Source organism: Mycobacterium kyogaense (genome assembly GCF_003254575.1).
GTDB lineage: Bacteria > Actinomycetota > Actinomycetes > Mycobacteriales > Mycobacteriaceae > Mycobacterium > Mycobacterium kyogaense.
Genome location: NZ_QJUA01000002.1, coordinates 224,520 through 265,340 on the forward strand (window position 1 = coordinate 224,520; position 40,821 = coordinate 265,340).

Annotated in this window: 36 protein-coding genes and 3 tRNA genes (1 of these 39 cut by a window edge); 19 read left to right on the forward strand and 20 right to left on the reverse strand. The window is 67.4% G+C overall.

Annotated features, from left to right (window positions below; translation table 11 throughout):
* The 8 genes from DMB80_RS03150 to DMB80_RS03185 all read right to left on the reverse strand — a co-directional run.
* A protein-coding gene (locus DMB80_RS03150; protein WP_111508495.1) for a DNA-directed RNA polymerase subunit beta' crosses the window boundary here: on the reverse strand, window positions 1-902 show its start. 3,052 nt of this gene lie to the left of the window's left edge; 902 of the gene's 3,954 nt are visible here — the first part of the coding sequence; its start codon is at window positions 900-902; its stop codon lies beyond the left edge, outside the window.
* 33 nt (window positions 903-935) lie between these two features.
* Entirely contained in the window at window positions 936-4,430 is a 3,495-nt protein-coding gene (rpoB, locus tag DMB80_RS03155) for a DNA-directed RNA polymerase subunit beta (RefSeq protein WP_046361094.1), read from the reverse strand.
* Between the two features lie 360 nt (window positions 4,431-4,790).
* A complete protein-coding gene (locus DMB80_RS03160; RefSeq protein ID WP_111508496.1) occupies window positions 4,791-6,380 on the reverse strand; it encodes an alpha/beta hydrolase in 1,590 nt (529 codons plus the stop codon).
* Window positions 6,381-6,673: 293 nt separating this feature from the next.
* Window positions 6,674-7,747 (reverse strand): ABC transporter ATP-binding protein, encoded by a 1,074-nt coding sequence (locus DMB80_RS03165; RefSeq protein WP_111508497.1) that lies wholly within the window; start codon window positions 7,745-7,747, stop codon window positions 6,674-6,676.
* A 199-nt stretch (window positions 7,748-7,946) separates the two neighbouring features.
* The gene (gene rplL / locus DMB80_RS03170; RefSeq protein WP_046361092.1) at window positions 7,947-8,336 is read right to left on the reverse strand and encodes a 50S ribosomal protein L7/L12; all 390 of its coding nucleotides are present in this window, start codon (window positions 8,334-8,336) and stop codon (window positions 7,947-7,949) included.
* A 59-nt stretch (window positions 8,337-8,395) separates the two neighbouring features.
* Window positions 8,396-8,923, reverse strand: a complete 528-nt coding sequence (gene rplJ / locus DMB80_RS03175) for a 50S ribosomal protein L10 (protein WP_111508498.1) — start codon at window positions 8,921-8,923, stop codon at window positions 8,396-8,398.
* Between the two features lie 237 nt (window positions 8,924-9,160).
* Complete coding sequence (locus DMB80_RS03180) at window positions 9,161-10,063, reverse strand: ROK family protein (RefSeq protein WP_111508499.1); 903 nt, start codon at window positions 10,061-10,063, stop codon at window positions 9,161-9,163.
* Window positions 10,064-10,067: 4 nt separating this feature from the next.
* Window positions 10,068-11,024 carry a helix-turn-helix transcriptional regulator gene (locus DMB80_RS03185; RefSeq protein WP_111508549.1) on the reverse strand — a complete coding sequence of 319 codons (957 nt, stop codon included), beginning with the start codon at window positions 11,022-11,024 and terminating at the stop codon, window positions 10,068-10,070.
* A 61-nt stretch (window positions 11,025-11,085) separates the two neighbouring features.
* On the opposite strand from DMB80_RS03185, the gene DMB80_RS03190 reads away from it, so the two are divergent.
* Together DMB80_RS03190 and DMB80_RS03195 are read left to right on the forward strand one after the other, a co-directional pair.
* Window positions 11,086-11,619 (forward strand): DinB family protein, encoded by a 534-nt coding sequence (locus tag DMB80_RS03190; protein ID WP_111508500.1) that lies wholly within the window; start codon window positions 11,086-11,088, stop codon window positions 11,617-11,619.
* A 1-nt stretch (window position 11,620) separates the two neighbouring features.
* Window positions 11,621-12,217: a DinB family protein gene (locus DMB80_RS03195; RefSeq protein ID WP_111508501.1), complete on the forward strand. Its 597-nt coding sequence runs from the start codon at window positions 11,621-11,623 to the stop codon at window positions 12,215-12,217.
* On the opposite strand, the gene DMB80_RS03200 is transcribed toward DMB80_RS03195, so the two are convergent.
* Window positions 12,214-12,810, reverse strand: a complete 597-nt coding sequence (locus DMB80_RS03200; RefSeq protein WP_111508502.1) for a TetR/AcrR family transcriptional regulator — start codon at window positions 12,808-12,810, stop codon at window positions 12,214-12,216. The genes DMB80_RS03195 and DMB80_RS03200 overlap by 4 nt on opposite strands.
* An 82-nt stretch (window positions 12,811-12,892) precedes the next feature.
* On the opposite strand from DMB80_RS03200, the gene DMB80_RS03205 reads away from it, so the two are divergent.
* The 5 genes from DMB80_RS03205 to DMB80_RS03225 all read left to right on the forward strand — a co-directional run bounded on the left by DMB80_RS03205 (window position 12,893) and on the right by DMB80_RS03225 (window position 18,143).
* Window positions 12,893-13,858, forward strand: coding sequence for an oxygenase MpaB family protein (locus tag DMB80_RS03205; RefSeq protein ID WP_111508503.1), 966 nt, complete (start codon window positions 12,893-12,895; stop codon window positions 13,856-13,858).
* Entirely contained in the window at window positions 13,855-15,210 is a 1,356-nt protein-coding gene (locus DMB80_RS03210) for an ABC1 kinase family protein (protein ID WP_111508504.1), read from the forward strand. Before DMB80_RS03205 ends, DMB80_RS03210 begins: the two co-directional genes overlap by 4 nt.
* Window positions 15,210-16,109 (forward strand): alpha/beta fold hydrolase, encoded by a 900-nt coding sequence (locus tag DMB80_RS03215; RefSeq protein ID WP_111508505.1) that lies wholly within the window; start codon window positions 15,210-15,212, stop codon window positions 16,107-16,109. Before DMB80_RS03210 ends, DMB80_RS03215 begins: the two co-directional genes overlap by 1 nt.
* Window positions 16,110-16,195: 86 nt before the next feature.
* Window positions 16,196-17,077 (forward strand): cyclopropane mycolic acid synthase family methyltransferase, encoded by an 882-nt coding sequence (locus DMB80_RS03220; RefSeq protein ID WP_046361083.1) that lies wholly within the window; start codon window positions 16,196-16,198, stop codon window positions 17,075-17,077.
* Window positions 17,078-17,243: 166 nt separating this feature from the next.
* A complete protein-coding gene (locus tag DMB80_RS03225) occupies window positions 17,244-18,143 on the forward strand; it encodes a cyclopropane mycolic acid synthase family methyltransferase (protein WP_111508506.1) in 900 nt (299 codons plus the stop codon).
* A 271-nt stretch (window positions 18,144-18,414) separates the two neighbouring features.
* On the opposite strand, the gene rplA is transcribed toward DMB80_RS03225, so the two are convergent.
* From rplA to DMB80_RS03280, 11 genes are all read right to left on the reverse strand, one after another.
* Window positions 18,415-19,122, reverse strand: coding sequence for a 50S ribosomal protein L1 (gene rplA / locus DMB80_RS03230; protein WP_046361081.1), 708 nt, complete (start codon window positions 19,120-19,122; stop codon window positions 18,415-18,417).
* Between the two features lie 95 nt (window positions 19,123-19,217).
* Window positions 19,218-19,646, reverse strand: a complete 429-nt coding sequence (rplK, locus tag DMB80_RS03235) for a 50S ribosomal protein L11 (RefSeq protein WP_046361080.1) — start codon at window positions 19,644-19,646, stop codon at window positions 19,218-19,220.
* 55 nt (window positions 19,647-19,701) lie between these two features.
* A complete protein-coding gene (nusG, locus tag DMB80_RS03240; protein ID WP_420812115.1) occupies window positions 19,702-20,448 on the reverse strand; it encodes a transcription termination/antitermination protein NusG in 747 nt (248 codons plus the stop codon).
* A gap of 125 nt (window positions 20,449-20,573) precedes the next feature.
* Entirely contained in the window at window positions 20,574-21,035 is a 462-nt protein-coding gene (secE, locus tag DMB80_RS03245) for a preprotein translocase subunit SecE (RefSeq protein ID WP_111508507.1), read from the reverse strand.
* Window positions 21,036-21,141: 106 nt separating this feature from the next.
* Window positions 21,142-21,214: transfer RNA gene (locus DMB80_RS03250), tRNA-Trp, on the reverse strand.
* Between the two features lie 126 nt (window positions 21,215-21,340).
* A complete protein-coding gene (gene hadC, locus DMB80_RS03255) occupies window positions 21,341-21,871 on the reverse strand; it encodes a (3R)-hydroxyacyl-ACP dehydratase subunit HadC (RefSeq protein ID WP_111508508.1) in 531 nt (176 codons plus the stop codon).
* 11 nt (window positions 21,872-21,882) lie between these two features.
* Window positions 21,883-22,311, reverse strand: coding sequence for a (3R)-hydroxyacyl-ACP dehydratase subunit HadB (hadB, locus tag DMB80_RS03260; protein WP_111508509.1), 429 nt, complete (start codon window positions 22,309-22,311; stop codon window positions 21,883-21,885).
* Window positions 22,298-22,777, reverse strand: coding sequence for a (3R)-hydroxyacyl-ACP dehydratase subunit HadA (gene hadA / locus DMB80_RS03265; protein ID WP_111508510.1), 480 nt, complete (start codon window positions 22,775-22,777; stop codon window positions 22,298-22,300). The genes hadB and hadA overlap by 14 nt, the downstream gene beginning before the upstream one ends.
* A gap of 15 nt (window positions 22,778-22,792) precedes the next feature.
* Window positions 22,793-22,960, reverse strand: coding sequence for a 50S ribosomal protein L33 (gene rpmG / locus DMB80_RS03270; RefSeq protein WP_003929651.1), 168 nt, complete (start codon window positions 22,958-22,960; stop codon window positions 22,793-22,795).
* 53 nt (window positions 22,961-23,013) lie between these two features.
* Window positions 23,014-23,087, reverse strand: a tRNA-Met gene (locus tag DMB80_RS03275).
* A gap of 28 nt (window positions 23,088-23,115) precedes the next feature.
* Window positions 23,116-23,188, reverse strand: a tRNA-Thr gene (locus DMB80_RS03280).
* A gap of 123 nt (window positions 23,189-23,311) precedes the next feature.
* Between DMB80_RS03280 and DMB80_RS03285 the strand changes: the two genes are divergently transcribed.
* The 12 genes from DMB80_RS03285 to DMB80_RS03340 form a co-directional block, all read left to right on the forward strand.
* Window positions 23,312-24,028, forward strand: coding sequence for an MBL fold metallo-hydrolase (locus DMB80_RS03285; RefSeq protein WP_111508511.1), 717 nt, complete (start codon window positions 23,312-23,314; stop codon window positions 24,026-24,028).
* A gap of 388 nt (window positions 24,029-24,416) precedes the next feature.
* Complete coding sequence (locus DMB80_RS03290; protein ID WP_046361073.1) at window positions 24,417-25,130, forward strand: crotonase/enoyl-CoA hydratase family protein; 714 nt, start codon at window positions 24,417-24,419, stop codon at window positions 25,128-25,130.
* 17 nt (window positions 25,131-25,147) lie between these two features.
* On the forward strand, window positions 25,148-26,140 hold the full coding sequence (locus DMB80_RS03295; protein WP_111508512.1) for a magnesium transporter CorA family protein: 993 nt from the start codon (window positions 25,148-25,150) through the stop codon (window positions 26,138-26,140).
* Window positions 26,141-26,206: 66 nt separating this feature from the next.
* Window positions 26,207-26,875 carry a DUF3060 domain-containing protein gene (locus DMB80_RS03300; RefSeq protein ID WP_111508513.1) on the forward strand — a complete coding sequence of 223 codons (669 nt, stop codon included), beginning with the start codon at window positions 26,207-26,209 and terminating at the stop codon, window positions 26,873-26,875.
* Between the two features lie 38 nt (window positions 26,876-26,913).
* Complete coding sequence (gene recC, locus DMB80_RS03305) at window positions 26,914-30,165, forward strand: exodeoxyribonuclease V subunit gamma (protein WP_111508514.1); 3,252 nt, start codon at window positions 26,914-26,916, stop codon at window positions 30,163-30,165.
* A complete protein-coding gene (recB, locus tag DMB80_RS03310) occupies window positions 30,166-33,471 on the forward strand; it encodes an exodeoxyribonuclease V subunit beta (protein ID WP_111508515.1) in 3,306 nt (1,101 codons plus the stop codon). It abuts the gene before it with no gap.
* Window positions 33,468-34,388, forward strand: a complete 921-nt coding sequence (locus DMB80_RS03315; protein WP_111508516.1) for an NYN domain-containing protein — start codon at window positions 33,468-33,470, stop codon at window positions 34,386-34,388. Before recB ends, DMB80_RS03315 begins: the two co-directional genes overlap by 4 nt.
* Window positions 34,385-36,064: an exodeoxyribonuclease V subunit alpha gene (gene recD / locus DMB80_RS03320; protein WP_111508517.1), complete on the forward strand. Its 1,680-nt coding sequence runs from the start codon at window positions 34,385-34,387 to the stop codon at window positions 36,062-36,064. The genes DMB80_RS03315 and recD overlap by 4 nt, the downstream gene beginning before the upstream one ends.
* 193 nt (window positions 36,065-36,257) lie before the next feature.
* Window positions 36,258-36,557, forward strand: a complete 300-nt coding sequence (locus DMB80_RS03325; RefSeq protein WP_111508518.1) for a hypothetical protein — start codon at window positions 36,258-36,260, stop codon at window positions 36,555-36,557.
* A gap of 61 nt (window positions 36,558-36,618) precedes the next feature.
* Window positions 36,619-36,918: a hypothetical protein gene (locus DMB80_RS03330; RefSeq protein ID WP_048424744.1), complete on the forward strand. Its 300-nt coding sequence runs from the start codon at window positions 36,619-36,621 to the stop codon at window positions 36,916-36,918.
* A gap of 27 nt (window positions 36,919-36,945) precedes the next feature.
* Window positions 36,946-39,342: a lysylphosphatidylglycerol synthase transmembrane domain-containing protein gene (locus DMB80_RS03335; RefSeq protein WP_111508519.1), complete on the forward strand. Its 2,397-nt coding sequence runs from the start codon at window positions 36,946-36,948 to the stop codon at window positions 39,340-39,342.
* 76 nt (window positions 39,343-39,418) lie between these two features.
* Window positions 39,419-40,821, forward strand: a 1,403-nt coding sequence (locus DMB80_RS03340) for an LLM class flavin-dependent oxidoreductase (protein WP_111508520.1), incomplete at its 3' end; no start/stop codon positions are given.

Here is a 40,821-nt window from a genome sequence, read left to right on the forward strand (position 1 = left end):
GCCGCGACCACCTTGAGTCGCTTGAGCGCACGCAGCTTCTTCTGGCCCTTGCCGTTCTTGATGGTGTCGCGCAACGACTCCGCCTCGGCATCGATGTCGAAGTTCTCGATGAGCTTCTTGATCGACTCGGCACCCATGGCGCCCTCGAAGTACTCGCCGTAGCGGTCCTGCAGCTCGCGGTAGAGCTGCTCGTCGACGATCAGCTGCTTGGGAGCCAGCTTGGTGAACGTCGTCCAGATCTCCTCGAGCCGATCCAGCTCACGCTGGGCCCGGTCGCGCAGCTGACGCATCTCGCGCTCGCCACCGTCGCGGACCTTGCGCTTGACGTCGGACTTGGCGCCCTCGTCCTCGAGCTCCTTCATGTCGGCTTCGAGCTTCTGCGCCCGGGCCTCGAGGTCGGCGTCGCGCTGGTCCTCGAGGGCCTTGCGCTCGACGGCCATCTCGGCCTCGAGCGTGGACAGCTCGTTGTGCCGCATCTCGTCGTCGACAGCGGTGATCACGTAGGCCGCGAAGTAGATGATCTTCTCGAGATCCTTCGGGGCCAGGTCGAGCAGGTAGCCCAACCGCGACGGCACACCCTTGAAGTACCAGATGTGCGTGACGGGAGCGGCCAGCTCGATGTGGCCCATCCGCTCGCGGCGCACCTTGGCGCGAGTGACCTCGACGCCGCAGCGCTCGCAGATGATGCCCTTGAAGCGGACACGCTTGTACTTGCCGCAGTAGCACTCCCAGTCGCGAGTCGGTCCGAAGATCTTCTCGCAGAACAGGCCGTCCTTCTCGGGCTTGAGCGTGCGGTAGTTGATGGTCTCCGGCTTCTTGACCTCACCGAAGGACCAGTTACGGATGTCGTCCGCGGTGGCCAGGCCGATGCGGAGTTCATCGAAGAAGTTGACGTCTAACACGTAACTCCCTTTCCCCTTTCGGGACTAGAAAACTTAAGCAAGATCTTCGACAGAGGCGGACTCGTTGCGGGACAGGTTGATACCGAGGTTGGCAGCAGCACGCTCCAGGTCCTCGTCGTCACCGTCACGCATCTCGATCGCCGCGCCGTCCGAAGACAGCACCTCGACATTCAGGCAGAGCGACTGCAGCTCCTTGAGAAGCACCTTGAACGACTCCGGAATGCCCGGCTCGGGGATGTTCTCGCCCTTCACGATGGCCTCGTACACCTTGACGCGGCCGACCGTGTCGTCGGACTTGATCGTCAGGAGCTCCTGCAGCGTGTACGCCGCACCGTAGGCCTGCATGGCCCAGCACTCCATCTCACCGAACCGCTGACCACCGAACTGCGCCTTACCACCGAGCGGCTGCTGGGTGATCATCGAGTACGGACCGGTCGAGCGGGCGTGGATCTTGTCGTCGACCAGGTGGTGCAGCTTCAGGATGTACATGTAGCCCACCGTCACCGGGTACGGGAACGGTTCGCCGGACCGGCCGTCGAACAGTTCGGCCTTGCCCTGCGCGTTGACCATGACATCGCCGTCGCGGTTCGGGAGCGTCGAGCCGAGCAGGCCTTCGAGCTCCTTCTCCTGCGCACCGTCGAACACCGGGGTGGCCACGATGGAGTCGGACGGAGCCGACTGCATGCCCTCGGGCAGCTTCGCCGCCCATTCGGGTGCACCCTCGATGTTCCAGCCGGCCTTGGCGACCCACCCGAGGTGGGTTTCCAGGATCTGGCCGATGTTCATACGACGCGGCACACCGTGGGTGTTCAGGATGATGTCCACCGGGGTGCCATCGGGCATGAACGGCATGTCCTCGACGGGCAGGATCTTGCCGATGACGCCCTTGTTGCCGTGGCGTCCGGCGAGCTTGTCGCCGTCGGAGATCTTGCGCTTCTGGGCCACGTAGACGCGGACCAGCTCGTTGACACCGGCGGGCAGCTCGTCGTCATCCTCGCGACTGAACACGCGGATGCCGATGACCTTGCCGGACTCACCGTGCGGCACCTTGAGCGACGTGTCGCGGACCTCGCGGGCCTTCTCGCCGAAGATGGCGCGCAGCAGGCGCTCCTCGGGAGTCAGCTCGGTCTCGCCCTTCGGGGTGACCTTGCCGACCAGGATGTCGCCGTCGCGGACCTCGGCGCCGATGCGGATGATGCCGCGCTCGTCGAGATCGGCCAGCACCTCATCGGAGACGTTCGGGATGTCCCGGGTGATCTCCTCGGCGCCCAGCTTGGTGTCGCGGGCATCGATCTCGTGCTCTTCGATGTGAATCGAGGTGAGCACGTCCTCTTCGACCAGGCGGTTGGAGAGGATGATCGCGTCTTCGTAGTTGTGACCCTCCCACGGCATGACGGCGACGAGCAGGTTCTTGCCCAGCGCCATCTCACCGTTCTCGGTGCACGGACCGTCGGCGAGCACCTGGCCCGACTCGACACGCTGCCCGGCGTCCACGATCGGGCGCTGGTTGGCGCACGTGCCGTGGTTGGAGCGGGCGAACTTGCGCATCCGGTAGGTGTGCCGGCTGCCGTCGTCGGCCATCACGGTGATGTAGTCGGCCGAGACCTCCTCGATGACGCCCGCCTTGTCGGCGACGATGACGTCACCGGCGTCGATGGCGGCGCGCAGCTCCATGCCGGTACCGACCAGCGGGGCCTCGCTGCGGACCAGCGGAACGGCCTGGCGCTGCATGTTGGCACCCATGAGGGCACGGTTGGCGTCGTCGTGCTCGAGGAACGGGATCATCGCCGTCGCGACCGACACCATCTGGCGCGGCGAGACGTCCATGTAGTCGACCTCGGCGGCCGAGACGAACTCGACCTCGCCGCCCTTACGGCGGACCAGGATCTTCGCCTCGGTGAAGCGACCGTCACCGTCGAGCGGCGAGTTGGCCTGCGCCACGACGTGGCGGTCCTCCTCGTCGGCGGTCAGGTAATCGATCTGGTCGGTGACCTGGCCGTCGATGACCTTGCGGTACGGCGTCTCGATGAAGCCGAACGGGTTGACCCGCGCGTACACCGACAGCGAACCGATCAGGCCGATGTTCGGGCCTTCCGGGGTCTCGATCGGGCACATGCGGCCGTAGTGGCTGGAGTGCACGTCGCGGACCTCGAGGCCGGCGCGCTCACGGGACAGACCGCCGGGGCCCAGCGCCGACAGGCGGCGCTTGTGGGTCAGACCCGACAGCGGGTTGTTCTGGTCCATGAACTGGCTCAGCTGCGACGTGCCGAAGAACTCCTTGATCGCCGCCACGACGGGACGGATGTTGATCAGGGTCTGCGGCGTGATCGCCTCGACGTCCTGGGTGGTCATGCGCTCACGCACGACGCGCTCCATCCGCGACAGGCCGACCCGGATCTGGTTCTGGATCAGCTCGCCGACGGTGCGCAGGCGGCGGTTGCCGAAGTGGTCGATGTCGTCCACCTCGACCGGCACCTCGACCCCACCGGGCACCGTCATCGAGGTCTGGCCGTCGTGCAGACGAACCAGGTACTCGATGGTCGCGACGACGTCCTCTTCGGTCAGCGTCGAGCTGGTGATCGGCTGGCCGGCGTTGAGGCCCAGCTTCTTGTTGACCTTGTAGCGGCCCACCCGGGCCAGGTCGTAGCGCTTCTCCTTGAAGAACAGGTTCTCCAGCAGGGTCTGCGCGGACTCCTTGGTCGGGGGCTCGCCCGGCCGCAGCTTCCGGTAGATGTCCAGCAGCGCCTCGTCGGTGCCTGCGGTGTTGTCCTTCTCCAGCGTGCCCATCATGATCTCGGAGAAGCCGAAGCGCTCCGTGATCTGCTCGTTGGTCCAACCCAGCGCCTTCAGCAGCACGGTGACCGGCTGCCGGCGCTTGCGGTCGATACGCACGCCGACGGTGTCGCGCTTGTCGACGTCGAACTCCAGCCACGCACCGCGGCCGGGGATGACCTTGACGCTGTGCAGCGTCTTCTCGGTCGACTTGTCGATCGTCTCGTCGAAGTACACGCCCGGCGAGCGGACCAGCTGGCTCACCACGACACGCTCGGTGCCGTTGATGATGAAGGTGCCCTTCTCCGTCATCATCGGGAAGTCACCCATGAACACCGTCTGGCTCTTGATCTCGCCGGTGTTGTTGTTGATGAACTCGGCGGTCACGAACAGCGGCGCCGCGTACGTCATGTCCTTGTCTTTGCACTCGTCGACGGGTGCCTTGACCTCGTCGAAGCGCGGATCGGAGAAGGACAGCGACATCGAGCCCGAGAAGTCCTCGATCGGGGACAGCTCCTCGAGAACCTCCTGCAGACCACCCTTGGGGTCCACATCGCCGCGGTCGACGGCGCGCTGGAACCAGTCCTGCGCACCGATCAGCCATTCGAACGACTCGGTTTGGACGTCGAGAAGCCCGGGAACCTCGAGGGGCTCACGGAGTTTCGCGAAAGAAATCCTGTTTGGTGCTCCGGGAACGGAGTTGTTGGTTACTGACTCGATCTGGCGGGACCCTGCCAAGATGCATCCTTCCAGCACCTCATGCGACCGTAGTACCGGAGGAGACCGGACCGTCGTGCCGCGATTCTGCGTCGGTTCGGCTGGCTCCACGAGCCGCCCCCGGCGCACGGCACGCGTCTAGATCGCTGAGCAGGGCTCAGGCTTCGACTACGTGGGCGGTGCGGATGAGGTGGGCAGGATGCAGCCAGCGCAACGTCCAACGATAGCGCAGGACGGGCTATTCCTCAACATCCGCCAAAGATCGCATGCCACGAAGGCTTGGTCGCTGGCTGGCGTCCTCATCCCGTGCAAACATGCTGGCCAATAGATTGGCCCGGTTTCGCCCTTCCGTCAAGAGACAACGCGGTGTTTGGGGGTAATTGCCGCATCAGATGCTCATCAGATCGTCACGGTGCGTACGCGCCGGGTCGATGACGAGGTCAGCTGATCCCACCACCAGCCCGTGACGACGCTCCACGCCGAGGCGCCACTGTTGTAGAGCCGGTCGGTGTGGGTGCCGTCGAGCATGTCGTTGATCCAGCCCGCGGCGAGCACCTTGTTCGCCAGCACATCCACCGGTGACGAGTGCCCCATCGCGAGGTAGGCGAAGTACTGCACGATCGGCGCGGTGGTCTGCATGCCGTCGGCGTGCGAACCGTCCCGGAAGGTGACGCCCGTGAACATGCCCGGCCGCACGGAGTTCAGCTTGCGATTCGTGTCGCCGTACCAGTTCCACGAGCTGGGCCCGGCGGCGATGTTGTACACCGGGATCGACGTGGGGATCGCCGCGATGTCCTGCCCCAGAAAGCTCAGCGTGCCGACACCGTCGAACATGATCAGCCCGGCCAGATCGTCGGCGTTGCCGGTCTCCACCATGTATCTGCCGACCATCGCCACCAGGCCGCCTCCTGCGGAGTGCCCGGCGAGCACGACCCGCGTGGGCAGCACCCCGTCGAATCCGGCCGCGCGGGCGCTGGCGGTCAGCGCGGCGCGGTCGCCGGCGAACAGAGCCGCGATCGCGCGCCCGGTGCTCGGCCATTCGAGGGGATAGTCGTCGATGTCGAACGGGTTCCACGTCAGCGACGGCACCACCACGATGCTGTCGGTCTTCTCGGCCAGGTAGGCCGCCGTCGCGCTGTAGAACGAGGCATTGGCCAGGAAGCCGTGCTGCAGGTAGATCAGCCCGGCCGGAGAGTCGGTGTCCGGGAAGTACCAGTCGGCGGGGACGTCCTTGTGACCGCCGATGGTCAGCGTCGAGGACTCCACCCGCACGCTGCTGCCGAAGGGCGTGCGGACCGGACCGGCGAAGAACTGCATGGTGTCGGTGTAGAAGTCGTAGAACTTCTTCCCGATGGTGTTCAGCACGTCCAGCAACGTCGACTTGGTCTGCACCGGCGGCGCCTCGGCAGCGGCCAGCTGCATCACCATGGCGCCGTCCTGTGCACCCAGATCGGTCTCGATGCCCGTGGCGAACGCGCTGAAGTGGGAGCGACGCTGCTCGGAGGACGTGGCGGCGGGCTCACTGACGGGTTCGGCGACGGATGCACTCGTGGGCTCGGCGACGGACTCACTCGTGGGCTCGGTGACGGACGGTTCAGACGCCGGGTCAGACACCGGGTCTGACTCCGGCGCGCGGTGCTTGCCGCCGCCGAACAGTGACCGCACGGGCTTGCGCGTCGGACCTGTGGTTATCGGGTCGTCCGTCGCCGTGGTCGGCTCGGGATCCGGGGACGCCACGACAGGCGTTCCCACGTCGGGATCGGTCGCGTCGGGATCGGCCTCAGGCTTGTCCGCGTCCGGTTTCGTCGAGTCCGGTGTCGTCTCGGACTCGTCCCGGTGCGGCTTGAGACCGAGCTTGCGGTCCCGCTTCGGAGCGGTCTTCACCGTCGTCGCGTCATCGCCGCCTCGTGTGGCGTTCGATGATGCCTGGGTGTCCGTGCCCGACGAGGTCCCCTCGTCAGCCGCCGCGACACCAGCACTGGTCAGCATCGCAGCTGACATTCCCCCCGCTAGTAAGCCTGTCCCCAACCAGACCCGATAGCGGTCGACCATTTTTCTCCTGTTTCAGACAGCACCGAGAAATCACGCGTAACTGTCGTGAGTGCGGTTTTCCGCGCGATGACGCGATTCTGGCAAACTGTATAGCCGCTATGACGGCCCCGCAAGAGAACGGGCGATGAAAACTTGACAGGCGCCGAGAACGGCGCCTGTCGGTGGGTTGATCAGGGCGCGGCAAAGCCGCTCACGTCAGATGAGAGTGCCGCCCGGGGAGCGGGCTGCCGTCAGCGTTCGCCGCTGACGGGGATACGCCCGGTGGGCGCATCGTCCTCGTCACGACGCGACTGCTCGCCGTCGTAGTCGCGAGCAGAGGAAGTCTGCGTGTTCTCGAGGTCCTCGCGGATGGCTTCCTGGGCGGCCGGGGGCAGGGTGTGCATGATCTCGCGCACCCGCGCCTGACGACGCGCGACGGCTTTGCGCTCGGGCATGCCCGGCGTGGCCATCACCTGCGGCGGCACGCCCTCGATCTCCTCGACACCACCGTCGTGGTGGCCGGCGTCGACCATGGCCTGCTCCTCGGCCATCGTCGACTCGTCCTTCTCTTCCGACATGCCGATCGGACCGAGGCGGCGGCCGTTGAGGAACTGGCGCACCACCGGCTCGTCGGAGGTCAGCAGCACCTCACGCGGGCCGAACATCACCAGGTGCTTGCGGAACAGCATGCCCATGTTGTCGGGCACCGTCCGCGCGATGTTGATGTTGTGCGTCACGATCAGGATCGTGCAGTCGATCTGGGCGTTGATGTCGATCAGCAACTGCGACAGGTAGGCCGTACGCACCGGGTCCAGACCCGAGTCCGGCTCGTCACAGAGAATGATCTGCGGGTCCAGCACCAGCGAGCGAGCCAGACCGGCACGCTTGCGCATACCACCGGAGATCTCCCCGGGGAATTTGTTCTCGTCCCCACCCAGACCGACGAGGTCGAGCTTCTCCATCACGATCTGACGGATCTCGGATTCCTTCTTCTTCGTGTGCTCACGAAGGGGGAACGCCGTGTTGTCGTACAGGCTCATCGAGCCGAACAGCGCGCCGTCCTGGAACATCACACCGAACAGGGTGCGGATCTCGTAGAGCTCCTTGGCCGAGCACTCGATGATGTTCGTGCCGTCGACGATGATCTTGCCGCGCTCCGGCCGCAGCAGGCCGATCAGCGACTTCAAGAACACCGACTTACCGGTACCCGACGGGCCCAGCAGCACGCTCACCTCACCGGCGGGCAGGTCGAACGTGACGTCTTCCCAAATTCGCTGCGAACCAAAGGACTTCGTCAATCCCTCGACCTGGATACCAATGCCCACGCGAATTCCTCTCGCCTAACCAGCACGTGCTCGCCACGGATTACCCGCCTGTGGCTTGAGTCACTGTAACCTACCGGCCCACGTGCCGAAGCCGGACCGGCCTGAACGCAGTGTGGGGCTGGCCTGTTTGCCAGACCAGCCCCACTTTTGACGTTGTCGTCGATGCCCGATTCGAACCCGACGGCTACGTAACTGCGTCTTACTTGACGGACACCGATGCGCCGGCGGCCTCGAGCTTGGCCTTGGCGTCCTCGGCGGCCTCCTTGGTGACCTTCTCGAGCAGCGGCTTGGGCGCGCTGTCGACGAGGTCCTTGGCCTCCTTGAGGCCCAGGCCGGACACGATCTCGCGGACGACCTTGATGACGCCGATCTTCTTCTCGCCGGCACCCTCGAGGATGACGTCGAATTCCGACTGCTCCTCGGCGGCCTCGGCGGGGGCACCGCCGGCGGGGCCGGCAGCAGCAACGGCGACCGGCGCCGCAGCGGTGACCTCGAAGGTCTCCTCGAACGCCTTCACGAACTCGCTCAGCTCGAGCAGGGTGAGCTCCTTGAACGCGTCGAGCAGCTCTTCAGTGGACAGCTTGGCCATGATGGTCCTTCCTTCGTTACTTCTTGATGTCTGTGGGTGGGTGGAACGTGCGGGAACCGCTATGCGGCTTCCTCAGCGGCCTTCTTCTCTTGCAGCGCGGCAGCCAGACGTGCGACCTGCGACGCCGGAGCGTTGAACAGACCGGCAGCCTTGGTCAGGTTGCCCTTCATCGCGCCGGCCAGCTTGGCCAGCAGCACCTCGCGCGACTCGAGGTCCGCGATGCGGTTGACCTCGTCGACGGACAGCGCGCGGCCGTCCATGTAGCCGCCCTTGATGACCAGCGCCTTGTTGTCCTTGGCGAAGGTCTTGATCGCTTTGGCGGCGTCGACGGCTTCTCCCCTGACGAACGCGATCGCGGTGGGACCTGCGAACAGTTCGTCGAGACCTTCGATGCCTGCCTCGGCCGCCGCACGCTTGACCAAGGTGTTCTTGGCAACGGTGTAGGTGGCGGAGTCGCCGAGCGAACGGCGCAGCTGCGCGAGGTTGGCGACCGTCAGTCCGCGGTATTCGGTGACGAGCGTCGCCGTCGCCTCCTTGAACTGCTCGGCGATGTCGGCGACCGCGGTGGCCTTGTCAGCCTTGGCCATGCATGCCTCCTCGTGGTGGGTGTACGGATGTCCCATCGAGGAGCGCGGGCCGGGCGCAGGAGAAGGAGGGCGGGAAAACACGAACGCCCCGACGCAGACAGGTCGGGGCGCACACATATGAGGTACGTGCCTCGTCCTCCTGCGTGGGCCGCCGGGTGAAACCCGGACCTTCAACCATGTGACTGGTGACCGACGGTCTTCGGTGGAACGCCGCAAGAATAGCGTGCTGCGCCCCGATCAGCCAAAACGGCCGAGGGCGGCGGCACCGATCAGCCCGGCATCGCCACCGAGCCGGGCCGGCACCACATGCAGCCCGTGCAGGAAACTCAGCCCCGCGTAGTCCCGCAATGCGGTCCGCAGCGGGTCGAACATCAGCTCCCCGGCGCGAGCCACGCCACCGCCGATGACCACGAGGTCCAGATCGCACGTTGCTGCGACGGAAGCGATCATCCGCGCCAGCGCGTCGGCGCCGCGCCGGAATGTCTGCAGGGCCACCGGGTGGCCCCCGCGCGCGTCCTCGGCCAGTTCCCTCGCTCCGGCGTCGGGCGGGGCCTGCCAGCCGTGGACGCGCGCCCACCGCGCCAACCAGGGACCGGCGGCGACGGTTTCCACACAGCCCCTTCCGCCGCACGTGCACGGCGATCCGTCGGGTTCGACCACGACGTGACCGACGTGGCCGGCGTTGCCCGTCCGTCCGTGAAACGGCGCTCCGTCGACAACGAGTCCGCCGCCGACGCCGGTGGAGACCACCATGCCGAGCAGGAATTGCGCGCCCTCCGCCGCGCCGCGCCACTGCTCCCCCAGCGCCATGCACAATCCGTCACCACCGAGACGCGCGGGGACACCGGCGAGCTCCCCCACCCGGGCGACGATCGGAAAGCGTTGCCAGGCTGGGATGTTGATCGGACTGACGGTGCCCGCGGGGACATCGATCGGGCCGGCTGATGCGATACCGATGGCGTCCACGGTGCCACCGGCGGCCGCCAACGCACCGCTGAGCAGATTCTCGGTGGCGGCCCAGATCGTCTCGGCGTCGGCGCGCGGTGTCGGCAGTTCCGCGCGGTGTCGCAGCGCGCCGGAGTCGTCGACCAGTCCCACCGCCAGTTTGGTGCCGCCGATGTCGAGGGCGAGCGTCAGCATCCGGTCATCCTCTCGTGGCACGTCGCATCCGCTCCGCCATCGCCACCATCGCGTCGGCCAGCTCGGGAGACTCCAGGATCTCGAAGTCGGCGTCGACCATCGCGAGCCACGGCACCATCTGCCGGGGATCGTCGGCACCGGCGGTGACGATGGTCGCGTCGGGGCCGTCGGCTTCGATGTCCACGGAGCCGGCCGGGAAGTGCGGGGCGACGGTGTCGACGGGTGCGTGATAGCGGATACGGGCCACGTACCGGTACGGCGACGTGCTGATCGAGCGGCGCACGTAGGCGGCCGCGTCTGGAGCGTCGCGCGCCGCGAACGTGGTGCCGACCGCGGCGACGTCGGACATCCGGTCCAGCCGCAGGCTCCGCCAGTCCTGCCGGTCGCGGTCGAATGCGAGCAGGTACCAGCGGCGACCAGTGGTCACGAGCTGGTAGGGCTCGAGACGGCGCCGCGTCGCGGTGCCGCCCCGGTCCACATAGCCGGCGGTGACGTGTTCGCGGTCCCGGCTGGCTCGGGCGAGCGTCATCAGCACGTCGGGTTCGACGACGGACTCTGGCGCGCCCGATGTCAGCGTGACCGTGGCGTCGTGGACGGCGGAGACCTGGGAGCGCAGCCGTCGTGGCATCACCTGGTCGAGCTTGCTCAGTGCGCGCAGTGCCGATTCGCCGACTCCGGCGACGCTTCCGCCTGCCGCGAGCCGCAGGCAGACCGCCATGGCGACCGCCTCGTCGGGGTCCAGCAGCAGAGGCGGCAGCGCGGCGCCGGCGCCCAGTTGGTAACCGCCGCCGTGGCCCCTGCTGGCGGCGACGGGGTAGCCGAGCTCACGCAACCGCTCGATGTCTCGGCGCACACTGCGAGTCGTGACACCGAGCCGGGCGGCGAGGTCGTCGCCCGACCACACCCGCCGGGACTGGAGCAGGCCGAGGAGCTGCAGCACGCGGCTCGTCGTCTCGGACACCCCCACAGCGTGCCAGAGTTTCAGGACCGAAATTGTCCTATACCTCTGCGACGCTTGCACCATGGACGTCACCGACGAACTGATCGACCAGCTCGACTTCCACTGGCGGACGCAGCTGCGGCCGCGCCTGGAGGGCCTGACCGACGACGAGTACTTCTGGCAGCCGGTGCCGGACTGCTGGACCGTGCACCCCGACGGCCGCGTCGACTTCGCCTACCCGCCGCCGCAACCGGAGCCCTTCACCACGATCGCGTGGCGGATGGCGCACCTGATCGTCGGCGTGCTGGCGATGCGCAGCCACGCGCATTTCCAGGGCCCGCCTGCCGACTACGCATCGTGGCCCTACGCCACGGACGCGACGACCGCGATCGCCCAACTCGACACCGAGTACCAGCGCTGGGTCACCGGCGTCCGCAGCCTCGACGCCGCGGCCCTGGCACGCCCGTGCGGCCCGGCCGAGGGCCCCTACGGCGAGCGCCCGATGATGACGTTGGTGCTGCACATCACCCGCGAGATGATCCACCACGGTGCCGAAATCGCCTGCATCCGTGATCTTTACGCACACACCCCGCACGTACGAACCAAGGAGAACTGACATGCCCGGACTGCCACCGCCCGCCGACGGCGAACGCCAGACGCTCATCGAGTTCCTCAGGTTCAACCAGAATGCGTTCTTCTCGGTGGCTCACGGCCTGACCGACGAGCAGGCCCGCGCAACGCCATCGGCGAGCGCGTTGTCGGTCGGCGGCCTGGTCAAGCATGCCGCCGGCGTGCAGCGCGGGTGGCTCGCACGCGTCGTCGCCGCTCCGGACTTTCCGCCTCCCGACCCGCGGCCGCTCGAGGAGCAGATGGCCGAGCATGCCGATCAGTACACGATGCGCGATGACGAGACGTTGGCCGATCTGCTCGAGGACCTGCGAACCGTCAACGACGAGGTGGTGATGGCCTTCGCGGAGAAAGACCTCGACACTCCGGTCCCGGTCCCCCACGAGGTGCCGTGGTTTCCCAGCGATGTCGACTTCTGGACGGTGCGCTGGGTCGCGCTGCATCTGGTCGAGGAGCTGACCCGGCACGCCGGCCACGCCGACATCATCCGCGAAACCTGTGATGGCGCAACGATGTACGAGCTGATGGCGGAACAGGAAGAATGGCCGGAGACAGACTTCGTCAAGCGCTGGCGCCCGGCGAACTAACGCAGCACCAGGGCCAGCGCATGGTCGACGACGGCGTCGAGATCGTCGCCGAGGCGTCCGGCCAGCCACTGCTGCGCGAGTTCGGCCATCGCGCCGGTGTAGAGCGCAGCCGCCACCTGTGCGCCCACCGCGTCGGGATCCGGGTGCAGTCGCCAACCTTCTGACAGCACCGCCTCACGCAACAGGTCTTGCGTGGCGGCCCGGCGGGCAGCGAGCACAGGATTGGCCCGCGCATCGGTGAACAGCACTCGGCCCCGCCGCGGATCGGTGGAGCTGAACTCCAGCACGGCCGCCATCCCGGCCCGAGTGCGAGCGCGCAGCGACGCGCCTGCCGCCGCCATCGCGGCGTCGACGGCCAGGGCCAACTCCGCGCTGACCCGGTCGTAGACGGCGCCGAGCAGGGCGTCGACATCAGGGAAGCTCTCGTAGAAGTACCGGGAGTTCAGACCGGTCTCCCGGCACGCCGATCGCACCGACAGTGCCTGCTCGCCGCCCTCCCCGAAGATCCGGTACGCGGCGTCGACCAGCAGTTGCCGCCGCTCGGCACGGCGGTCGACCAGCGGCACGCCCGCCCATCTCGTGGGAGTCGACACCCGGTCAGCGTAGGCCGCCGCGAGTCTGGTCACAACCGTATCCAGAAGCTAAACTGGGCACACCCGTGACCAGGAGGATCAGATGTTCCTGCCGCACCAGCTCATCGGCCAGGTGCTCGACCGCCGCTTCGACCAGGATGTGCGCCGGCACTTCTTCAAGGGGATGGAGTTCGCCGCGCCCACGGGTGATCCGGGCTGGTTCGGCCCGGGCAGCGCCGTGTGGCACGTGCACTCGCACACCCACGCGCTGATCTTCGGCCTCCAGTGCGCCGCATTCCTGGAACGTCTGGACCCCTCCATCTACTGGATGGGCGTCCATCACTCCCGGCTCGTCCGGGACGACACCCGCCACGATCCGATGCCCCAGATCGACCCCGAGGGTGCGCTCACCCGCCTCGGACACTCCGTCGCCTTCTTCATCGGCACGGCCTACGGCTCGACCGCGACCGCCGAACGGCTGGCGACCACGGTCGCGTCGATGCACCACACGATCAAGGGCACCCGGCCCGACGGCGCGCGCTACGACGCCGACGACCCCGAGTGGCTGCGCTGGAACTATGCGACGGTGGTCTGGGGTATCGCCACCGCGCACGAGCTCTACCATCCGAACCCGTTGCGCGGCAAGAAGATCGACCGTTACTACGACGAGTTCGTCCGCGTCGGCCACGCGCTCGGCGGCACCGACCTGCCCACCACCAAAGCCGACACCCTCGACTGCCTGAAGTCATACCTGCCGAAGCTCGCCGTCACCTACGGCACCGCCATGGCCACCGGGCCGAACCTGCCGCTGCCGCAGGCGGCGCTGAACTGGGCCGTTCGCGACACCATGCCGCCCTGGGCCAAGGGCCTGATCCAACACAGCGACCCCAACATCGTCGAGCGCACCGCCCGTCGCGCCCTCGTCTGGTCGATCATCAACGGGGTACATGCGGCGTCCGGAACGATGCCGGAGTTCGAGCAGGCCAGGGCTCGTGTCGCCGACGTTCCTGTGACCCGGGGCACACAGATTTTCGAGCGTGCAGGGGCTTTTGAGACACTGCAGGGATGAGTACAACGCGGAACACACAGCACCGCGGGGTAGCCAAGCTCGACCGTGTGCCCCTGCCCATCGAGGCAGCGCGCATCGGCGCGACCGGCTGGCAGGTCACTCGCACCGGCGCGCGGGTCGTGTCGAAGCTGCGCTCCCGCGGTTCGCTGCAGCAGAAGATCGTCAAGCAGATCCCCCAGGCCTTCGCCGACCTGGGACCGACCTACGTGAAATTCGGCCAGATCATCGCGTCCAGCCCGGGTGCGTTCGGCGAGCCGCTGAGCCGAGAATTCCGCAGTCTTCTCGACCGGGTACCGCCCGCCGATTCCGAGGCCGTGCACAAGCTGTTCCGGGAGGAGCTGGGTGACGACCCGGCGAATCTGTTCGCCTCGTTCGACGAGAAGCCATTCGCTTCCGCGTCGATCGCGCAGGTCCACTACGCGACACTGCACAGCGGCGAAGAGGTGGTCGTCAAGATCCAGCGACCGGGCATTCGCCGCCGCGTCGCCGCCGACCTGCAGATCCTCAAGCGGGGAGCGCGCCTCGTCGAGTTCGCAAAGCTGGGTCAGCGGCTCTCCGCGCAGGACGTCGTAGCCGACTTCGCCGACAACCTCGCCGAGGAACTGGACTTCCGGCTCGAGGCGCAGTCGATGGACGCCTGGGTGGCCCACATGCACGCCTCCCCGCTGGGCAAGAACATCCGCGTGCCGCAGGTCTACTGGGACCTCACCAGCGAGCGGGTGCTGACCATGGAACGCGTCTCGGGTATTCGCATCGATGACGTGGCCGCGATCCGCAAGAAGGGCTTCGACGGCACTGAGTTGGTCAAGGCGCTGCTGTTCAGCCTCTTCGAGGGTGGGCTCCGGCACGGCCTCTTCCACGGCGATCTCCACGCCGGCAACCTGTCCGTCGACGACGACGGCAAGATCGTGTTCTTCGACTTCGGCATCATGGGGCGCATCGATCCGCGGACCCGCTGGCTGCTGCGCGAACTGGTGTACGCGTTGCTGGTCAAGAAGGACCACGCTGCGGCAGGCAAGATCGTCGTGCTGATGGGTGCGGTCGGCACCGTCAAGCCCGAGGCGCAGGCGGCCAAGGACCTCGAGAAGTTCGCCACCCCGTTGACGATGACGTCGCTGGGCGATCTGAGCTACGCCGAGATCGGCAAGCAGCTCTCCGCGCTGGCCGAGGCCTACGACGTCAAGCTGCCGCGCGAGCTGGTACTGATCGGCAAGCAGTTCCTCTACGTCGAGCGCTACATGAAATTGCTGGCGCCCAGCTGGCAGATGATGAGCGACCCGGCACTAACGGGATACTTCGCGAACTTCATGGTCGAGGTGTCGCGCGAGCACGACCAGGAGTTGGACGCCTGATGCAGGTACGCAGTGGCACTGCACCCTCCGGCGAGATCGACATCCACTACGAGGACATGGGCGACCCGGGCGACCCGGCCGTCATGTTGATCATGGGGCTCGGCGCGCAGATGATCTTCTGGCGCACCGAGTTCTGCGAGAAGCTGGTCAACCAGGGACTGCGGGTCGTCCGCTTCGACAATCGCGACTGCGGACTGTCGGGCAAGCTGCGCGGCCGGCGCGCCCGGTCCCCGCTGCCGCTGAGCATGGCGCGCTCGTTCCTCGGAATTGCCAGCCCGGCGCCCTACCGGCTCGAGGACATGGCCGACGACACCGCCGCCCTCGCCGACCATCTCGGCATCGAGCGTGCCCATGTCGTCGGGGCATCGATGGGGGGCATGATCGCGCAGGTCTTCGCCGCCCGGCATGCCGAACGCACGCGCTCACTGGGTGTGATCTTCTCCAGCAACAACCAGTCGGCGCTGCCGCCGCCCGGACCGCAGCAACTGCTCGCGATCCTGTCCAAGCCCTCGGGTACCGGCCGCGACGCGATCATCGACAACGCGGTCAAGGTCAGCAGGGTGATCGGCAGCCCGGGGTATCCGCGGTCCGACGATGCGCTGCGCGCCGACGCCATCGAGGGCTACGACCGGTCCTACTACCCGGCGGGAATCGGCAGGCAGTTCTCGGCGATCCTGGGCAGTGGCAGCCTGCGCGGGTACAACCGCAAGACCACCGCGCCCACCGTCGTGATCCACGGCACGGCCGACAAGCTGATGCGCCCGTCGGGTGGCCGTGCGATCGCCAACGCGATCCCCGACGCACGACTCGTGCTGTTCGACGGTATGGGCCATGAACTGCCCGAACCCCTGTGGGATGACATCGTCGGCGAGCTGAAGACGACGTTCGCGCAGGGCTAGCAGAAGCACGTACCATGCCTGACGGGCATGCGTGACCGCCGTTTCAGGAGATCCTCTTCGGGCAGCTTGCTCAGGAAGGCCACCTCATGGCCGAAACAAAAAAGAAGAACTTGAAGCCTCATTTCGACGACGTCCAGGCGCATTACGACCTCTCCGATGAGTTCTTCCGGCTGTTCCTCGACCCTTCGCAGATGTACAGCTGCGCATACTTCGAGCGCGACGACATGACCCTCGAAGAGGCGCAGCGCGCCAAGGTCGACCTGGCGCTGGGGAAGCTCGGTCTCGAGCCCGGGATGACGTTGCTAGACGTCGGCTGCGGGTGGGGCTACACGATGATGCGGGCGATCGAGCTCTACGACGTCAACGTGATCGGCCTGACGCTCAGCGAGAACCAGAAAGCACATGTCGAGCAGGTGTTCGCCGCATCGGACAGCCCGCGCACCAAGGAGATTCGCCTCGAAGGCTGGGAGAGCTTCGACCAGCCCGTTGACCGCATCGTCTCCATCGGGGCGTTTGAGCACTTCGGCAAGGACCGCTGGGACGACTTCTTCACCACTGCCTACCGGGTGTTGCCCGACGACGGTGTGATGTTGCTGCACACCATCACCGCGCTGACGATCCCGCAGATGATCGAACGCGGCATTCCGCTGACGTTCTCGGTCGCCCGGTTCATCAAGTTCATCCTTACCGAAATCTTCCCGGGCGGGTACCTGCCGACGATCGAGCTGGTCGGCGAGCATGCCGGCAAGGCGGGCTTCACTCTCACGCGTGAGCAGTCGCTGCAGCCGCACTATGCGCGCACCCTGGATCTCTGGGCAGCCGCGCTCGAGGCGCACAAGGACGAGGCCATCGCGGTCCAGTCCGAAGAGGTCTACGACCGCTACATGCACTACCTGACCGGGTGCGCGGATTCGTTCCGCAAGGGCTACACCGACGTCAACCAATTCACGTTGGTCAAGCAGCCCTGAGTGGATTGGCCCGTATATGGGCCCACCCGATAGGCTGAGCGCCCGAGAAGCGTGTTTACCGGAAGGCTGTGCGCCGTTTGGGTACGGTCAGGACACGATTGCGATGTGGCATCGGGCGGGGACCCCTGGAAGTAGAGTCCCCACGAAAATCAGGACGAAGGAAGACATGTCTGACAACTCCACCGGCACGAAGGATCTGACTCCTCATTTCGAGGACATTCAGGCGCATTACGACCTGTCGGACGACTTCTTCGGCGTCTTCCAGGACCCCACCCGCAAGTACAGCTGCGCGTACTTCACCGGCCCCACCGTGACCCTGTCGGCGGCCCAGATCGCCAACGTCGACCAGCACCTGGACCGGCTCGATCTGAAGCCGGGCATGACGCTGCTCGAGGTGGGCTGCGGCTGGGGCCTGACGCTGCAGCGCGCCATGGAGAAGTACGACGTCAACGTGATCGGCCTGACGCTGAGCAAGAACCAGCAGGCCTACTGCAGTCAGCTGTTGTCGAAGGTGGACAGCGAGCGCACGTTCGACGTCCGCCTCGAAGGGTGGGAGCAGTTCCATTCGCCCGTCGACCGGATCGTGTCGATCGAGGCGTTCGAGCACTTCGGTTTCGAGCGCTACGACGACTACTTCAAGACGTGCTACGACATCCTGCCCGACGACGGCCGCATGACGATCCAGAGCAGCTGCGGCTACCACCCCTACGACCTGCAGGCGCGCGGCAAGAAGCTGACGTTCGAACTGGCACGGTTCGCAAAGTTCATCGGTGAGGTGATCTTCCCGGGCGGCCGCATCCCGACGACGCAGATGATGGTCGAGCACGGCGAGAAGGCCGGCTTCACCGTGCCGGAGACGTTGTCGCTCCGCAATCACTACATCAAGACACTCGGTATCTGGGCCGCACGTCTCGAGCAGCACAAGGACGAGGCGATCGCCGCCGCCGGCGAGCAGTCCTACAACGACTACATGCGCTACCTGACCGGCTGCCAGTACTACTTCGTCGACGAGGCGTTGGACGTCAGCCTCGTCACCTACCTGAAGCCAGGCGCCGCGGCGGCCTGAGCCGCGCTTCTTTTTCGCTGATGCCGGCGCGGTGACCCAGCGCCGGTGTTATGTTTTGCCAAAGGGCTCCTCGGCCACCGCATCAGGGTTCGATGTGGGGGACAACTCGGATCTCCGGCTGATTCTGCACACTGTCGTTCGTGGGGGACGACGGCTGCGGGACGGCCGGGTACGCCGGTGGTCGAGGAGCTTTTTTGATTCCCGAGATACAGAAAAGTCCCCCGCGCCGAAGCGTGGGGGACTTTTGCTGTTGGTCGGATTCGGCTGGCGCCTACTCCTCCGTGAAGTTGCGGGTCACCGCCGGGTCCACCGGGATACCGGGGCCGGTCGTGGTCGAGACGACGACCTTCTTCAGGTAGCGGCCCTTCGAGGAGGACGGCTTGGCACGCAGGATCTCGTCGAGCGCGGCACCGTAGTTCTCCACCAGCGACTTCTCGTCGAACGACGCCTTGCCGATGATGAAGTGCAGGTTGGCCTGCTTGTCGACGCGGAAGTTGATCTTGCCGCCCTTGATGTCGTTGACGGCCTTGGTGACGTCCGGGGTCACGGTGCCGGTCTTCGGGTTCGGCATCAGGCCGCGGGGGCCCAGGATGCGCGCGATACGGCCGACCTTGGCCATCTGGTCGGGGGTGGCGATCGCGGCGTCGAAGTCGAGGAACCCGCCCTGGATCTTCTCGATCAGGTCGTCGCTGCCGACGACGTCGGCGCCGGCGGCCAGCGCCTGCTCGGCCTTGTCACCGACGGCGAACACCGCGACCCGCGCGGTCTTTCCGGTGCCGTGCGGCAGGTTCACGGTGCCGCGCACCATCTGGTCGGCTTTGCGGGGATCGACGCCCAAGCGGATCGCGACCTCGACGGTGGCGTCCTGCTTCTTCGACGACGTCTCCTTGGCCAACTTCGTGGCCTCCAGCGGCGTGTACAGCCGGGTCTTGTCGACCTTCTCGGCGGCTTCCTTGTAGGCCTTGCTGTTCTTGCTCATTGATGTCTCCTAGGTTCAGAGGTCGTGGTTGCGAGCCGAAGCGGGCTCTCCCACGGGTGTCGAATTATTCGACTGCGGTCTGGTCGATCCGCAAGCTACTCGACGGTGATGCCCATGGAGCGGGCAGTACCGGCGATGATCTTGGCGGCCTGATCGATGTCGTTGGCGTTCAGGTCTTCCTTCTTGGTCTCGGCGATCTCGCGCACCTGATCCCAGGTCACCTTGGCGACCTTGGTCTTGTGCGGTTCACCCGAACCCTTCTGCACGCCGGCAGCCTTGAGCAGCAGCTTGGCTGCGGGCGGCGTCTTCAGCGCGAACGTGAAGGTGCGGTCCTCGTAGACGGTGATCTCCACGGGGATGACGTTGCCGCGCTGCGACTCGGTCGCCGCGTTGTACGCCTTGCAGAACTCCATGATGTTGACGCCGTGCTGGCCGAGCGCGGGACCGACCGGCGGGGCGGGGTTGGCCTGCCCGGCCTGGATCTGCAGCTTGATCAGCCCGGAGACCTTCTTCTTCGGGGGCATGGTTGTGCTGTCCTTCTTCTATCTCGTGGGCGTCCTCATGGCCGAGGGGCCCGGCTTAAATCTTGGCGACCTGGTTGAAGGTCAGTTCGACCGGTGTCTCGCGACCGAAGATCGACACCAGCACCTTGAGCTTCTGCTGCTCGGCGTTGACCTCGCTGATCGATGCCGGCAGGGTCGCGAACGGTCCGTCCATGACGGTGACCGACTCGCCGACCTCGAAGTCGACCAGGATCTCGGGACGCTCCATCGACGCCTCGGAAGACGCCGCGGCCGTCGACGCCGCCTTGCCGGGCTTCTTCGCCGCGGCCGGCGGCAGCAGGAACTTCACCACGTCGTCGAGCGACAGCGGCGAGGGCCGCGACGTCGCGCCGACGAAGCCGGTGACGCCGGGGGTGTTACGCACCGCACCCCACGACTCGTCGTTCAGTTCCATGCGCACGAGGATGTAGCCGGGCAGCACCTTGCGATTGACCTGCTTGCGCTGGCCGTTCTTGATCTCGGTGACCTCTTCGGTGGGCACCTCGACCTGGAAGATGTAGTCGCCGACGTCCAGGTTCTGCACGCGGGTCTCGAGGTTGGCCTTCACCTTGTTCTCGTAGCCGGCGTAGGAGTGGATGACGTACCAGTCGCCCGGCTTGAGGCGCAGCTCCTTCTTGAGCGCGACGGCGGGGTCCTCGTCCTCGGCCGGCTCGTCGGCTGCCGGGGCCTCGTCGGCGTCGTCCGGCGCCTCGACCAGCGGTGCGTCCTCCACGGCCTCGGCCGGGCTGGTCTCGTCGAGATTGCCGGCCCCCGCGGCGGTGATCACCACCGCCGGATCCGCATCGGCGATGCGTGCCTCGGACACGTTCGCGGCGCTCTCGCCGTCGAAGCTGGTCACGTGTCAGTCCTCTCTCAGATGTATTGCGTCGGGTGGGGTGACCGCTTGGGTCAGCCGAACACCAACGTCACGAGCTTGGCCAGGCCCAGGTCAACTCCACCGATCAGCGCCACCATGAAGACCAGGAACACCAGCACCACGGTGGTGTAGCTGACCATCTGCTTGCGGTTCGGCCAGATGACCTTGCGCAGCTCGGCGACGACTTCCTTCAGGTAGTTGAAGATGAAGGCGATGGGGTTGCGCCCCGACTTGCCTGGCCCGTCCTTGGGCTTGCGCGCCGTCTTCTTCTTGGCCTTCGGACCCTTGCCGTTGTCCTTGCCGCCCGACGCATCGGTCTCGGGCGCGGCGTCGGTGTCGTCAGTGTCGTCGACATCGACAGGCCGACGCGACCGCTTGCCGGTCGGTCGTAGCGGACGGTTCACGACCGCGGTCTGCACTCGTGCGTCACCGCCGTCGGTCTCCGCGCCGCTGTCGGTGCCTGCCGAGCTGGCACCGTCGCGCTCGTCGCTCACCGCGTGCTCCCTCGTGATCGGTCGTCATGGGTCCCGGTTCGTGGGCCCTGCTGTCCAGTATCCAGACCAGGCCGGGCCGGCCCCACGTATCGAGTATTCAGTTGAGCAGGGGCGACAGGACTTGAACCTGCAACCTGCGGTTTTGGAGACCGCTGCTCTGCCAGTTGAGCTACGCCCCTAGAGGGTGTCCCTGCAGGGCTCACACAATTTGCGCGCTCCCCGTGCGGTGACACAAGCCCCGACGGACAGCGCGCTCAACTGGGAAAACCCAAGTGCCGAGTGTAGCGCGCCGCGGGTCGGAGTTACTAATCCGCCGCCGGCTCGGTGTCGTGGGTGACGGGCTTGCGGACGACCTGACCCGTCTCCGGGTCCCAGCCCGCCGAGATCGAGTTGTCGCCCTCGTGGCCCATCAACGTGGTGAACGACTCCATCACGACCTCACCGTCGGGCGCCGTGAGGACGTTGCGGGTGGTGACGATGTCCGCCCCGAAGCGTTCCTCGACCGTCTGGATGTGCATCGTTCCGTTGAGCGCGTCGCCGGCTCGGATGGGACGGTGGAACAGGAATTTCTGATCGACCTGGATGATCTGCAGTGTCTCGAGGCCCACGTCGACGTTCTGGAAGAAGTGGTTCTGGATCATCACCGCGAAGATCGACATGAACGTCGGCGGGGCGATCAGCGATTCGTGGCCCAGCTCGGCGGCGGCGTCTTCGTCCAAGGTGGCCGGATCGGTGGCTTTGACCGACTTGGCGTACTGGCGAATCTGTTCGCGGCCCACCAGGAACGTGTCGGGGTACGTCCAGACCATGCCGCGGATGTCGGTTTTGAGTGCCATCGTCGACCGCCCTACGCCAGCTTGGCCACGGCCACGGCGCGGCCGAAGATCTTCTTGCCGCCCGCGGTGGCCGTGAGCGCGATGGTGACGGACTTGGCGTCGTCGTCGACTGATTTCACCCGTCCGTTGAACACGATCTCGGCACCCTTGCCGTCGTTGGGGACGGGGACGACGGCGGTGAAGCGCACGTTGTACTCGGTGACCGCGGCCGGGTCGCCCACCCAGGAGGTGACGTATCCGCCACCGAGACCCATCGTCAGCATGCCGTGCGCGATCGCGGTGTCCAGTCCGACCTGCTTGGCGATCTCGTCGTCCCAGTGGATGGGGTTGAGGTCGCCGGACACGCCGGCGTAGTTGACCAGGTCGGCCCGCGTCAGCGGGATGACCCTCTCGGGCAGCTGATCGCCGACCTTGACCGAGCTGAACTCACGCAGTGCCATCTGAAAAGCCACTCTCTCCGTCTTCTTCGCTCCGCCCCGCCAGGGTGGTGTAGGACTCCTGCACGACGTCGCCGTTGCTGTTACTGACGATGTTCTTGGTGACGATGATGTCGGTGCCGTGCGCAGTGCGGACCGAGTCGATCCACACGTCGATGTACAGCGTGTCGCCGGCCTGGATCGGATGCACGAACTTCAGGGACTGGTCCACCTGGACGATCTGGGCGTCGGCGATCGCGATACCGGCAGACTCGAACATCGCCCGCTGCGCCTGATACCCGAACACCGAGATGAATGTCAGCGGCGCGAGAAGCGCGTGGTGACCTAGTTCGGTCGCCGCACTCTCGGCGAAGAAGGAGTCGTCGTCGTTCTTGACCGCGGTTGCGTACTCGCGGATCTTCTCACGCCCGACGACGTAGTGGTCGGGGTGCCGATAATGCAGCCCGACGTACTCGTCCAGGAAAGACACGGCGCAGCGGTGGTCCTAGCGGGACTCTTTGTGAGCCTGGTGCTTGCCGCAGTTCGGGCAGAACTTCTTGATCTCGAGGCGGTCGGGATCGTTGCGGCGATTCTTCTTGGTGATGTAGTTGCGGTGCTTGCACACTTCGCAGGCCAAGGTGATCTTGGGCCGTACATCGGTACTGGAGGCCACGGCAGTCGTCTCTCTCTTTTACGTCTCTTGCGATACGTCTCGTTAGTGTCTTGTAGCGGTGGGGGGACTCGATCCCCCGACCTCACGATTATGAGTCGTGCGCTCTAACCAGCTGAGCTACACCGCCCCGGACGGACCTGCACAGCGGTCCACCGAGCCCCCTAACGGAATCGAACCGTTGACCTTTTCCTTACCATGGAAACGCTCTACCGACTGAGCTAAGGGGGCCTGCAGCACGTCATGGAGCGACGGGCCTTAAAGAGGGTACATTCTCACCGTTTGCGGCGCCAAACCGCTGGTCATGCTGGGCACCCGGCTGCTGGTGAGGGGCATGCGCCTACGCTGACCCGCATGGCCGAAGACGATCGTCTCTACTTCCGTCAGCTCCTGGCGGGTCGCGATTTCGCGGCCGGCGACATGATCGCCGAGCAGATGCGCAACTTCGCCTATCTGATCGGCGACAGGGAAACCGGCGACGCGGTGATCGTCGACCCGGCGTACGCCGCGACGGATCTCGTGGACGTCCTCGAGTCCGACGGTATGCGGCTGTCCGGTGTGCTGGTCACCCACCACCATCCCGACCACGTCGGCGGCTCGATGATGGGCTTCGAGCTCAAGGGACTCGCCGAACTGCTGGAGCGCACCAGCGTGCCGGTGCACGTCAACACCCACGAGGTCGACTGGGTCTCCCGGGTCACCGGGATCGCCCCGAGTGAGCTCACCGCACACCAGCACGGCGACACCGTCGAGGTCGGCGCGCTCTCGATCGAGCTACTACACACCCCGGGCCACACGCCGGGTAGCCAGTGTTTCCTGCTCGACGGCCGGCTGGTCGCCGGGGACACGTTGTTCCTCGAGGGCTGCGGCCGCACCGACTTCCCGGGCGGCAACGTCGATGACATGTTCCGCAGCCTGCAGGCCTTGGCAGCGTTACCCGGCGATCCGACCGTCTTCCCAGGGCACTGGTACTCGGCGGCCAAGAGCGCGCCGTTGGAATCCGTCCGGCGCAGCAACTACGTCTACCGCGCGAGCTCTCTCGATCAGTGGCGCACGCTGATGGGCGGCTGACCCCGGCGCCGGTCAGCACGTCCTGAGGTCGACCGTCAGCGCCAGCCCGCGCCGATCCCGCATTCCCAGAGACCGAGCGCAGGAATCCCGCTGTCGCGCCGCGCTTTTCGGCCCTTCACCCGCCGTCTCCGGCGATCCGGTTCAGGCTGTGCCGGCTTGCGGTGTGCGCCCATGGTCGTCCTCCTGTGGTTAGGAGCGCGGCGACCCCTCGTCACCGCCGCGCTCGACGATCACGTTAGGAAGACGCAGGGGCGGGGTCGTGCGTAGTCGAGTACCTGATTACCTGTGCGGCGCGAGACGACAGCTGAGTAGTCGCCCCCGCGTGGCCTTTCCCGTCCCCGCCGCTGTTAGGTTCGATGCGCCCCACCACCTCGCCCCAGGAGGCCGCATGACCAGCACCGTGTCCTATGAGCTCGCCGAATCCGTGGCCACCATCACGCTCGACGACGGCAAGGTCAACGTGCTCGGGCCGGACATGCAGGCCGCGATCAACGAGGCACTCGACCGCGCAGAGTCCGACGCCACGTCCGGACAGGTGAAGGCCGTGGTGCTGGCGGGCAATTCGCGGGTGTTCAGCGGCGGCTTCGACCTCGCGGTCTTCCAATCCGGAGATCCCGCCGCGGCGCTCGGCATGCTCGCCGGCGGGTTCAAGCTCTCTCTGCGCACTCTCACTTTCCCGGTCCCGGTGATCATCGCCGCGACAGGCCCCGCGATCGCGATGGGATCGTTCTTGCTGCTGTCGGCCGATCACCGCGTGGGTGCACCGAAGTCGCGCTGTCAGGCGATCGAGGTCGCCATCGGCATGACCATCCCGATCTCGGCGATCGAGATCATGCGGATGCGGCTGACACCGGCGGCCTTCGAACGCGGTACCGCACTGGCCGCGACGTTCGTCGGTGACGCGGCGATCGCGGCGGGCTGGCTCGACGAGATCGTCGAGGCCGATCAGGTCCTCCCCCGCGCGCAGCAGGTGGCCCAGGAGGCGGCGACCACGTTGCACGCCGGCGCCCACCTGGCCACCAAGCTCAAGGCTCGCAAGCCTGCCCTCGATGCGATACAGGCTGGAATCGACGGCCTGGCAGACGAATTCAAGCTCGGCTGAGACATGCCCCCACTGCGATGACCCACGTGCGCGGCCGGATCTGGCGGCACGGTGAGCCTCAGGACGACTTCGATTTCTCGGCGATCTCGGACTGCCTCAGCGGCGACGACACGCTGGTGTGGTGCGACATCTATGACCCCGACCACGCCATCCTCAAAGACCTCGCCGACGAACTCCATCTGAACTCGTGGGCGGTCGAGGATGCACTCGCCGAGTCCGAACGCACGAAAGCGGTGGTGTACCGCACCCACACCTTCTTCACGGTGTACGCGGTGACGATGACCGAGCCGGCCACGCAGGAGGAACCCTCGTCGCTGCTCGAGGTGCACCGCATCTCCGGTTTCGTACTGCCGCGCGGGCTCATCACGGTCCGCTTGTCGCCGCACGTCGACATCGACGAGGTGTCCCGTCGCTTCGACGAGCTCGGCGGTCAGGAGTACGGGGTCGGCTCGTTGGTGCACGGCCTGCTCGACGTCGTGGTGGACGGTCACTTCGCGGCGGTGCAGGCACTCGACGACGCGATCGAGGGACTCGAAGACGACCTCTTCGCCGACGAGACGCCAACGAAAGGTCTGCAACGCAAGACATTTCAGCTGCGCAAGGATCTGGTGGCGTTGCGCCGGGTGGTGCTGCCGATGCGGGAGGTGGTCTCGGCGATCCAGCACCGCCAACTCGATGCCAAGACCGCCCCGGAGCTCGACGCGGTGTACGCCGATCTGTACGACCACGTGCTGCGAGCCTCGGAGTGGACGGAATCGTTGCGCGACATGGTCACCACCGTGTTCGAGACGAATCTGTCACTGCAGGATGCGCGGCTCAACGTCGTGATGAAGAAGCTCACCGGGTGGGCCGCCATCATCGCGGTGCCGACGGCGATCACCGGCTACTACGGCCAGAACGTCGAGTATCCCGGCATCCAGACCGTCACCGGGTTCATCACCAGCACCGCGCTGATCGTGGTCATGGTCGTCATTCTCTACGTCGCGTTCAAACGCCGAGACTGGTTGTAGGCCACACCCGGGTCGCGTGTGGCCGGATCCGTTGAGCGGGGCCGACCGGTGTGCGAGCATCTGCGCATGGAGCCAACCGGGGATCCCGAGGCCCGCATCCGGGACCTCGAGCGGCCGCTCGCCGACCAGGCCAGTGCCGGCGAGTTGGGCGGTTCGACGGTGCCGGTTCCTCCCTACCCGTACCCCGCGCCGCCGCCCGACCCGTACGCCACCTCCGGATACCAGTCGCCCTACTACTCCGCGCCCCAGCAGGTCGTACACAAGCGATCCAATCCTGCGGTGTGGTTGATTCCGCTGATCGCCGGTCTGGTGATCATCGGAGGGGTCATCGGTGTCGTCGTCTACTTCGTGGGCGGTGATTCCGTTCCCGGCCGGCCCAACGTCTCCGGTGGCGGCGGTACCGTCGCCGGACCGTCGATGCCGGCCGTCCCCGGCATCGGGGGCGGCGACCAGGTGCTCACCGTGGAAGCAGGCGGGTCGCTGTCGATCGGCGGCGTGGACCGCACGCAGACGGTGATCTGCAACCAGGGCACCGTGAACATCAGCGGCATGAACAACACCATCGAGGTGCAGGGATCGTGCGCCGAGGTGTCGGTGTCGGGCATGGAGAACAAGCTGACGGTGGAGTCGGCGGGGTCCATCAGCGTGTCGGGCTTCGACAACACGGTGACCTACCGCACCGGCGAACCGACGACATCGCAATCGGGCTCCGGCAACGTCATCGAGCGCGGCTGACCCTGCCCTGTCGGTGCGCCCCCGTAAGGTGAGTCCCGATGGCGCTACATCTCCATCGGGCTGACCGCACCGACCTGCTCGCAGACGGTCTGGGTGCCATGCTGGCGGCCCCTCCCTCCGACCCGTTCGCCGAGGATCTCGTGCTGGTCTCGGCGCGCGGCACGGAACGCTGGCTCAGCCAGCGGCTGTCCCACATCCTGGGTCGGGGCAGCGGACAGGACGGCGTGTGCGCGGGGATCACCTTCCGGCATCCGCGCTCCCTGGTGGCCGAACTCACCGGCACCGCCGATGACGATCCGTGGGCGCCGGATGCCATGGTCTGGCCGCTGCTCGCAGTCATCGACAGCTCGTTGGACCAGCCGTGGTGTGCCACGCTGGCCGCCCATCTCGGCCATGGCGAGCAGGGTGAGGAGCGGGAACTGCGTCAGGGTCGGCGCTACGCCGTCGCCCGGAGACTCGCCGGCCTGTTCGCCTCGTATGCTCGCCAGCGGCCGCATCTGTTGATCGACTGGGCGCACGGCCGCGACGATGCCCTCGATGCGGATCTGGCGTGGCAGCCTGAGCTGTACCGCGCACTGCTCGCCCACGTCGACGCCGATCCCCCGCCGGTGCGGCACGCCGAAGCCGTTGCGCGACTGCAGGATTGCGCCACTGATCTGCCGGCGCGGCTCTCGCTGTTCGGTCACACCCGGTTGCCTCTCACCGAGATCGAGCTGTTGCACGCCCTGAGCACGCATCACGACCTTCACCTGTGGCTGCCCCATCCCAGCGACGAGCTGTGGACGGCGCTGCGGGGCGGTCGTGGCCCCGTGCCGCGACGCACCGACACCTCGCACCGAGCCGTGGCACACCCGCTGCTCGCGACTCTCGGTCGCGATCTGCGCGAGTTGCAGCGGGCTCTACCCGCCGATCCCGCGGTCGACGAGTTCCTCGGCTCCGCCGATCGCCCACCCACGCTGCTCGGGTGGCTGCAGTCCGACATCGCCGCCAACAGCGTTCGCCCGCAGGGCCGTTCGCTCGACGATCCCGACCGGTCGGTCCAGGTGCACAGCTGCCACGGTCCGGCGCGCCAGATCGACGTGCTGCGGGAGGTGCTGCTGGGGATGCTCGCCGACGATCCCACGCTCGAGCCGCGCGACATCCTCGTCATGTGCCCCGACATCGAGACGTTCGCACCGCTGATCGTCGCGGGCTTCGGCCTCGGTGACGTCGTGCCCGACGGGCATCCGGCTCACCGGCTGCGGGTCAAGCTGGCCGATCGCGCGCTCACTCAGACCAATCCGCTGCTCGGCGTGGCGAGCCAGGTGCTCGCCCTCGCCGGCGGACGCGCGACCGCCAGTGAGGTCCTCAATCTCGCCGAGGCACCCCCGGTCCGTGCCCGCTTCAAGTTCACCGATGACGATCTCGACACGATCGGAGATTGGGTGCGGGAGGCCAACATCCGCTGGGGGTTCGACCGCGGGCACCGGCATCCCTACGGCGTCGACTTCGTGCAGAACACCTGGCGGTTCGGCATCGACCGGGTGCTCGCCGGCGTAGCCGTATCCGAGGACGCCCGCACCTGGTTGGACACCACGCTTCCCCTCGACGATGTCGGCAGCAACCGGGTGGAGCTGGCCGGCCGTTTGGCCGAATACGTCGAACTGCTCCGCGTGAGTGTCGAGACCCTCAGCGGCACACAGACGGTGCGCGACTGGCTGACGGCGCTGCGCAGCGGTCTGGACCAGCTGACCGCGGCTTCGGACGCCGATGCGTGGCAGGGCGCACAGGTGGATCGGGAGTTCGCGGACATCCTGGCCCATGCCGGCGCGCAGTCCGAGACGCTGTTGCGCCTTGCCGATGTGAAGGCGCTGCTGGACCGTCACCTCGCGGGTCGACCGACCCGGGCCAATTTTCGTACCGGCACGCTCACCGTGTGCACGATGGTGCCGATGCGTTCGGTACCGCACCGGGTGGTGTGCCTCGTCGGCCTCGACGACGGGGTCTTCCCGCGGCAGGGGGTCACCGACGGCGACGACGCGCTGGCGCGGGACCCGGTGACCGGTGAACGGGACAGCCGGTCCGAGGATCGCCAGTTGCTGCTCGACGCGATCAGCGCGGCGACCGAGCGGCTGGTGATCACCTACACGGGCGCCAACGAGTACTCGGGCCAGCGCAAGCCGCCGGCCGTGCCGCTCGTCGAGCTCCTCGATGCGCTGGATGTCACCACCCCGCAGCCGGTTCGCGAGCATGTCCACATCCGACATCCGTTGCAGCCGTTCGATATCCGCAACGTCACGCCAGGGGCTCTGGGTACCAGGCCGGAAGAGCCGTTCACGTTCGACGTCGCCGCACTGACCGCGGCGCGGGCTTCAACGGCGCAGCGGACCGTCAAGCCGCCGCTGATCGGCGCGCCGCTGCCCGCCCCAGCGCTCGACGACGTCGTGCTCGACGACCTGGTCGCCTTCTTCAAGGACCCGGTCAAGGGCTTCTTCCGGGCTCTCGACTACACGCTGCCGTGGGACGTCGAGGCAGTCGAGGACGGGATGCCCGTCGAGATCGATGCGCTGGCGGAGTGGAAGATCGGCGCGCGGATGCTCGAGGACATGCAGCGCGGGATGACACCGGCGCAGGCACAGCAGGCTGAGTGGCGCCGCGGTTCACTGCCGCCGGGCCGGCTGGGCTGGCGGCAGGCTCAGGAACTCGCGCAGCGCACCGGTGCACTCGCAGCGGCCGCCCAGCAGCACCGCACATCTGATCCCCGGGCGTTCGACGTCGACGTCACGGTCGGGGCCGGGCGCCGCGTCACGGGCACCGTGCCGCGCGTCTACGGTGAGCGCCTGGTGTGGGTGACCTACTCCAAGCTCGACGGTAGGCATCTGCTCGAATCGTGGATTCGTCTGGTGGCGTTGGCCGCTCGCCATCCCGGCCGGGAGTGGTCGGCAGTGTGTATCGGCCGCGCCAAGCGGGGCGACACTCCGCGGCAGCGGTTGCTGGGACCTCCGGAGGACGCCACCGGCGTGCTGGCTGACCTCGTCGAGATGTACGACGACGGTCGTCGCGCACCGATTCCGTTGCCTCCCAAGACGTCCTACGCCTGGGCTGAGACCGAGCACCATCGCGGCGCGCCGTCGCGGGAAGCCGGCTGGAAGTGGAAGTCCGGCAAGTATCCCGGCGAGGATGCCGAACCCGCGCACGTCACGGTGTGGGGGCCGGGCCGCCCGTTGGTCGACCTCGTCGCGGCCGGTCTGCCGGCCTACGCGTCTCGGTTGTGGTCCCCGATGCTGCGCGCAGAGAGGAGGCCGGACTAGATGGAACCGTTCGACCTGCTCGGCCCGCTGCCCGAGCCGCGTACCACGACCGTGCTGGAAGCCAGTGCAGGCACGGGAAAGACGTTCACTTTGGCCGGTCTGGTGACCCGGTACGTGGCCGAGGGCGTCGCGACGCTGGACCAGATGCTGCTGATCACGTTCGGGCGGGCGGCCAGCCAGGAGCTGCGCGAACGTGTGCGCGCCCAGATCCTCGACGCACTGCTCGCGTTGGGCGATCCGCCCCGCGCTCGCGGCAACGCGTTGCTCACCCACCTGGTGGCGGGACCCGCTGATGAACTCGAGCTGCGTCGGCAGCGGCTGCGTGATGCGCTGGCCGGTTTCGACGCCGCCACGATCGCGACCACCCACCAGTTCTGCCAGCTGGTGTTGAAGAGCCTGGGGGTGGCCGGGGACACCGATTCCGGTGTGCAGCTGGTGGAGAACCTCGAGGATGTGGTGCGCGACATCGTCGACGATCTGTACCTCGCGCATTTCGGGCAGGAGCGTGACGAGCCGCTGTTGTCCTATGACGCCGCGCTGCGCCTGGCCCGCGAGGTCGTCGCCGGCGCGCACACCGAGCTCCGGCCTGCCGGTCCGGCGCCCGGCACGGACGCGGCGGTGCGGGTCGAGTTCGCGACCTCGGTATGCGCGGAGCTGGAGAAGCGCAAACGCCGGCTCGGCATCCTGCACTACGACGATCTGCTGTCCCGGCTCGCCGACGCGCTGGAGGCCGACGGTTCGCCCGCACGCACCCGGATGCGGCGACGCTGGTCGATCGTCATGGTCGACGAGTTCCAGGACACCGACCCCGTGCAGTGGCAGGTCATCGACCGGGCGTTCAGCGGGCATTCCACGCTGATCCTGATCGGTGACCCGAAGCAGGCGATCTACGCGTTCCGCGGCGGCGACATCGTCACCTATCTGCATGCCGCGTCGAGCGCGGGTCGGCAGCGCACGCTGGGCACCAACTTCCGAAGCGACGGTCCGCTGGTGGCGAGCCTGCAGGCGGTGATGCGGGACGCGCAGCTCGGGGACCCGCGCATCGTCGTGCGGCCGGTGGACGCCGCGCACGCTGACCACCGGCTCGAGGGTGCACCGAACAACGTGCCGTTCCGCTTGCGGGTGGTCACCCGCGAGCAGCTGCGGGTCCGGCCCGACAAGACGATCCCGATCGACAAGCTGCGCGAACACATTCCGAAGGACATGGCCGCCGACATCGCCGCGCTGCTGGCCGCCCGGGCGACGTACTGCGGTGAGCCGGTGGTCCCCGGCGACATCGCGGTGATCGTCGAGAGCCACCGCGACGGGCGGGCCTGCTTCGACGCGCTGAACGCCGCGAACATCCCCGCCGTCTACACCGGCGACTCGGATGTGTTCGCCTCACCGGCGGCCGACGATTGGCTGTGCCTGCTCGAAGCGTTCGACCAGCCGCAGCGTTCCGGCCTGGTGCGGGCGGCGGCCACCACGATGTTCTTCGGGGAAACCGCCGAAACCCTTGTCGCCGAGGGTGATCGGCTCACCGACCGGATCACCGAGACGCTGCGCAGCTGGGCCGACCACGCCCGGGAGCGCGGCGTCGCCGCGGTGTTCGAAGCAGCTCAGCGCGCAGGGATGGGCAAGCGCGTGCTGTCCTGGGTCGACGGTGAACGGCACATGACCGACCTGGCGCATCTCACCCAGCTCCTGCAGGAGACCGCGCACCGCGAGCACTTCAGCCTGCCGGCGCTGCGCGACTGGCTGCGCACCCAGCGCGACGAGCGGGGCGGCGCGGTCGAACGCAGCCGCCGCCTCGACAGCGACGCCGCCGCCGTGCAGATCATGACGGTGTGGGTGAGCAAGGGTCTGCAGTTCCCCGTGGTGTATCTGCCGTTCGCGTTCAACCGCAACATCCAGACTCGCGACGTCGTGCTCTACCACGAGGGTGACACCCGCTGTCTGCACATCGGCGGCGAGAACAGTCCCGATCACGACGCGGTGCAACGCCAGGGCCGCAAGGAGGCGGCCGGGGACGACGTCCGGCTCACCTACGTCGCGATGACGCGCGCCCAGTCCCAGGTCGTCGCGTGGTGGGCGCCGTCGGCCGATGAACCCAACGGCGGCTTGTCCCGGCTGCTCCGCGGCCGCAGGCCCGGCGAGGCGGTGGTGCCGGATCGCTGCGATCCACCCCGCATCGACGACCCCGACGCGATGGCCGCGCTGCGCGCCTGGGCCGACGCCGGTGGGCCGGTCCTCGAAGAATCGGTGATCGCGGCTCCGAAACCGGTCGACGACTCCGCGGTGCCCGCCGGTCTGGATGTGCGTCACTTCCACCGCCACATCGACACGTCGTGGCGCCGCACCTCCTATTCGGGGTTGATCCGCGCTGCGGAGGAGACGCCCGGGGTGTCCAGCGAGCCGGAGGTGACCGAACTCGACGACGAGGTCGCCGACGTACCGGTGTCCGAACAGGTCGACATCGGTGCCGACGTCCGCTCGCCGATGGCCGACCTCCCGTCCGGCGCCACGTTCGGCTCGCTGGTGCACGCGGTGCTCGAGACGGCTGATCCGTTCTCCCCCGACCTGCCCGCCGAGCTGGAGACCCAGATCGGCCGACACGCGCAGTGGTGGCCGGTCGACGTGGCCCCGGCCGACCTGGCGGGGGCGTTGATTCCGATGCACGACACCCCGCTGGGACCCCTGGCACCCGGGATGACGCTGCGGGCGATCGGCTTACGCGATCGGTTGCGGGAGATGGACTTCGAGTTCCCCCTCGCCGGGGGTGATCGTCGCGCTGCCGGGCCGGCGCTCTCCCTCGCTGACGTCGGCGCGCTGCTGCGCACGCATCTGCCGGCGGACGACCCGCTGGCCAGCTACGCCCGTCGCCTCTCCGACGGCGCGCTGGGCGCGCAGTCACTGCGGGGTTACCTCACCGGGTCGGTGGATGCGGTGCTGCGGGTCGGCGGTCGATATCTGGTGGTGGATTACAAGACGAACTGGTTGGGGGAACCGGGGGCTGATCTGAGCGCCGCCGACTACGGGCAACCCCGGCTGGTCGAGGCGATGCTGCACTCCGACTATCCGCTGCAGGCGCTGTTGTACTGCGTTGTGCTGCACAGATTCCTGCGCTGGCGGCTCCCGGACTACACACCGGAGCGCCATCTCGGCGGGGTGCTGTACCTGTTCGTGCGCGGAATGTGCGGGTCGGACACGCCGGTGGTGGACGGGCATCCTGCGGGGGTGTTCAGCTGGCGGCCACCCGCGGATCTGATCGTGGCGGTGTCCGATCTGCTGGCACAGGCCGCACCGTCGGAGACACTGGTGCGATGACGGACTCCCAGGACTCCCGCGTCGCCGTGTACTTCGACTTCGACAACATCGTGATCAGTCGCTATGACCAGGTCAACGGCCGCAATTCGTATCAGCGGGACCGGGCCAGGGATACCGGCACTGGCGCGGGTGACTTCGCCGAGAAGCTGACGCGCGCCACCGTCGACGTCGGCGCGATCGTGGACTTCGCGTCGTCGTTCGGCACGCTCGTGCTGACCCGCGCGTACGCCGACTGGTCGGCAGAGGTCAATGCGAACTACCGTGGCCAATTGGTCGGTCGCGCAGTCGATCTGGTGCAGCTGTTCCCCGCTGCGGCGTACGGCAAGAACGGCGCCGACATCCGGCTGGCCGTCGACGCGGTCGAGGACATGTTCCGGCTGCCCGATCTGACCCACGTCGTGATCGTCGGCGGCGATTCGGATTACATCGCGCTGGCGCAACGGTGCAAACGGCTGGGCCGCTACGTCGTCGGCATCGGGGTCGCGGGGTCGTCCAGCCGCTCCCTGGCGGCGGCGTGCGATGAGTTCGTGACCTATGACGCGCTTCCGGGCGTACCGATGTTCGAGCCCGACGAGGCCCGCGACGAGTCCCAGGCCGGCGCTGCGCCGAAGAAGCGTGGCCGCCGGACGAAGGTCCAAGACGCCGCACCGGACGACACCGAGGACGAACCCGATCCGCTGGATGCGGCGACGGCGTTGCTCACCCGGGCGTTGCGCATCGGGCTGGAGAGAGACGACGTCGACTGGCTGCACAATTCGGCGGTCAAGGCCCAGATGAAGCGGATGGATCCGTCGTTCTCCGAGAAGTCGCTCGGCTACAAGTCGTTCAGCGAATTCCTGCGCTCGCATGACGACCTGGTCGAGCTCGACGAGAGCTCGACGGCCCGCCGGGTCCGGCTGCGCGGGGAGTCCCCGTGACCGCGCCGACGCTCGACGCGTTCAGCGAGCTGTTGGAGCCCGCCGATGTCCATGTGGCACAGCGCCTGTGCACGCTGACCGACGAACTCGATCCGGGTGTCGCGCTGGCTGTCGCGTTCGCGGTGCGGGCACTGCGCGCGGGGTCGGTGTGCGTCGATCTGAGATCGCTCGCCCAGCAGATCGGTCAACCCGAATTACCCTGGCCCGCGCCGCAGGACTGGCTCACGGCTGTGAAGGCGAGCCCGCTGGTGACCCAGCAGGTGGTGCACGTGCGCTCCGATGGCGATGCCGATCTCGTCTACCTGGATCGGTACTGGCGCGAGGAGCAGCAGGTGCGCGACGATGTGCTGGCGCTGTTGGCCTCGCGGCAGCCCACCGCGGCACCCGGCCTGGAGCGGCTGTTTCCCATGGGGTGGGAGGAGCAGCGACGCGCCGCCGACATCGCTCTGGCGCAATCACTCACGGTGCTGACGGGTGGGCCGGGAACCGGGAAGACCACGACGGTGGCCCGTCTGCTGGCCGTGCTCGCCGAGCAGGCCGCACTCGCCGGGCGGCCGCAGCTGCGCATCGCGCTCGCGGCGCCGACCGGTAAGGCTGCAGCGCGCCTGCTCGAGGCGGTGCGTTCGGAGCTGGGAGCACTGGATGCCCAGGATCGCGACCGGCTTCCGGCGTTGACGGCCTCGACGCTGCACCGGCTTCTGCGGCCGCGGCCCGACAGTGGCTCCAGGTTCCGGCATCACCGAGAGAACCGGTTGCCCCACGACGTGATCGTCGTCGACGAGACATCGATGGTGTCTCTGACGTTGATGGCGCGCCTGCTGGAGGCCGTGCGGCCCGACAGCCGCCTGGTGCTCGCCGGTGATCCGGATCAGCTCGCCTCGGTGGAGGCGGGTGCAGTGCTCGCCGATCTGGTCGACGGCCTCGGTGCGCGCTCGGATGTGCGGATCGCAGCGCTGCACACGTCGCACCGGTTCGGTGTCCGCATCGGCGAGCTGGCGGCCGCGATCCGCGACGGGGACGCCGACCGGACGGTTCAGGTGCTGCGCGACGGCGGCGACCACGTCGAGTGGATCGATGCCGACGCGCCCGGCGAACCATTGCGCGACGTGCTGCTCCCCCCGGCGTTGCGGCTGCGCGAGGCAGCGATTCTCGGCGACGCGCAGGCTGCGCTGACCACCCTCGACGAACATCGCCTGCTGTGCGCCCACCGTCGCGGACCGTTCGGCATCGGCCACTGGAACCGTCAGGTCGAGCGGTGGCTCACCGACGCGACCGGTGAGCCCATCTGGGCGGATTGGTATGCCGGCCGGCCGGTCCTGGTGACGGCCAACGACTACGGCCGCAAGCTCTACAACGGCGACACGGGCGTCGCGGTGGTGCGCGGCGAGGGCCTGCGCGTGGCGATCGGCGAGCAGGAGTTCGCCGCCGGCCGGCTCGCCGAGGTGGACACCATGCATGCGATGACGATCCACAAGAGTCAGGGCAGCCAGGCTGACGAGGTCACGGTGCTGTTGCCGCAGCAGGAGTCGCGGCTGCTGACTCGGGAGCTGTTCTACACCGCGGTGACGCGGGCGAAGAAGCGGGTGCGGGTGGTGGGGACCGAGGCGTCGGTGCGCGCCGCGGTCGGCCGGCGCGCGGCGCGCGCCTCGGGGCTGGCCCGCCGCCTCGCCGTCTGAGCGACCGTCCGGCGAGCGCGCGCGTTTGTACGCCGACGCGCCGCTCACAACGTGCATTGGCGTGCGCTCGCGGTGCTCCGACAGCGCGCTTTCTGCCAGCGATCGGTCAATTCCTGCCAGGTGAAATGAACCCCGGCTCACAGGGGTTTGACAGGTCAGATCACCAAGATCAACCAACCGAAGAAGGCCGGAAATGAAGAAGTTCACCGTCACCACCGCCGCCGCAGCCGCGCTCACCGCCGGTTTCCTCGGACTGGCCGCGCCCGCGCAGGCCGCCCCGACAGGTGGCAGCGCCGCCGACACGATCAGTTCGCTGGAGGCCCAGGGGCTCCGCGTCGTCGTCACCCGCCAGTCGAGCACGCCGCTGGACAAGGCGTCGGTCGTGTCCGTCACCCGCGGTCCCTCGACCCCGCAGAGCGTGCCGTTCGCCACCTCCCAGGGCGACAACAGCCGCACGGTCCGCAGCCAGACCGTCTACGTCACGGTCAAGTAATCGTTCACCAGGACAAGGGGCGCCTCCTGAACCGGAGGCGCCCCTGTCTCGTGTACGGGGTATGAACCGACCTTCACTCCTGGCCGCCGGCACCGTCACCGTCGCGGCAGCACTGAGCCTGGCCGCACCGGCGGGCGCCGCTCCTACCGGCGCAGGCCACGCCGACACGGCCATCATGGCCCTCGAGGATCAGGGCAACCGCGTGATCGTCACCCGGCTGTCCGCCGCACCGCTGGACGAGGCCTCGATCGTGTCGATCACGCACGGACCGATCGTTCGTCAGGGTGTCCCGTTCTCGACGTCGCAGGGCGACAACTTCCGGTCGATCGCCAATCAAACCGTCTACGTCACCGTTCGCTGAGCGGCCAGCCGCTATGATCAGTTGGCCATGCGCGTTGACGGGCGGGACATCATTGTCTCGGGAGACCTGCTCCAACCGCTGACCCGGCGCACCATCGACATCCTGCGGCTCGTCTCGGCCGGGGTCTTGCTCGTGATCGTCGTGACGAGCTCGCTGATCACCCGCTACGAGTGGGAAGCGCTGGAACGCTCCATCTCCGAGATCGTGGGCGTGCTGACCCCGACGCAGTCCAACACCGTCTACCTGGTCTACGGCATCGCGATTCTGGCCCTGCCGTTCATGATCCTGATCGGCCTGATCCTCGCCCGGCAGTGGAAACTACTCGGCGCGTACGGCGCGGCAGGAATCATCGCGATTCTGTCGCTGTCGATCACCGGTAACGGCATCGCCGCGCCGCGTTGGCATTTCGACCTCTCCGACCGTCTCGACACGGTCGCCTCGCAGTTCCTCGACGATCCGCGATGGATTGCGATGCTCGCTGCCGTGCTGACGGTGTCCGGACCGTGGTTGCCGGCGCGATGGCGACGATGGTGGTGGACGCTGCTGCTGGCGTTCGTCCCGATCCACCTGGTGGTCAGCGCGGTGGTGCCGGCGCGCTCGCTGCTCGGGCTGTCGGTCGGCTGGTTCGTCGGCGCACTGGTGGTGCTGGTGGTCGGCACTCCGGCGCTCGAGGTTCCGCTCGACGGCGCGGCGCGTGCGATGGCACGACGCGGCTTCGGGGTGTCGGCGCTACGCGTGGTGCGGCCCGCGGGTCGAGGCCCCATGCTGTTGCACGCCACTCAGGATCGCTCGGCCGACCACGCCGACCCCCACGAGGACGTGGCCATCGTGGAGCTCTACGGCCCGCATCAGCGCGGTGGCGGTGTCCTGCGGCAGTTCTGGCGCAAGCTTCGGCTGCGTGACAGCGAGACCGCTCCGCTGCAGACCTCGATGCGCCGCGCGATCGAGCACCGAGCATTGATGGCGATCGCAGTCGGCGATGTGGGGCTGGCCAACACCGCACCGATCGCGGTGTCCGCGCTCGAGCGCGGGTGGACGTTGTATGCGCACCGACCAGCGCAGGGCGTTCCGATCGACGAGTGCGCCGACCAGACGCCGGTCGCCCGGTTGTGGGATGCGTTGGCAGTTCTGCACAGCCAGCAGATCTCGCACGGTGATCTGCGCAGCAAGGAGATCACGGTCGTCGACGGGACGCCCCTGTTCGGCGGGTTCAGCCTCGCCGAATATGGCGCGTCGGAAGCGCACCTGCACAACGACATCGCACAACTCCTGGTCACCACGACCGATCTGTACGGAGCCGACGAGGCGGTAGCTGCGGCGATCACCGTCTTCGGCAACGACGCCGTGCTGGCCGCGTCCCGCCGGCTCACCAAAGCGGCCATGCACCAACGTCTTCGGCAGTCCGTCAAGGATCCGGCCGCGACGATGGCCGGCGCCCGCGATGAGGTCAAGCGTCAGACCGGGGCAGACCAGATCACGACGGCCACGATCACCCGGTTCAGCCGCAGGCAGTTGATCCAGACCGTGCTCCTGGTCGCCCTGGTCTACGTCGCCTACCCGTTCATCAGCTCGGTGCCGGTGTTCTTCTCGGAGTTGAGTTCTGCCAACTGGTGGTGGGCCGTGGCCGGGCTCGCAGTGTCGGCTTTGACCTATGTCGGCGCCGCTGCCGCGCTGTGGGCGTGTGCCGACGGTGTGGTGAGTTTCTGGTCTCTGACGGTCATGCAGGTGGCGAACACGTTCGCGGCGACGACGACACCCGCCGGCGTGGGCGGTCTCGCGCTGAGTGCGCGGTTCCTGCAGAAGGGCGGGTTGGGCGCGCTCCGGGCCACGACCACGGTGGCGCTGCAGCAGGCGGTGCAGGTGATCACCCACGTCTCTCTGCTGATCCTGTTCAGCGCGGCCGCCGGGGCGTCGGCGAATCTGTCCCGGTTCGTGCCGAGCGCCACGGTGATCTATCTCCTCGCCGGCAGCGCCCTCGGGGTGGTGGGCGTCTTCCTGTTCGTGCCCACGCTGCGGCACTGGCTGGCCACAGCCGTGCGGCCCCGGCTCAAGGAAGTGGTCGACGATCTCGTCGAGCTCGCCCGCGAACCCAAACGTCTGGCGATCATCATCGCGGGTTGTGCGGCAACCACTCTCGGCGCTGCCCTGGCGTTGTGGGCGAGCATCGAGGCGTTCGGCGGCGATGCCAGCTTCGTCACCGTCACGATCGTCACGATGGTCGGCGGCACGCTCGCCTCGGCGGCACCCACCCCCGGCGGCGTCGGAGCCGTGGAGGCGGCCCTGATCGGTGGTCTTGCCGCATTCGGCGTGCCCGCCGCGGTCGCGGTCCCTTCGGTGCTGCTCTACCGCATCCTGACGTGCTGGCTGCCGGTGTTCCTCGGCTGGCCGATCATGCGCTGGCTGACCCGCCGCGACATGATCTGATCACAGCGCCGCGGGAAAGAGAATCGCGGTGAGACAAACTGGTGCTCGCAGCGCCGTCACTCGGCACCCTTTCGCAGTGACCCGTGTGATCCGCTTCAACGCCTTCGACATGAACTGCGTCGCCCACCAGTCCCCCGGCCTGTGGAAACACCCCGAGGACCAGTCGTGGCGGTACAAGGACCTGAGGTACTGGACCGAACTCGCGCAGCTGCTCGAGCGCGGACGCTTCGACGGTCTGTTCATCGCCGACGTCCTGGGCACCTATGACGTCTACGGCGCCAGCGACGAGGCCGCGATCCGCCAGGCCGCCCAGGTGCCGGTCAACGATCCGCTGCTGCTGGTGTCCGCGATGGCCTATGTCACCAAGCACCTCGGGTTCGGCGTGACGACAGGCACCGGCTTCGAACATCCGTATCCGTTCGCCCGCCGCCTCTCCACGCTCGACCATCTCACCGGCGGCCGGATCGGCTGGAACGTCGTGACCGGGTATCTCCCCGCCGCTGCGCGCAACATGGGTCAGACCGATCAGCCTGCCCACGACGCCCGCTACGACCACGCCGACGAGTACCTCGAAGTGCTCTACAAGCTGTGGGAAGGGTCGTGGGAGGACGACGCGGTGGTCCGCGACGCGGCCCGCGGAGTGTTCACCGACCCCGACAAGGTGCATCACATCGGCCATGACGGAACGCATTTCCGCGTGCCCGGCGTCCATCTGAGTGAGCCGTCACCGCAGCGCACGCCGGTCATCTACCAGGCCGGGTCGTCGCCGCGCGGGGTGCGGTTCGCCGCCGAGAACGCCGAGGCCATCTTCACCGCTGCGCCCACCAAGGAGATTCTGCGCGACACGGTGACGACCATCCGCCGCGAACTCGAGATCGCCGGCCGCGACCCGTATGCGGTGAAGATCTTCAACCTGTCGACGATCGTCACCGCCGCCACCGACGAGGAGGCCCACGCCCGCCACGCCGAATACCTCTCCTACGGGGATCCCGAAGGCGCACTGGTGTTCATGTCGGGCTGGATGGGTGTCGACCTGGCGCGTTACGGACTCGATGAGCCGGTGGGCAACGTCGACTCGAACGCGATCCTCTCGGCGGTCAAGGCCTTCCAGTCCGCTGACCCCGACGGCCGCGAGTGGGCCATCCGCGACATCGCCGAGTGGGGCAAGATCGGCGGCATCGGCCCGCGCTTCGTGGGTTCGGGTGCGCACGTGGCGGATTCGCTGCAGGAGTGGGTGGAGGAGACCGACGTCGACGGGTTCAACCTGGCCTACGCGATCACGCCCGGTTCGTTCGCCGAGTTCATCGATCACGTCGTGCCCGAGCTGACCGCGCGCGGCGCCTACCAGGAGAACTACACGCCGGGGACGTTGCGCCACAAGCTCACCGGTGTCGGCGACCGACTGCCTGCCGAGCACCGGGGCGCCTCGTATCGGGTGGGCGGGCCCCGCTCGACGATCATCGACAGGCCGTCCACCGT

Excerpts from the sequence above, each read along its gene's own strand:
- DMB80_RS03295 (WP_111508512.1), top strand. The coding sequence starts at position 25,148 with ATGACCCACGTGCGCGGCCGGATCTGGCGGCACGGTGAGCCTCAGGAC.
- recC (WP_111508514.1), top strand. The coding sequence starts at position 26,914 with ATGGCGCTACATCTCCATCGGGCTGACCGCACCGACCTGCTCGCAGAC.
- DMB80_RS03215 (WP_111508505.1), top strand. The coding sequence starts at position 15,210 with ATGCAGGTACGCAGTGGCACTGCACCCTCCGGCGAGATCGACATCCAC.
- DMB80_RS03195 (WP_111508501.1), top strand. The coding sequence starts at position 11,621 with ATGCCCGGACTGCCACCGCCCGCCGACGGCGAACGCCAGACGCTCATC.
- DMB80_RS03210 (WP_111508504.1), top strand. The coding sequence starts at position 13,855 with ATGAGTACAACGCGGAACACACAGCACCGCGGGGTAGCCAAGCTCGAC.
- DMB80_RS03180 (WP_111508499.1), bottom strand. The coding sequence starts at position 10,063 with ATGCTGACGCTCGCCCTCGACATCGGCGGCACCAAACTGGCGGTGGGA.
- DMB80_RS03315 (WP_111508516.1), top strand. The coding sequence starts at position 33,468 with ATGACGGACTCCCAGGACTCCCGCGTCGCCGTGTACTTCGACTTCGAC.
- DMB80_RS03290 (WP_046361073.1), top strand. The coding sequence starts at position 24,417 with ATGACCAGCACCGTGTCCTATGAGCTCGCCGAATCCGTGGCCACCATC.
- DMB80_RS03160 (WP_111508496.1), bottom strand. The coding sequence starts at position 6,380 with ATGCTGACCAGTGCTGGTGTCGCGGCGGCTGACGAGGGGACCTCGTCG.
- DMB80_RS03325 (WP_111508518.1), top strand. The coding sequence starts at position 36,258 with ATGAAGAAGTTCACCGTCACCACCGCCGCCGCAGCCGCGCTCACCGCC.
- rplL (WP_046361092.1), bottom strand. The coding sequence starts at position 8,336 with ATGGCCAAGCTGTCCACTGAAGAGCTGCTCGACGCGTTCAAGGAGCTC.
- DMB80_RS03205 (WP_111508503.1), top strand. The coding sequence starts at position 12,893 with ATGTTCCTGCCGCACCAGCTCATCGGCCAGGTGCTCGACCGCCGCTTC.
- DMB80_RS03190 (WP_111508500.1), top strand. The coding sequence starts at position 11,086 with ATGGACGTCACCGACGAACTGATCGACCAGCTCGACTTCCACTGGCGG.
- recB (WP_111508515.1), top strand. The coding sequence starts at position 30,166 with ATGGAACCGTTCGACCTGCTCGGCCCGCTGCCCGAGCCGCGTACCACG.
- DMB80_RS03225 (WP_111508506.1), top strand. The coding sequence starts at position 17,244 with ATGTCTGACAACTCCACCGGCACGAAGGATCTGACTCCTCATTTCGAG.
- DMB80_RS03335 (WP_111508519.1), top strand. The coding sequence starts at position 36,946 with ATGCGCGTTGACGGGCGGGACATCATTGTCTCGGGAGACCTGCTCCAA.
- DMB80_RS03220 (WP_046361083.1), top strand. The coding sequence starts at position 16,196 with ATGGCCGAAACAAAAAAGAAGAACTTGAAGCCTCATTTCGACGACGTC.
- DMB80_RS03330 (WP_048424744.1), top strand. The coding sequence starts at position 36,619 with ATGAACCGACCTTCACTCCTGGCCGCCGGCACCGTCACCGTCGCGGCA.
- rplJ (WP_111508498.1), bottom strand. The coding sequence starts at position 8,923 with ATGGCCAAGGCTGACAAGGCCACCGCGGTCGCCGACATCGCCGAGCAG.
- DMB80_RS03285 (WP_111508511.1), top strand. The coding sequence starts at position 23,312 with ATGGCCGAAGACGATCGTCTCTACTTCCGTCAGCTCCTGGCGGGTCGC.
- hadC (WP_111508508.1), bottom strand. The coding sequence starts at position 21,871 with ATGGCACTCAAAACCGACATCCGCGGCATGGTCTGGACGTACCCCGAC.
- hadB (WP_111508509.1), bottom strand. The coding sequence starts at position 22,311 with ATGGCACTGCGTGAGTTCAGCTCGGTCAAGGTCGGCGATCAGCTGCCC.
- rplA (WP_046361081.1), bottom strand. The coding sequence starts at position 19,122 with ATGAGCAAGAACAGCAAGGCCTACAAGGAAGCCGCCGAGAAGGTCGAC.
- DMB80_RS03300 (WP_111508513.1), top strand. The coding sequence starts at position 26,207 with ATGGAGCCAACCGGGGATCCCGAGGCCCGCATCCGGGACCTCGAGCGG.
- rplK (WP_046361080.1), bottom strand. The coding sequence starts at position 19,646 with ATGCCCCCGAAGAAGAAGGTCTCCGGGCTGATCAAGCTGCAGATCCAG.